At 49.2% G+C, this 56849-nt stretch carries 60 protein-coding genes, 1 pseudogene and 1 CRISPR repeat array (2 of these 62 cut by a window edge); of the genes and pseudogenes, 22 read left to right on the forward strand and 39 right to left on the reverse strand.

Going from position 1 to position 56849, the window contains the following annotated elements; genetic code table 11:
- The 6 genes from cas6e to AC2T0J_RS07935 all read left to right on the forward strand — a co-directional run.
- A protein-coding gene (gene cas6e, locus AC2T0J_RS07910; RefSeq protein WP_489809592.1) for a type I-E CRISPR-associated protein Cas6/Cse3/CasE crosses the window boundary here: on the forward strand, positions 1–574 show its 3' portion. Its footprint begins 95 nt before the window's first position; only the last 574 of its 669 coding nucleotides appear in the window; its start codon lies beyond the left edge, outside the window; the stop codon is at positions 572–574.
- A gap of 21 nt (positions 575–595) precedes the next feature.
- On the forward strand, positions 596–862 hold the full coding sequence (locus AC2T0J_RS07915) for a KilA-N domain-containing protein (protein ID WP_489809593.1): 267 nt from the start codon (positions 596–598) through the stop codon (positions 860–862).
- Positions 863–920: 58 nt separating this feature from the next.
- Positions 921–1124 (forward strand): hypothetical protein, encoded by a 204-nt coding sequence (locus AC2T0J_RS07920; RefSeq protein ID WP_489809594.1) that lies wholly within the window; start codon positions 921–923, stop codon positions 1122–1124.
- A 2-nt stretch (positions 1125–1126) separates the two neighbouring features.
- Positions 1127–2047, forward strand: a complete 921-nt coding sequence (gene cas1e, locus AC2T0J_RS07925) for a type I-E CRISPR-associated endonuclease Cas1e (protein ID WP_489809595.1) — start codon at positions 1127–1129, stop codon at positions 2045–2047.
- Positions 2048–2050: 3 nt separating this feature from the next.
- A complete protein-coding gene (gene cas2e / locus AC2T0J_RS07930; RefSeq protein WP_489809596.1) occupies positions 2051–2344 on the forward strand; it encodes a type I-E CRISPR-associated endoribonuclease Cas2e in 294 nt (97 codons plus the stop codon).
- Between the two features lie 84 nt (positions 2345–2428).
- Positions 2429–4470: a CRISPR direct-repeat array (repeat unit 29 nt; unit sequence GTGTTCCCCGTACCCACGGGGATGAACCG).
- A gap of 198 nt (positions 4471–4668) precedes the next feature.
- Entirely contained in the window at positions 4669–4905 is a 237-nt protein-coding gene (locus AC2T0J_RS07935) for a hypothetical protein (protein WP_489809597.1), read from the forward strand.
- 1 nt (position 4906) lies between these two features.
- Here the strand turns inward: AC2T0J_RS07935 and AC2T0J_RS07940 are convergent, their stop codons facing one another.
- Together AC2T0J_RS07940 and AC2T0J_RS07945 are read right to left on the reverse strand one after the other, a co-directional pair.
- Positions 4907–5803: a phosphoribulokinase gene (locus AC2T0J_RS07940; protein ID WP_489809598.1), complete on the reverse strand. Its 897-nt coding sequence runs from the start codon at positions 5801–5803 to the stop codon at positions 4907–4909.
- Positions 5804–5910: 107 nt separating this feature from the next.
- Entirely contained in the window at positions 5911–6924 is a 1014-nt protein-coding gene (locus AC2T0J_RS07945; protein ID WP_489809599.1) for a potassium channel family protein, read from the reverse strand.
- 175 nt (positions 6925–7099) lie between these two features.
- Here AC2T0J_RS07945 and AC2T0J_RS07950 point away from each other — a divergent pair, with 175 nt between their 5' ends.
- Positions 7100–7285 carry a superinfection immunity protein gene (locus tag AC2T0J_RS07950; RefSeq protein ID WP_489809600.1) on the forward strand — a complete coding sequence of 62 codons (186 nt, stop codon included), beginning with the start codon at positions 7100–7102 and terminating at the stop codon, positions 7283–7285.
- 129 nt (positions 7286–7414) lie between these two features.
- On the opposite strand, the gene purD is transcribed toward AC2T0J_RS07950, so the two are convergent.
- The 6 genes from purD to prmA all read right to left on the reverse strand — a co-directional run bounded on the left by purD (position 7415) and on the right by prmA (position 13847).
- Complete coding sequence (gene purD / locus AC2T0J_RS07955) at positions 7415–8710, reverse strand: phosphoribosylamine--glycine ligase (protein ID WP_489809601.1); 1296 nt, start codon at positions 8708–8710, stop codon at positions 7415–7417.
- A gap of 18 nt (positions 8711–8728) precedes the next feature.
- On the reverse strand, positions 8729–9541 hold the full coding sequence (locus AC2T0J_RS07960; protein WP_489809602.1) for a class I SAM-dependent methyltransferase: 813 nt from the start codon (positions 9539–9541) through the stop codon (positions 8729–8731).
- Positions 9542–9696: 155 nt separating this feature from the next.
- Complete coding sequence (gene purH, locus AC2T0J_RS07965; RefSeq protein WP_489809603.1) at positions 9697–11295, reverse strand: bifunctional phosphoribosylaminoimidazolecarboxamide formyltransferase/IMP cyclohydrolase; 1599 nt, start codon at positions 11293–11295, stop codon at positions 9697–9699.
- A gap of 150 nt (positions 11296–11445) precedes the next feature.
- The gene (fis, locus tag AC2T0J_RS07970) at positions 11446–11739 is read right to left on the reverse strand and encodes a DNA-binding transcriptional regulator Fis (protein WP_070175272.1); all 294 of its coding nucleotides are present in this window, start codon (positions 11737–11739) and stop codon (positions 11446–11448) included.
- 30 nt (positions 11740–11769) lie between these two features.
- On the reverse strand, positions 11770–12771 hold the full coding sequence (gene dusB, locus AC2T0J_RS07975) for a tRNA dihydrouridine synthase DusB (protein WP_489809604.1): 1002 nt from the start codon (positions 12769–12771) through the stop codon (positions 11770–11772).
- 194 nt (positions 12772–12965) lie between these two features.
- Positions 12966–13847, reverse strand: a complete 882-nt coding sequence (gene prmA / locus AC2T0J_RS07980; protein ID WP_489809605.1) for a 50S ribosomal protein L11 methyltransferase — start codon at positions 13845–13847, stop codon at positions 12966–12968.
- A gap of 160 nt (positions 13848–14007) precedes the next feature.
- Between prmA and AC2T0J_RS07985 the strand changes: the two genes are divergently transcribed.
- Positions 14008–15633 carry an amidase gene (locus AC2T0J_RS07985; protein ID WP_489809606.1) on the forward strand — a complete coding sequence of 542 codons (1626 nt, stop codon included), beginning with the start codon at positions 14008–14010 and terminating at the stop codon, positions 15631–15633.
- 54 nt (positions 15634–15687) lie between these two features.
- Here the strand turns inward: AC2T0J_RS07985 and AC2T0J_RS07990 are convergent, their stop codons facing one another.
- From AC2T0J_RS07990 to AC2T0J_RS08000, 3 genes are all read right to left on the reverse strand, one after another.
- Positions 15688–15981: a high-potential iron-sulfur protein gene (locus AC2T0J_RS07990; protein WP_489809607.1), complete on the reverse strand. Its 294-nt coding sequence runs from the start codon at positions 15979–15981 to the stop codon at positions 15688–15690.
- A gap of 153 nt (positions 15982–16134) precedes the next feature.
- Positions 16135–16788 carry a flavin reductase family protein gene (locus AC2T0J_RS07995; protein ID WP_489809608.1) on the reverse strand — a complete coding sequence of 218 codons (654 nt, stop codon included), beginning with the start codon at positions 16786–16788 and terminating at the stop codon, positions 16135–16137.
- A 2-nt stretch (positions 16789–16790) separates the two neighbouring features.
- Complete coding sequence (locus AC2T0J_RS08000) at positions 16791–16982, reverse strand: zinc ribbon domain-containing protein (RefSeq protein ID WP_489809609.1); 192 nt, start codon at positions 16980–16982, stop codon at positions 16791–16793.
- Positions 16983–17076: 94 nt separating this feature from the next.
- Here AC2T0J_RS08000 and AC2T0J_RS08005 point away from each other — a divergent pair, with 94 nt between their 5' ends.
- From AC2T0J_RS08005 to AC2T0J_RS08015, 3 genes are all read left to right on the forward strand, one after another.
- A complete protein-coding gene (locus AC2T0J_RS08005; RefSeq protein ID WP_489809610.1) occupies positions 17077–17319 on the forward strand; it encodes a hypothetical protein in 243 nt (80 codons plus the stop codon).
- 81 nt (positions 17320–17400) lie between these two features.
- Positions 17401–19536 carry an exonuclease domain-containing protein gene (locus AC2T0J_RS08010; RefSeq protein WP_489809611.1) on the forward strand — a complete coding sequence of 712 codons (2136 nt, stop codon included), beginning with the start codon at positions 17401–17403 and terminating at the stop codon, positions 19534–19536.
- 374 nt (positions 19537–19910) lie between these two features.
- Positions 19911–20234: a DUF3718 domain-containing protein gene (locus AC2T0J_RS08015; RefSeq protein ID WP_489809612.1), complete on the forward strand. Its 324-nt coding sequence runs from the start codon at positions 19911–19913 to the stop codon at positions 20232–20234.
- Positions 20235–20301: 67 nt separating this feature from the next.
- Here the strand turns inward: AC2T0J_RS08015 and AC2T0J_RS08020 are convergent, their stop codons facing one another.
- From AC2T0J_RS08020 to AC2T0J_RS08060, 9 genes are read right to left on the reverse strand one after another with little or no spacing between them, the layout of a single operon-like run.
- Positions 20302–20490, reverse strand: coding sequence for a 4-oxalocrotonate tautomerase (locus tag AC2T0J_RS08020; RefSeq protein ID WP_489809613.1), 189 nt, complete (start codon positions 20488–20490; stop codon positions 20302–20304).
- 9 nt (positions 20491–20499) lie between these two features.
- Complete coding sequence (gene dmpH, locus AC2T0J_RS08025; RefSeq protein ID WP_240621819.1) at positions 20500–21297, reverse strand: 2-oxo-3-hexenedioate decarboxylase; 798 nt, start codon at positions 21295–21297, stop codon at positions 20500–20502.
- On the reverse strand, positions 21294–22331 hold the full coding sequence (gene dmpG, locus AC2T0J_RS08030) for a 4-hydroxy-2-oxovalerate aldolase (RefSeq protein ID WP_489809614.1): 1038 nt from the start codon (positions 22329–22331) through the stop codon (positions 21294–21296). The genes dmpH and dmpG overlap by 4 nt, the downstream gene beginning before the upstream one ends.
- Position 22332: 1 nt before the next feature.
- Complete coding sequence (locus tag AC2T0J_RS08035; RefSeq protein WP_489809615.1) at positions 22333–23277, reverse strand: acetaldehyde dehydrogenase (acetylating); 945 nt, start codon at positions 23275–23277, stop codon at positions 22333–22335.
- Positions 23278–23291: 14 nt separating this feature from the next.
- The gene (gene dmpE / locus AC2T0J_RS08040) at positions 23292–24077 is read right to left on the reverse strand and encodes a 2-oxopent-4-enoate hydratase (RefSeq protein ID WP_489809616.1); all 786 of its coding nucleotides are present in this window, start codon (positions 24075–24077) and stop codon (positions 23292–23294) included.
- 3 nt (positions 24078–24080) lie between these two features.
- Complete coding sequence (locus AC2T0J_RS08045) at positions 24081–24944, reverse strand: alpha/beta fold hydrolase (protein WP_489809617.1); 864 nt, start codon at positions 24942–24944, stop codon at positions 24081–24083.
- 8 nt (positions 24945–24952) lie between these two features.
- Positions 24953–26413: a 2-hydroxymuconic semialdehyde dehydrogenase gene (locus tag AC2T0J_RS08050; protein WP_489809618.1), complete on the reverse strand. Its 1461-nt coding sequence runs from the start codon at positions 26411–26413 to the stop codon at positions 24953–24955.
- Between the two features lie 21 nt (positions 26414–26434).
- Positions 26435–27358: a catechol 2,3-dioxygenase gene (locus tag AC2T0J_RS08055; RefSeq protein ID WP_489809619.1), complete on the reverse strand. Its 924-nt coding sequence runs from the start codon at positions 27356–27358 to the stop codon at positions 26435–26437.
- Entirely contained in the window at positions 27355–27705 is a 351-nt protein-coding gene (locus AC2T0J_RS08060) for a 2Fe-2S iron-sulfur cluster-binding protein (RefSeq protein WP_489809620.1), read from the reverse strand. The genes AC2T0J_RS08055 and AC2T0J_RS08060 overlap by 4 nt, the downstream gene beginning before the upstream one ends.
- Positions 27706–28086: 381 nt before the next feature.
- Here AC2T0J_RS08060 and AC2T0J_RS08065 point away from each other — a divergent pair, with 381 nt between their 5' ends.
- Positions 28087–29802, forward strand: coding sequence for a sigma 54-interacting transcriptional regulator (locus AC2T0J_RS08065; RefSeq protein WP_489809621.1), 1716 nt, complete (start codon positions 28087–28089; stop codon positions 29800–29802).
- A 191-nt stretch (positions 29803–29993) separates the two neighbouring features.
- The gene (locus tag AC2T0J_RS08070) at positions 29994–30557 is read left to right on the forward strand and encodes an antibiotic biosynthesis monooxygenase (RefSeq protein ID WP_489809622.1); all 564 of its coding nucleotides are present in this window, start codon (positions 29994–29996) and stop codon (positions 30555–30557) included.
- Between the two features lie 600 nt (positions 30558–31157).
- Here the strand turns inward: AC2T0J_RS08070 and AC2T0J_RS08075 are convergent.
- The 17 genes from AC2T0J_RS08075 to cutA all read right to left on the reverse strand — a co-directional run bounded on the left by AC2T0J_RS08075 (position 31158) and on the right by cutA (position 47640).
- A complete protein-coding gene (locus AC2T0J_RS08075; RefSeq protein WP_489809623.1) occupies positions 31158–32090 on the reverse strand; it encodes a hypothetical protein in 933 nt (310 codons plus the stop codon).
- A 341-nt stretch (positions 32091–32431) separates the two neighbouring features.
- Positions 32432–33772 (reverse strand): acetyl-CoA carboxylase biotin carboxylase subunit, encoded by a 1341-nt coding sequence (accC, locus tag AC2T0J_RS08080; RefSeq protein ID WP_489809624.1) that lies wholly within the window; start codon positions 33770–33772, stop codon positions 32432–32434.
- Between the two features lie 11 nt (positions 33773–33783).
- Positions 33784–34227, reverse strand: a complete 444-nt coding sequence (accB, locus tag AC2T0J_RS08085) for an acetyl-CoA carboxylase biotin carboxyl carrier protein (RefSeq protein WP_489809625.1) — start codon at positions 34225–34227, stop codon at positions 33784–33786.
- Between the two features lie 25 nt (positions 34228–34252).
- A complete protein-coding gene (aroQ, locus tag AC2T0J_RS08090) occupies positions 34253–34687 on the reverse strand; it encodes a type II 3-dehydroquinate dehydratase (protein ID WP_489809626.1) in 435 nt (144 codons plus the stop codon).
- A 234-nt stretch (positions 34688–34921) separates the two neighbouring features.
- Positions 34922–35968: a protein-glutamate methylesterase/protein-glutamine glutaminase gene (locus AC2T0J_RS08095; RefSeq protein ID WP_489809627.1), complete on the reverse strand. Its 1047-nt coding sequence runs from the start codon at positions 35966–35968 to the stop codon at positions 34922–34924.
- Between the two features lie 6 nt (positions 35969–35974).
- Positions 35975–36583 (reverse strand): chemoreceptor glutamine deamidase CheD, encoded by a 609-nt coding sequence (gene cheD / locus AC2T0J_RS08100; protein WP_489809628.1) that lies wholly within the window; start codon positions 36581–36583, stop codon positions 35975–35977.
- The gene (locus AC2T0J_RS08105; RefSeq protein ID WP_489809629.1) at positions 36580–37395 is read right to left on the reverse strand and encodes a CheR family methyltransferase; all 816 of its coding nucleotides are present in this window, start codon (positions 37393–37395) and stop codon (positions 36580–36582) included. Before AC2T0J_RS08105 ends, cheD begins: the two co-directional genes overlap by 4 nt.
- Positions 37396–37413: 18 nt before the next feature.
- The gene (locus AC2T0J_RS08110) at positions 37414–39537 is read right to left on the reverse strand and encodes a methyl-accepting chemotaxis protein (RefSeq protein WP_489809630.1); all 2124 of its coding nucleotides are present in this window, start codon (positions 39535–39537) and stop codon (positions 37414–37416) included.
- Positions 39538–39575: 38 nt separating this feature from the next.
- Positions 39576–40094, reverse strand: coding sequence for a chemotaxis protein CheW (locus AC2T0J_RS08115; protein WP_489809631.1), 519 nt, complete (start codon positions 40092–40094; stop codon positions 39576–39578).
- Positions 40094–42094, reverse strand: coding sequence for a chemotaxis protein CheA (locus tag AC2T0J_RS08120; protein WP_489809632.1), 2001 nt, complete (start codon positions 42092–42094; stop codon positions 40094–40096). The genes AC2T0J_RS08115 and AC2T0J_RS08120 overlap by 1 nt, the downstream gene beginning before the upstream one ends.
- Before the next feature lie 6 nt (positions 42095–42100).
- A complete protein-coding gene (locus AC2T0J_RS08125; protein ID WP_105933105.1) occupies positions 42101–42466 on the reverse strand; it encodes a response regulator in 366 nt (121 codons plus the stop codon).
- 415 nt (positions 42467–42881) lie between these two features.
- Positions 42882–43064, reverse strand: coding sequence for a SpoIIE family protein phosphatase (locus AC2T0J_RS08130; RefSeq protein WP_489809633.1), 183 nt, complete (start codon positions 43062–43064; stop codon positions 42882–42884).
- A 128-nt stretch (positions 43065–43192) separates the two neighbouring features.
- On the reverse strand, positions 43193–43330 hold the full coding sequence (locus AC2T0J_RS08135; protein WP_489809634.1) for a SpoIIE family protein phosphatase: 138 nt from the start codon (positions 43328–43330) through the stop codon (positions 43193–43195).
- 58 nt (positions 43331–43388) lie between these two features.
- Positions 43389–43673: a response regulator gene (locus tag AC2T0J_RS08140; protein WP_489809635.1), complete on the reverse strand. Its 285-nt coding sequence runs from the start codon at positions 43671–43673 to the stop codon at positions 43389–43391.
- 432 nt (positions 43674–44105) lie between these two features.
- Positions 44106–45263, reverse strand: coding sequence for a methyl-accepting chemotaxis protein (locus AC2T0J_RS08145; protein ID WP_489809636.1), 1158 nt, complete (start codon positions 45261–45263; stop codon positions 44106–44108).
- 192 nt (positions 45264–45455) lie between these two features.
- Positions 45456–47210: a protein-disulfide reductase DsbD gene (locus tag AC2T0J_RS08150; protein ID WP_489810305.1), complete on the reverse strand. Its 1755-nt coding sequence runs from the start codon at positions 47208–47210 to the stop codon at positions 45456–45458.
- Positions 47211–47304: 94 nt separating this feature from the next.
- Positions 47305–47640: a divalent-cation tolerance protein CutA gene (gene cutA / locus AC2T0J_RS08155; protein ID WP_489809637.1), complete on the reverse strand. Its 336-nt coding sequence runs from the start codon at positions 47638–47640 to the stop codon at positions 47305–47307.
- 192 nt (positions 47641–47832) lie between these two features.
- On the opposite strand from cutA, the gene AC2T0J_RS08160 reads away from it, so the two are divergent.
- Positions 47833–48315 (forward strand): FxsA family protein, encoded by a 483-nt coding sequence (locus AC2T0J_RS08160; RefSeq protein WP_489809638.1) that lies wholly within the window; start codon positions 47833–47835, stop codon positions 48313–48315.
- Between the two features lie 22 nt (positions 48316–48337).
- Here AC2T0J_RS08160 and AC2T0J_RS08165 read toward each other — a convergent pair whose 3' ends face one another.
- Positions 48338–48637: a hypothetical protein gene (locus AC2T0J_RS08165; RefSeq protein ID WP_489809639.1), complete on the reverse strand. Its 300-nt coding sequence runs from the start codon at positions 48635–48637 to the stop codon at positions 48338–48340.
- A gap of 126 nt (positions 48638–48763) precedes the next feature.
- Complete coding sequence (locus AC2T0J_RS08170; RefSeq protein ID WP_489809640.1) at positions 48764–49078, reverse strand: DUF4861 family protein; 315 nt, start codon at positions 49076–49078, stop codon at positions 48764–48766.
- Positions 49079–49497: 419 nt separating this feature from the next.
- Here AC2T0J_RS08170 and AC2T0J_RS08175 point away from each other — a divergent pair.
- The 8 genes and pseudogenes from AC2T0J_RS08175 to AC2T0J_RS08210 all read left to right on the forward strand — a co-directional run.
- A pseudogene (locus tag AC2T0J_RS08175) lies at positions 49498–49698 on the forward strand (5-dehydro-4-deoxy-D-glucuronate isomerase); the annotation flags it as partial.
- Positions 49698–50681 (forward strand): TRAP transporter substrate-binding protein, encoded by a 984-nt coding sequence (locus tag AC2T0J_RS08180; RefSeq protein ID WP_489809641.1) that lies wholly within the window; start codon positions 49698–49700, stop codon positions 50679–50681. The pseudogene AC2T0J_RS08175 and the gene AC2T0J_RS08180, both read left to right, overlap by 1 nt.
- 1 nt (position 50682) lies before the next feature.
- On the forward strand, positions 50683–51171 hold the full coding sequence (locus AC2T0J_RS08185) for a TRAP transporter small permease (protein ID WP_489809642.1): 489 nt from the start codon (positions 50683–50685) through the stop codon (positions 51169–51171).
- Positions 51171–52466, forward strand: a complete 1296-nt coding sequence (locus AC2T0J_RS08190; protein WP_489809643.1) for a TRAP transporter large permease — start codon at positions 51171–51173, stop codon at positions 52464–52466. Before AC2T0J_RS08185 ends, AC2T0J_RS08190 begins: the two co-directional genes overlap by 1 nt.
- A gap of 119 nt (positions 52467–52585) precedes the next feature.
- Positions 52586–53611, forward strand: a complete 1026-nt coding sequence (locus AC2T0J_RS08195) for a LacI family DNA-binding transcriptional regulator (protein ID WP_489809644.1) — start codon at positions 52586–52588, stop codon at positions 53609–53611.
- Between the two features lie 108 nt (positions 53612–53719).
- Entirely contained in the window at positions 53720–55207 is a 1488-nt protein-coding gene (locus tag AC2T0J_RS08200) for a UxaA family hydrolase (protein ID WP_489809645.1), read from the forward strand.
- Positions 55208–55220: 13 nt separating this feature from the next.
- Positions 55221–56642, forward strand: coding sequence for a glucuronate isomerase (uxaC, locus tag AC2T0J_RS08205; RefSeq protein ID WP_489809646.1), 1422 nt, complete (start codon positions 55221–55223; stop codon positions 56640–56642).
- Positions 56643–56644: 2 nt separating this feature from the next.
- Positions 56645–56849, forward strand: partial view of a mannitol dehydrogenase family protein gene (locus tag AC2T0J_RS08210; RefSeq protein ID WP_489809647.1) — the start only. The gene runs 1259 nt beyond the window's last position; only the first 205 of its 1464 coding nucleotides appear in the window; its start codon is at positions 56645–56647; the stop codon falls past the right edge of the window.

Genomic DNA, 56849 nt, shown 5'->3' on the forward strand with positions numbered 1-56849 from the left:
GATTTGGCAGCTGTTTTCAAACGACACAGAAAGATCGTTTTTGTATCGGGAAGAAATGGGTAATGTGGGTATGCCTGAATTTTATGTTCTTTCTAAAACTGAACCGCAAGCAAGGCTACCCATCTTTTCGTGTACAACAAAATTATTTGCTCCGAAATTAGAAAAAGGGCAGCGACTGTCATTCAAGCTAAGGAGTAATCCTACAGTGTGCACGAAAGGTGAGGATGGAAAGCAGCGCCGCCACGATGTCATGATGCAGGAGAAATATAATGCTAAAGATGAGCAACTAGACACTCAGTCGCTAAAGATGCGCATGGAGCAGGCTGCAATTAACTGGTTGAGCAACGAGAAAAGGTTGGTTGAATGGGGTATTTCTCTAGATTACCAACCTTTCATTGAAGGATATGCTCAGCATAAGGTCCAGAAAAAACGACATCAGATACAGTTTTCAAGCGTTGATTACCAGGGCATGTTAACGGTACAAAATCCCCTCAAGTTCATTAATCAATACGCCAAAGGATTTGGCAGAGCCAAAGGCATGGGATGCGGATTGATGATGATTAAGCGAGCGTAAAATAATCAAACAAGGACGTTTATGAAACCGAAACTACAAGTACTTGAACAAACCATTGCTACTAGGACTAAAAATGGCTGGGAGTATATTTGTATTACTGATATTGCAAAATATAAGAACTCGGCCCGTTCTGATGATCTTATTCGAAACTGGTTGAGAAACCGTAACACTATCGAATTTTTGGGAATTTGGGAGCAGCTCAACAATGCGGATTTTAATCCCGTGGAATTCGACGGCGTTAAAACAGAAGCCGGGTTGAATAGCTTTACGCTTACCCCAAAGCAGTGAATAGAAAAAACTAGTGCTATTGGACTTATTTCCAAAGCGAGCCGCTATGGTGGTACCTATGCGCAAAAAGACATCGCGTTCGCCAGTTGGATTTCTGTTGAAATTGGTTTGTCTGGCCAACATGGAATCCATGAACGCGCATTTTGTACAGGCGGGCATCGGGCAAAGTGAGAGGATAGTTAAATTGAATGAACTGGCTATTCAGCAAATGAAGATGTTAATCGCGGCTAATATTGCAAAGAATACCTTGTTAAGGGGGTAAGCATGGCATTCATTCCACTTAAACCTATTCCTTTAAAAGATCGCAATTCTATGATTTTCGTTGGTATGGGCCGCATCGATGTTAAAGACGGTGCGTTTGTGGTGATCGACGAGGTAAATGGCGAGCGAATGCACATTCCGGTGGGATCTGTTGTATGCATCATGCTTGAGCCTGGAACCAGGGTTTCGCACGCGGCCATAAAGTTGGCTGCTCAAGTAGGCACCCTTTTAATTTGGGTGGGTGAAGCTGGTGTGAGGCTATATGCAGCAGGACAACCCGGCGGCGCACGGTCTGACAAATTGCTATACCAGGCCAAACTCGCGCTGGACGAAAACCTCAGACTGAAAGTGGTTCGCAAAATGTTTGAATTGCGTTTTGGTGAGCCCGCTCCAGAGCGGCGAAGTGTTGATCAATTACGCGGTATTGAAGGAGCTCGCGTTCGTAAAACCTATGAATTACTTGCCAAGCAGTTTGGTGTTGAATGGCGAGGCCGTAAGTATGATCCCAAAGACTGGGAAAAAGGCGATGTCGTTAATCAATGCATCAGTGCAGCTACCTCCTGTTTATACGGTGTAACAGAAGCAGCGATTTTGGCGGCAGGGTACGCCCCCGCAATTGGTTTTATTCATTCAGGTAAGCCTTTATCCTTCGTATATGATATGGCTGACATCATCAAATTCGAATCTGTTGTACCTGAAGCGTTCAAGATAGCTTCAAAACATCCCCGTAGCCCTGATAGGGAAGTTCGCATAGCCTGCCGCAATATTTTCAGGGAAACCAAGCTATTAAACCGCCTTATTCCGTTAATTGAAGAAGTGTTGAGTGCTGGCGAAATCACTCCCCCTCAAGCGCCGGAAGATAGTCAACCACCTGCGATACCAGAGCCGCAAAGTATTGGTGACGAAGGTCACCGAACGGGATAAATTATGGCAATGTTAACTATAGTCACAGAAGCGGTACCACCAAGGTTAAGAGGACGTTTAGCTGTGTGGCTTTTAGAGGTAAGAGCTGGTGTATATGTTGGTAATGTTTCCAGGCGAATTCGCGAGATGCTCTGGTATCAGATTACTGAGCTGGCTGAAGATGGCAATGTAGTCATGGCGTGGTCAACTAATAATGAGTCCGGCTTTGAGTTTCAAACCTATGGTGAAAACAGGCGAGAACCTATTGACGTTGATGGTCTCAGACTTGTGCGTTTTTTACCTGCTGATTTTGACTGATTTTAGACTAAGTTCGATCTTTAAAAATCTGGTAGATTTTTCCATTGGATTATTTCCTTTATAGATCAATTGTCTATAATTGGAGTGTTCCCCGTACCCACGGGGATGAACCGAAGAAAGAGAAGAAGAAAAAAGAGAGAAGAGAGTGTTCCCCGTACCCACGGGGATGAACCGCAGCAATACTATTGCTCAACGACTGGTGCAACGTGTTCCCCGTACCCACGGGGATGAACCGAACGCCAGCAAACCATTGCCAATGCGCGGTTAGTGTTCCCCGTACCCACGGGGATGAACCGCTTGATAGTGAGACATTTACCGATGGCTGCCCGTGTTCCCCGTACCCACGGGGATGAACCGGCCATAGGTGATTTACAAACCTTTACGAACGTGTGTTCCCCGTACCCACGGGGATGAACCGCCTTGGCCCACACCATGATTGGTTATGATGCCGTGTTCCCCGTACCCACGGGGATGAACCGACATTCCATAAATGAAATGGTTTATTGCTGGGGTGTTCCCCGTACCCACGGGGATGAACCGCGTCAGGGTTCCACTTGATCCGCATGGGTCAAGTGTTCCCCGTACCCACGGGGATGAACCGACCAGAGTCAACCCTGATAGCTACGTTTTCAAGTGTTCCCCGTACCCACGGGGATGAACCGGCTCCATTTGTTATTATGCCATCTGATACAACGTGTTCCCCGTACCCACGGGGATGAACCGGCGCCATAAAGACGCCTTGCATGCGGGTTTACGTGTTCCCCGTACCCACGGGGATGAACCGTCATGGTTGCAATAACTCAGCCTGTAAAACTTGTGTTCCCCGTACCCACGGGGATGAACCGCTAACGACTTCGCTTCTGATTACGGTACTGCAGTGTTCCCCGTACCCACGGGGATGAACCGCCCAACGACTGACGGAATTTCTGCAGTATGCCGTGTTCCCCGTACCCACGGGGATGAACCGCCTTCAATGAAACAGCCAGTGAAGCTGGTGTTGTGTTCCCCGTACCCACGGGGATGAACCGCAATTACACCTTTGTTCGACAAACATCTTATTGTGTTCCCCGTACCCACGGGGATGAACCGGACATCTACAGAGCATTTCTTTAGTTCAACTTGTGTTCCCCGTACCCACGGGGATGAACCGCTGCTATTTGCGCTATCAATGATTATCAGCGAGTGTTCCCCGTACCCACGGGGATGAACCGTGGCTTTACGTGAGAATGGGGATATCGATGATGTGTTCCCCGTACCCACGGGGATGAACCGTTCGCCATGAGTCGGATGCGCCGACCTCACCGGTGTTCCCCGTACCCACGGGGATGAACCGCATAAAGAGCAGGTTGTTACTTCGCCATATATGTGTTCCCCGTACCCACGGGGATGAACCGAAAACGGTAATGTGCCGCCTCAACGAGCAGGTGTGTTCCCCGTACCCACGGGGATGAACCGAAGTTCGAGACCATGCCATTAAAATTCAAACAGTGTTCCCCGTACCCACGGGGATGAACCGCAAACGGAGAAGTATTGCGGATACCATTTTTAGTGTTCCCCGTACCCACGGGGATGAACCGTTGATACGCTTGCATAATGGCCGTTTATTGCGGTGTTCCCCGTACCCACGGGGATGAACCGGATATACGGAGCGTTATCGAGCTCTTGGCATAGTGTTCCCCGTACCCACGGGGATGAACCGCCCAAATGCATCTTACGCGATGAGGCCTATATGTGTTCCCCGTACCCACGGGGATGAACCGTAATCCATAGCGGCGATTTTGAGTCTATAAAAGTGTTCCCCGTACCCACGGGGATGAACCGTGATAGTAATTGGCGTGATGTATTTATCTGCAGTGTTCCCCGTACCCACGGGGATGAACCGCGAGTCTTGAACGTGGTAGTTTCAGTGCCCTTGTGTTCCCCGTACCCACGGGGATGAACCGTATTCATTACGAGGCGACCACAGTTCGCACGTGTGTTCCCCGTACCCACGGGGATGAACCGGTGGTTCACAACGAGGGTTATAATATTCCCAGGTGTTCCCCGTACCCACGGGGATGAACCGATTAGGGTAATAACTCTTTACGTCAACATCAAGTGTTCCCCGTACCCACGGGGATGAACCGTGAGGTTTGTCGTACAAGAAGTTACTTCGCATGTGTTCACATTGCCCACGCAAGAGGTGTTTCCAAAAGGGTTGGCTCAGGACTTTATGTGACTGGTGGTTATTCTTCAAAAATAAGGGCTGAAATCCTTTAATCATTCCTAAGTCTGGGCTATGGTGAAGGTAATAAATATAACAATTTATTGGTTGAAAGTACGCTATGTCTGAGTTGCCACCTCCCGCCTGGATACGTTCGAATAACAACAAGGGCGATTATGCTGCCGAATGCATGCCTATCGTTGTAACTCAGCGTTACCCGGATGGGCTGGTGTGTACTACGCCACTCTATATTCAAATTGACAGTTATACTCCAGAGCCCAGTTGGATAAGTGGACTGTTGTTAAACATCAGCTCGCGCATCGTAGAGTGGCGAAACACACTGCTCCACCGCATCTAAGTTATTGCACCCAGTCCATCTGATAGCCACGGCTTTTCTTGCGTTTCATCAGATCTTCAATCAGTGGTGTTAAAATAAGCTCCATGGCCAGGCCCATCTTTCCACCGGGCACAACCAGTGTGTTGATGCGTGACATAAAGGATCCGTCGATCATTTGTAACAAGTAAGGAAAATCCACGTTTTTCATTTCCCGGCGGAAACGCACTACAACAAAGCTTTCATCCTGAGTGGGGATTTCACGGGCGCTGAACGGGTTGGAGGTATCTACCGTTGGAACACGCTGAAAGTTAATGTGGGTACGGGAAAACTGTGGCGTAATATAATGGAAGTAATCGTCCAGACCGCGCACAATGCTGCTCATTACGGCTTCTCTTGAATGTCCCCGATCAGTGGTGTCACGCACGATCTTTTGGATCCATTCAAGGTTGACAATGGGTACCATGCCAACCAGCAAATCTACATACTGAGACACGTCGATGTCTTCAGTTTTTACGCCGCCATGTAAGCCTTCGTAAAACAACAAATCGGTGCTGGATGGTAATTCCTGCCAGGGCGTAAAGGTACCGGGCATCTGATTAAATGGCACCGCATCATCGAAGGTATGCAAATACTGGCGAAACCGGCCAGTGCCATCTTCTGCATACTGGTTGAATAAGGTTTCGAGCAACGAGAAATCATTAGCTTTCGGCCCGAAATAGCTGATGTGGCGCCCTTGCTCCTGCGCTTTTCGTATTTCTACTTCCATTTCCGGACGGGTAAAACGGTGAAAGCTGTCGCCGCCAACATAAGCCGCATCAATGTTCAGGTTGCGAAAAATATGCCGAATCGCATTGGTGGTGGTTGTGGTGCCGGAACCAGATGAACCGGTAATAGCAATAATGGGGTGTTTTACCGACATGCGCACTCTTTTGGGCTGATGGTGATCCGAAATACCAGACTCTTAGTTGGTCTGTGTCAGATACTCAATAAGATAATCCCTATTTATAAGCTGGTGAGCGCCAATAATCAACCCTGACGCGAATCCGGTTCCTGCCGGACTGGTAGTGATTTACCGCAGTGAGGACAGTACGAATAAGGGGTTGAGCGTTGGTTTTGCTGACTATATTCCTGCGCAATATCGATCAATAAATTGGCCTGGTCATCGTCCAGCCCCAGTGTTTCCCGGAGCTGATTTAAGCGGGATAATTCGTGCGGTGATAAGCTGCCATCGGAAATGACTTCCATCACATGCTTGCGGAAGGTATCGCGTCGCAGGCGTAACTGTTCTGATAAACGGGAAGCGAGAATACCCGCCGGCAGGGCGAATATCCCTACGCCTAAAATGGTGATCGCACCGCTGAACACTTTACCCAGCGGTGTAATGGGCGTGACATCTCCGTAGCCAACAGTGGTCAGTGTATTGATTGCCCACCACAGCGCCGCCGGAATGCTGCCAAAGGCTTCAGGCTGGGCGTGCTGTTCTATGTAGTACATGCCGGTGGCCGCCAGCACCATTACAATCACCAATACCGAGACGGCAGCAGTCAGCACACGCAGCTCTTTGCGTATAACAATATAAAGCAGGTTTACCGAGCGAGAATAGCGGCCGAGTTTGATTAGCCTGGTCAGACGCAACAGGCGCAGAATACGTAAATCAAAGGCAATAAACATGCTCAGATAAAATGGCAATATTGCGGCGAGATCGACTAATGCCATCGGTGTGAACATATAGCGCAGGCGCTGTTGCCATGACTTGGTATAGGGTGCCTGACGGTAACTGGTGGTTTGTGGAGCACTGGTAGAACTCCACACCCGAGCCAGATATTCAATTGTAAAAACCGCCACTGAAAACACCTCAAAAGCATAGAGTTGAGGATGCCATTGTTGGTGGAGTTCAGACTCGGTTGATGCCATAACCGCTACAGTGTTGAGTAAAATTAACAGGATTAAAAAAATATCAAAGGCCCGGCTAACGTAATCCCCTTTACGGTAAGGCTCCAGGATATGATAAATACGATCGCGTAACGGGTTATGGTTCATGGTAACTCCTTGATATTCCGTCTGGTTACTCTACCGGTCAGTGATGATGTTCAGCAAGTGTGGCTGTTAGTCAGGGTTGAGCTACCGCAATGTATCGGCATTTTTTAAAGTTGTGTAATTTTTCTGTGCTACCGAAGACTACCTTTATACCCTTCTGATTTACAGGATAATCAATATGGAATTTTTAACGCCGTTTTTTGAGAATATAACGCCCGCGCAGTATGCCGTTGTGGGATCGTCAGTCTTGCTGATGTGGTTTTTACCGGCCATAGTGGCGCTGGTGTTTAACCGCAAACAGGTCAAGTTAATTGCCCTGGCCTGTGTACCGGCTGGTTTTTCGCTGATTGCCTGGGGGGCGTAATGCTGTGGGCGCTAACGGGTAACATGGTCAATCGGCTTAATAAGAAGCCAGCTCCTCAGGAATAATGGATTGTTTTGTCGCAGACACTAAAAAGCCGCTCCAAAGAGCGGCTTGTTCTGATAAATGCTATTAAGCGAGACCAGCTTGTTCCCGCGCCATTGCCCGGTAGGCAATATCATTACGGAAATACACGTCCTTCCAATCGATAGCTTTAACCAGTTGATAGGCTTGCTGCTGGGCCTCGGTAACACTATTACCCAGTGCCGTGGCACAAAGCACCCGGCCACCACTGGTAACTACTTCGCCGTCTTTCAGTGCAGTGCCTGCATGAAACACTTTGCCGTCGAGTTTGGCGGCTTCGTCTAAGCCGGAGATCACGTCGCCTTTGGCATAATCGGCAGGGTAGCCACCGGCTGCCAGCACTACACCTACGGCAGCGCGGGAGTCGAAGCCAATCTCAACACCTTCCAGCTCACCGTCACAGGCTTTCAGACACAGAGCCACCAGATCGGACTGCAAACGCAGCATTATCGGCTGGGTTTCCGGGTCACCGAAGCGACAGTTATACTCGATTACCTTGGGCGTGCCGTCGGCCATAATCATCAGGCCGGCGTATAAAAAGCCGGTGTAGGGATACCCTTCACTGGCCATGCCGGCCACTGTTGGGTTGATGACTTCGTCCATAATGCGCTGGTGGATATCGAGCGTAACGACTGGTGCGGGCGAATAGGCACCCATGCCGCCTGTGTTAGGGCCGGTATCGCCATCGCCCATACGTTTGTGATCCTGACTGGTGGCAAACGCCGCGACGTTCTTGCCATCGACCATCACAATGAAAGAAGCCTCTTCACCGTCAAGGAATTCCTCAATAACCACACGGCTACCGGCTTCTCCGAAGGCGTTTCCAGCCAGCATGTCTTTAATGGCGTCTTCGGCTTCTTCCAGGGTCATGGCGACAATCACACCTTTACCAGCAGCCAGACCGTCGGCCTTCACCACGATAGGGGCACCTTTTTCACGCACGTAAGCCAGCGCTGGTTCAATCTCGGTGAAATTCTGGTAATCGGCGGTTGGAATGTTGTGGCGGGCCAGAAAGTCTTTGGTAAAGGCTTTAGAACCTTCCAACTGTGCAGCGCCCTTGCTTGGCCCGAAAATCTTAAGACCTTCAGCCTCAAAGGCATCTACTACACCTATTACCAGTGGCGCTTCCGGTCCAACAATGGTTAGCCCGATTGCGTTCTCTTTGGCAAATGCCACCAATGCTTCTACGTCAGTCGCTGAAATATCAACATTCGTTAAGCCCGCTTCGGTGGCTGTGCCGGCATTACCCGGCGCAACAAATACATCGGTTACGCCAATGGATTGTGACGCTTTCCAGGCCAGCGCGTGTTCGCGGCCACCACCGCCAATTACAAGTACCTTCATTAAAAGTGTTCCGTAAAGTTATTCAGGTTTCATAAATTTTAGGGTCATTCGGTCACTTTCACCAATGGCCAGGTAGTGAGCCCGTTTTTCATCGCCCAGTCTCAGGCTTGGTGGTAGTGTCCAGACTCCCCGTGGATGATCTGCATTATCCATTGCGTTTGCGTTAATCTCGCTGGTTGCCAGCAGCTCAAAGCCGGCTTTTTCTGCCATCTCAATCACGTACGATTGTTTCATGTAGCCAGATGATTCCATTTTATCGTCGGCATCAGACTCCGGTAAACGGTGATCAACAACACCCAGAATACCGCCTGGTTTCAGCGCTTTAAAAAAGGTCTTCATGGCATTTTTCACGCCATTCTCTTTGTCGGCCATATACCAGTTGTGCACGTTACGGAATGTCAGTACGCGATCGGCACTGCCGGCTTTGGCGACATCGAGTTGCTCGAGCGGATCAAAAGCGGTTAGCTCTACCGCGCTAAACGGCCCATCACTGGCCATTTTGTCTTTGAAGTTGGCTAACAGGCGGTTGTAGTAGCTGGGAGAGTTTGCTTTCACATTAAAGTGAGCTGCTACCAGTTTACCGTCTTCTTCCAGCAATGGCGCCAGAATGTCAGAGTACCAGCCACCGCCAGGCAGAATTTCCACTACGGTCATGTCAGGCTGAACGTCAAAAAAGCGCAGGGTTTGCTGGGGGTGACGATATTCGTCACGCAGACGCGCCTGGCTCGAACGTGTATCGCTGGCTACTGCATCAGCAATGGCATCGGCATTGGCTGTAAAAGCCGGTGTCGCCAGTAAGCTGGCAAGTAATAGAACCGCAGATTTACGCATTGATATTTCCCTTCTGTCATTAACAACGTGTTGTTTATACTGCATTACTCATCAGATCGTTTAATGAGCAATCACTATTGCGCTAGCCTAACACAAAATTTTTACATTCGTGATGTCAGGCCAGCACAAAAACACGTTACACAGCGTATGCTGAATTAGTGACGGAAGTGACGCATGCCGGTAAACACCATGGCAATGCCGTGTTCATCTGCAGCGGCGATAACTTCATCGTCACGCATGGAGCCACCTGGTTGGATAACCGCCTTAATGCCAGCGGCGGCGGCTGCATCAATGCCGTCGCGGAATGGGAAGAACGCATCAGAAGCCATTACTGAGCCGGCTACTTCCAGCTCTTCATCCGCCGCTTTAATGCCGGCAATCTTGGCCGAGTAAACACGGCTCATCTGGCCGGCGCCCACACCAATGGTCATACTGTCTTTGCAGTATACAATGGCATTAGACTTAACATACTTAGCCACTTTCCAGCAGAACATCAGGTCACGCAGTTGTGCTTCGGTAGGTTGGGCTTTGGTGACTACTTTCAGGTCTTCCATTTCCACCATGCCAAAGTCACGTTCCTGGATCAGCAAACCGCCGTTAACCCGTTTAAAGTCGTAACCTTCAGTTAACTGGCCAGCCCAGTCACCGCAAACCAACAGGCGTACGTTTTTCTTGGTCGCCACAATGTCAGTCGCAGCCTGAGAAACGGATGGCGCGATGATGACTTCAACAAACTGACGGTCAATAATAGCCTGTGCAGTAGTAGCATCCAGCTCGCGGTTAAATGCGATAATGCCGCCGAATGCTGAAGTCGGGTCGGTTTTAAAGGCGCGGTCGTAGGCCTCAAGAATATTTTCACCCAGTGCGACACCACAAGGGTTGGCGTGCTTAACAATAACGCAGGCGGGTTCGTTGAACTCTTTCACACACTCTAAAGCGGCGTCAGTATCGGCGATGTTGTTGAAGGACAGCTCTTTTCCATTTAACTGAGTAGCGGTGGCAACCGAGGCTTCCTGAATGTTGTTTTCAACATAGAAAGCCGCAGACTGATGGCTGTTTTCGCCGTAGCGCAGATCCTGCTTTTTGCTGACCTGAATATTATAGGTCCGCGGGAACTCGCTGTGCTCGTGCTCGCAGTCGTCAGCACAGTCGGTTGAGTCCAGACGTGCGCCGAAGTAGTTAGCGATCATGCCATCGTATTCGGCAGTGTGTTCAAATGCTTTAATCGCTAAATCGAAACGGGTGTTGTAGGTCAGTGATCCTTCGTTGCCCTGCATTTCACTGAGTACGCGTGGGTAATCGGCAGCATTCACCACAATGGTTACATCTTTGTGGTTTTTCGCCGCAGCACGTACCATGGTTGGTCCGCCGATATCGATATTCTCGATGGCATCTTCTAAGGTGCAGTCTTCTTTTGCCACAGTGGCCGCAAACGGATACAGGTTCACGGCAACTAAATCGATGGGGCCAATGTTATTTTCTGCCATCACCGCTTCGTCGGTACCACGACGGGCTAAGATGCCACCATGAATTTTAGGATGTAAGGTTTTCACCCGGCCGTCCATAATCTCTGGGTGTCCTGTGTAGTTTGACACTTCAATAACGGGCAGCCCCTTGTCAGCGAGTAGCTTGGCGGTGCCACCTGTCGACAGCAGCTCAACGCCTGCTTCGTGTAACGCTGTCGCGAACTCAACAATGCCGGTTTTGTCTGAAACGCTTAACAGGGCTCGTTTGATAGGTTTTGGTGTTTCCATAGTGGTATTTTGCTTCGATGAGGTTAATAACAATGGTGTGGGTGTCCGGAGTGTTGCTATTTTATCCGCCACTGCTTCCGGAACCAGGCGTGGCGGTTAAAACAAAAAGAGCACCAAAAGGTGCTCTTATGTGGGCCAGGCCCGCAGGGCTTAGTTCATGCCATACTGCTTTAATTTTTTGCGCAGTGTGCCACGGTTGATACCCATCATGATTGCTGCGCGGGTTTGGTTGCCGCGAGTGAAAGTCATAACTTCTTCCAGTAAAGGCGCTTCAACTTCAGCCAGTACCATTTCGTACAGGTTATCGATGTTGGTGTTGTCTAATTGCTTCAGGTACTTGTTGACTGCTTGCTTAACAGAGTCACGCAGTGGTTTTTGTGCCTGAGTTTGTGACGGAGTAGTTACAGTAGTTGTAAAAGGAGAAGTTACATTTTGATCGAACATAATACTTTCTTGCTCTTTTGTTAATCAGTCTTAAGCTGCCGGCGAGATCTGTCGGGCCTCACCATCAGGCAGCACGTTGTTAAAGTAGTGGTCAATGGCCTGCAGTTGCTCTTCGGCAGACTCCAGCGCATTAAACACTTTACGGAACTGACGATCCTTATCATGCTCCATCAAATACCAACCCACATGTTTGCGGGCAATACGAACACCGTTTTCTGCGCCATAAAAGGCATGAACCGCTGTTACGTGTTCTTTAAGCACCGAATGTTGTTCCATTAATGAGGGTGGGGCCAGCCGTTCGCCGGTATTCAGATAGTGGGAGACTTCTCTGAATATCCACGGATTGCCCTGGGCACCGCGGCCAATCATTAATGCATCAGCTTCAGTATACTCAAGCACTTCCCTGGCTTTTTCTGGTGAGGTTATATCACCATTGGCAACTACCGGAATTGACACCGCCTGCTTGATACTGCGGATAGTGTCGTATTCGGCAAAACCTTTGTACATACAGGCACGGGTTCGACCATGAACAGCCAGTGACTGGATACCATTTTCCTGTGCAATGCGAGCAATCTCCACCCCATTGCGGTTGTCCGTGTTCCACCCTGTACGGATCTTCAGGGTGACGGGAACTGACACAGCGTCTACAACTGACCGAACGATGGATTCCACCAAACCCGGGTATTGCAGTAGTGCTGAACCTGCCAGCTTTTTATTTACTTTCTTGGCAGGGCAACCCATATTGATATCAATAATCTGAGCGCCGTTGGCAACATTAAATTTTGCTGCTTCTGCCATTAAGTCGGGGTCGGCTCCGGCAATTTGCACAGAACGAATTCCTGACTCCCCGCTGTGATCCATGCGTTGCATGGATTTCGCTGTATTCCATACCCTTGGATTACTGCTCAGCATTTCCGACACAACCAAGCCTGCTCCAAGACGACGACAGAGCTGTCTGAAGGGCCTGTCTGTTACACCTGCCATAGGTGCTAACATTAGGTTGTTATCAAGTGTGTAAGTTCCAATTCGCATAAAAAACAACCTAGCTTTGCGTAGAAAATAACCACCTGTCTGAAACGGGGCGCTAAGTGTACGCGTTTTCTGTAATCTTGAAAAGGCTAAAAATTACACAAAATTTGCCTGTTCACTATTGACAAAGAGATTTCGTTTTTATGTCAGAGTGGTGACATTGACAATTAAGACAGATCAACCAGTATCGTCGATAATTAACCGTGCCGGCGGCCTGAAACTCGTGCCCATTCTTCATCTATGGCGCTGGTATCGAGGGTAATATCGCGGGCGTAAGCCTGTTCAATTCGCTCTACCTGTTCGGCAAGAATACCGGAAAGCACCAGTAAACCACCTGCTTTACAGTAGCCGGTAATGACGTCCTGTAACTCAAGCAACGGGCCAGACAAAATATTGGCCATCACAATATCGGCTTTTAGTGTGGGTTGGTCTGCCGGCAAAAATACCTTTAACCGGTCGGCGACCTGGTTGCGTTGAGCATTGTCCATGGATGCCTGTAAAGCCTGTGGATCGATATCGATACCAATGACTTCTTTAGCGCCGAGTTTTAAGGCGGCGATGGCCAGAATTCCCGAGCCGCAACCAAAGTCGACCACAGTTTTACCTGCGACATCTATGCTATCCAGCCAGCGTAAACATAAGGCGGTAGTGGGATGCGTGCCAGTACCAAATGCCAGACCCGGGTCGAGCATCACATTGACAGCATCGGGCTCCGGCACATCGCGCCAGCTTGGGCATATCCACAGACGGTTACCAAACTTCATCGGATGGAAGTTATCCATCCACTCCCGCTCCCAGTCTTTGTCTTCCAGCGGCTCTAAGCGGCATTTAAAATCCTTGCCAAGCACTCTGGCTTTTTCAAGACGCTTAATAATGGCTGGCATGTCGTCTGCGGCATCAAATAATCCGACGACCTGGGTATCCGGCCATAACATCACTTCACCTGGTTTGGGCTCGTACATCGGAGTGTCTTTAGCATCCACAAAGGTAACAGCCTGAGCGCCATTGGCACTCATCATGCCACCAACTTGTTCGGCTAGTTCGGCAGATGTATCGATTCGTAGTTGTAACCAGGGCATGGGATCCTCAGCGGTAGTACAGAAAAACGCAATTTTAACAGGGCTGGTAAGAATTGGTATCGGCGATTACACAGCATGGCGATAGTTGTGATTTTCATTTATGGTAAATAAACAAACGTCGCATTAATAATAAAGTGGAACAGTCCGCCGGAGAGAAACTATGAAACAAAGACTGCTTAGCATTCTGCTCGTCTGTTTCGTTGTATCCTGTGCCACGCAAACTCAGCCCGTGGTGGATAATAAATGGCTGGATGCACCGGTTGCTCAGCAGGTAGCGGCGATGAAGCGCGGTGAGTTAACTGCCGAAGCGCTGGTGGCTGGCTATCTGACCCGCATAGAATCGATTGATAAAAGCGGACCGACAGTAAACAGTATTCTGCTGCTTAATCCAAACGCGCTGGCAGAAGCCAAAGCAAAAGATGCAGCGCTCGTCAGCGGTGAGGCGACCGGCCCGCTGCACGGTATTCCGGTATTACTCAAAGACAATATAGAAACAAGGGATATGCCCACTACGGCCGGTTCACTGGCATTACTTAACAATCATACCCGGCGTGATTCGCCGCTGGTGGCCAGTTTGCGTGACGCCGGGGCGATTATTCTGGGTAAAACCAATTTGTCAGAATGGGCTAATTTTCGGTCAGAGGATTCCATCAGTGGCTGGAGTGCGGTAGGCGGGCTCACTCGCAATCCTCATGTACTTTCCCGCACGGCCTGTGGCTCTTCTTCGGGGTCCGGCGCTGCGATGGCGGCAGGACTGGCATCCCTTGCCGTCGGCACCGAAACCAACGGCTCGATTATTTGCCCGTCTGCAATGAACGGTATTGTAGGATTTAAACCCACGGTGGGCCTGATCCCCCGCACGCATATTGTGCCTATTTCGGTGACGCAGGACACTGCCGGTCCCATGGCTCGCACGGTAGCGGATGTTGCGCTGATGGCTTCAGTGATGGCCGGGCGGGATGATAAGGATGATGCCACCCTGGCTGAAAAGAGACCTGATGCCAGTGATTTTGCGGCAATTAACGGTAATATCCAGGGGCTGAAAGTTGGCGTTATGCGCTATCGGCAGGGCAACAATCCGGCAATTATCGCCGCGGTTGATGATGCGGTGGAGAAATTAACCGCACTGGGCGCACAGGTAGTGGAAATCGAGAATCTTGAACAGCCGGATGATTTTTGGGCCAAATCTTACCTGGTGTTGCTTGCTGAATTTAAAACCACACTGAATAACTATCTATTGTCATCACCTGCTGATTTGCCGGTGGCCAATCTGAACGAACTGATTGGTTTTAATCGCACGTCAAAACGGGAAATGCAGTTATTTGATCAATCTATCTTTGAGAAATCAGCGGCCACCGACGGCATGGCCGGTGAAGACTACCAGCAGGCCCTGGCGCTTGTTCGCACGGCAACCCGGGAGCAGGGAATCGACAAGTTATTAAACGAATATGATGTGGATGTGCTGGTAGGGCCGTCTAACAATCCGGCTTTCTTAATTGACGCTGTATATGGCGATAATGCGCCGGCAGGTTACGTGGGGGTTGGCTATCTGGCTGCCATTGCCGGTTACCCGCATATCACACTGCCGCTCACTAGGGTGAAGGATCTACCCGTGGGGTTGAGCGTGATTGGCGGCCAGTGGCAGGATGCGCAGGTGCTGAATACCGGATTAGCCTTTGAGCGTGCTAATCGGTTTATTGCTACGCCGGCTTTTTTACCTAACCGCTTCGAAGCGACTTCGGTGAAAGGTATTCAGTCTCCTTATCAAAAGCCCGCCCGGTATTGAAAAAGGCGACGTTATCATCCATAACGTCGCCCTCTTTATAACTCAGTCTGGGGATTAACCGGGTTTTTTCACCCAGGCACTACACCAGCCATTGGCATTAATTTGCTTGCCAGGGAAGATGGCACATGGACGCCATTCTGCGCCTGCATCGCCCTGAATGTACATGCAGGTTGCACATTTTGAACCTTCAACGGTGGATTTATGGGTGTATTTAAGCGCTTTTGCCGTGGCATCTTCTTCACTCAGATGTTCCTGAGCCTGCGCACGCAGGGCTACACTGCCTAACGTCATGCCAATTAGCGTGGTTCCGGAAAGTTTCAGAAAATCACGGCGATTGACTGATTTCATAGTATTACTCCAAAAAGTTAACGAGAATGATTCTTTTTTACCTTGGTCCCAAAATGCAAAAACCTGCCGCAGCAGGTTTTTTGGAATCATACATATTTATTAGTTTCTACTTATACACGTTAAAAGTGGATCTACCAACAGTAATTATCGATTCTATTGATCTGTATTAAATAGCTGTAACGGTGTTGGCGCTTTGTCAGGTTTTGCGTAAGCCATTTTGGCCACCGGGCTGGCCTTATGATAAGTATCCAGGCCGGTGACTGATGCCAGCTTCAAAGCGGTAATATCCAGCGTGCCATCTTCTGTGATAACCGATGGTTCAACCTGCACCTGTTGGATTCGACCAATCACCAGTTCCGTATTATTGACCGCGATAGGCAGAATATCCGCCAGTTTTAATGCTATTCGTAACGGACTTTCGGTAACAAACGGCGCGGCAAAGTCGTTTGTCCACAGTGGCGTAAAGCCTGCTTCATCAAATTCGCTGACAGTAGGGTCGTAGCGTGCAGAGGTTTGATGGCCGCTAGCATAAAGGTTAACCGGTAACGCATTGATGGTGAATAAACCGGTTTGCTTAATATTGCCCAGGGTGTCACGGGTGACCGTGTGCGGACGCATAATCATACCCATCAGAGGCGGGTTGGCACCGATATGCACAACTGAACTGATGATTGCCAGGTTGGTTTGTTGGTGTTCATTGCAAGTGCCAACCAGATTGGCACTTTTATAACCAGACAGACTGTTAATAAAATTAGCGCGGAAGCGTTGTGCCATCGCATCAATGTCAACTGAGTCAATGGTTTGCATCGTTACTCGTTCTCCCTTTCCGCGCGGATGTCAAGTTCACCGTTACTGTCGTAAATAGAAACGAGGATGGGCTGGCAGCAAATCTGACAATCCACCACCTGACTCTGGCCGATATCGTTAATTTCGTCGACTTCGATATCATTGATGGTCATGCAGTAGGGGCACTCAAAGGTGCTGGCCTTGGTTAAACTCATAGTGCTTTGCCTTGGTCGTTGTGCTTTCTTGTTAGGCTATACGTATGACTGGCACAGCTGGATTGAACAGGAGGGAAGATAGTTTGCCAATCAGATGAAAAAGAGGCGTTGTTGTTGCGGACGAATCCACTGGCTGACATGCCATCATCTTATTCCGCGTAAGATGCATCGGTGTCACTATCTCAAAAAACGTTACAGTAAAGCCGAACTGGCCGAAGGCACTATGGTGTGCCGCCAGTGTCATAATGGTATTCATCGCTTTTATGATGTGATGACCCTGGCCAAGTCTTTTTCAACGCTTGAGAGTCTTAAAGCCGCCCCCGGCCAAGCAAAATAGTAAACCTGGTGGTTAGCCGTAACGGTAGTAATTTTCACTGAATGCTGTATATTTATACATGTTATAGGTTCAGGATCTGCAATGCGAAAAACTCTCCCAGAACGGTATTACCTCGATCATTTTTATGAATTTCTGCAATTTTTTGAGGGCGCAAACCGACCGTTAATTGATGCCGAAACCGCGGCGTTTATAGAAAATTTTAAGGCGCTGGACAGTGATGATCAGTGTCTTGTTGTGCGCGCCGCTAACCGCAAATATCCGGTAGTGGTTACCAAAACTTTTGACTACGCAGAAATTGACGCGCCCCTGGAGCGATTAGCCAGGCTACGTGAGGCTGGTTGGTTTACCAGTATCCGTTACGGCGACAGCTATTCGCTTGGCCAGGCAATGACAAAATCCGATTTACTGATATTACTGAAGCACAACGGGTGTCAGGCTAGCTCAACCTTAGCCAAACAAGCATTAATTGATGAACTCTCTGGTGTCATGGTCCGCCAGCCACTGGCGGTGATGGATGAACTCCATGACCAATATTTATGGCGTGCTTATGATTCCCCGCTCAGTTATTTGTTGTTTTTGTACTTTGGCCATACCAGGGGCCGCCTGAATCAATTTTCCATGCGTGATCTGGGAGTCATGCGAACCCGGCAGGATGTAAGCCAACAGCTGGCGCGATTTGAAGGGCAGGATGCTGCTCGTGGTGCATTTTATTATGCGCGCCAGTTAACCGCTTTTAAGCAACTCAACGAAGAACAAAAGTCAGGCTTTCGCCCTGATACTGAAATAACGGTACATTGCCCAATTGGCGAGGATTATCGTGACCGATTGTTATTCCAGATGGGTTGTTACTGGCTGGCTAAAGACGCGCCAAAAGCCCTGGTGTTACTGAAGCAGGCTGGCAGCGATCAGGCCCAGGAGAAGTGGTTGCGGGAAAGTTATAAACTCGGCTATAGAGACGCGGTGCAACAGGCGCTTGAAGCCATTATTGACGATCCCGCCTCTGATACGTTACTGGCTTTTGCCGAAGATTTTTATGCCCGTAAATTTGCTCGAAAAAGAACCTCCACGCTAACTGACATGCTACGTGATGCGACTCATATAGTGCAACTGGATGATATCCACAATCAATCGGTAGAACAGGGCGTTATTAGCTACTATCGGCGTCTGGGTGTGGCAGCATACCGTGCTGAAAATCAACCCTGGAGAATGTTATTCGGGTTGTTATTCTGGGACTGGTTATATGGTGAATGGGGACTGGTGAGCGAGTTCGACCGGCGGCCACAAGTACTTCGCTACAATGATTTTTACGACCGGTTTGGCAGTGATATTGAACAACATCTCAATAAGTATTGTGCAAATGCCGATACGCTACATCGTTATCTTTTGAAACAAGCCAGTGCTCATTATGGCAAAGTAAACAGCCTTTTTATGTGGCGGCAGGGCTTACCGGAAAGCCTTAAAATACTGCTTGAGTACACGTGTGTGGATAACCTGCGCCAGTTTCTGGTGCTTATGTGTAAAGACTATGCCAGCCTGCGCGATGGCTTTCCGGATATTCTCGTGGTGGAAAATAACACCCTGCGTTTTGAGGAAATAAAGGCGCCAGGGGATCAGTTGCGGCGTAATCAGCTGATTACCATACAGCGCTTACGACAGTGCGGATTTGAAGTGGGAATTACCCAGGTCGAGTGGTATCAGGACCCAATGCAACCTTATGTAGTGGTGGATATCGAAACGACTGGCGGACAATCAGCTTACCATCGTATTACCGAAGTAGGCATGGTCAAGCTTATAGGGGGTGAAGAAGTCGCCCGTTGGCAGAGCCTGATTAATCCGCAGCGACATATTCCTTCCCGAATCACGCAACTCACTGGTATCAGCGATGAGATGGTGGTCCAGGCGCCGGTATTTACTGAGGTGGCCGAAGAGATAGAAGCTTTTACTAAAGACAGCGTATTTGTTGCCCATAATGTTAACTTTGATTATGGCTTTATAAAACAGGAATTTGCCCGTCTTAACCTGGACTTTAAACGGCCGAAATTCTGCACCTGTGCACGAATGCGAAAAGCGTATCCGGGGCTTAAGGCTTATGGACTGGGGGCATTATCTGCACAGTTTAATATTCGGTTGGAGAATCATCACCGCGCGCTGGATGATGCTTTGGCAGCCGCTGAACTTCTACGCCTGATACAGCGCAAAAACGAGTATGCTAAGTAGCTAATCAAATATAGTTTATTATAAATAAACTATATTTGATTATAATTTTAGATAAATTTTTTTGATCTATTTTTAAACAAAGTACATACTAATAAGAACACTTTCTAAGTGTGTATGCGTTCTTGCTGTTTAGCCCACTTTGGTGGGCTTTTTTATCCTCGTTTCACTTATTCGCACCTATTATTTTAGCCTTTACTTATAAATACTAAATTTTGGTCAAATTAACCATATTGTGGTTTTTACTATTTTTTTTAAAGTTGACCCAACGTTGATTTTTTAATTAAGTTGTTGTTATATAATGATTTAAAAAGTTGGCATCGTCGTTGCTCTAGCTTAAGCAACTCTCTCCCGTAAATGGTAAAAAGGAAATAACGATGAAAACTTTCACTAAAGTAGTAATGGTTGCAGGTTTAACTTTTGGTGCAATGGCAGCAGCGCAGGCAAACACTCAATTTGAAGCAGCAGATGATGCGATTACTTCTAAAATTTGTGTAATAGCCGCAAACGGTAACAAAATGAAATTACACAAAGCAATCAGGGATGCAGGTTTTACTCGAGGTTTTATAGAAGAAAACGTCACCTGCAACGAACTGCCAATTGTTGAATTTGTTGAGCAGTATGGTGAAAACGTAGCAAAAATTAATCGTTACATTACCGCTGGCGATTACACTGGTACTTTGATCAGCCGCGCAAACTAAGATGGTTAGTTGGCAAAAAAAGCCCCGACGGTAACCCGCGGGGCTTTTTGTTTTTTAGCTAATCAGGTTATCGAACCTTACTTGCCGGTATACCACCAATTCCCCAATTGGCCTTGGGAATTTCGGTAATAATCACTCTCACCCGCTCCTTCGGCGCATCGATTGAACGTGATATCGCATCCGTCACTTCGCTTATCAGTTGTGCTCTTTGTTCTTCGGTACGACCTTCCAGAATTTCCAGATGTGCAATAGGCATCGTATTCTCCTACACAAACTTCGCTGAAACAGAACCAAGGTCCTGGTAGCGCACGGTGATATTGTCGCCTTTTTTGACCGCTACGGCTGCGGTAATTCCGCCGGTCATAATAAAGGTACCGGCAGGAATTTCTTCACCGCGCTCGCCCAGCATATTGGCCAGCATGGCCACACTGGAAGCGGGATGGCCAAGTACCGCAGCGCCGGCGCCCAGCTCAACCACTTCACCATTGATTTCCATAACAACGCCAAGGGTTTTAAGATCCACATCTTCTACTTTTGCCATGCGGCCACCAGTTATGAACCGTGTGGAGGAGGCGTTATCAGCCACTACACTGATAAGGTCAAACTTAAAATTCTCGTAGCGCGAATCAATCACTTCTACCGCCGGAATAATAAAGTCAGTTGCTGCCAGTACATCACCAATGTGACAGCCGGGTCCTTTTAGTGGGGCTTTGGTTACAAAGGCCACTTCCGCTTCAATTTTAGGGTGGATAAGTTCTGAGGTATCAATATCTCCACCATCAGGCACTGAAAAATAGTCCGCCAAAAAGCCATAGACCGGCGTTTCCACACCCATCTGTGCCATTTTCGCCCAGGAGGTGAGGCCCATTTTCATACCAACCACCTTGTTGCCACGGGCTTCTTTACGGCGACGAATTTCCCACTGAATATCGTAGGCGTCATCGAAAGTCATATCCGGAAAGTCATTGGTGACCTTGGTGATGTCATGAACATTTAATTCGGCATTTTCAATGTGCTCTGCCAGAGAAAGCATTTGATCTTTTGTTAATGTGCGAGTGCTCACTTAGCACCTCCTTCCTGTTGTGCCAGCAAATCCAGGGCAACGTCTACAATCATATCTTCCTGGCCACCGACCATCCGCCGGCGACCAAGCTCGACTAAAATATCCACGGTTTTAAGACCGTACTTTTGCGCAGCCACTTCTGAATGGCGTAAAAAGCTTGAATACACACCGGCATAGCCGAGTGCCAGGGTTTCACGGTCAACCCGGACCGGGCGGTCCTGCAGGGGGCGAACAATATCGTCGGCCGCATCCATTAGCGCATAAAGGTCGGTACCATGCTCCCACCCCAGTTTATCCGCATTGGCAATAAACACTTCCAGCGGGGCATTGCCTGCACCGGCACCCATGCCAGCCAGGCTGGCGTCAATCCGATCACAGCCTTCCTCTACGGCTACTATCGAATTGGCGACACCTAAACTCAGGTTATGGTGAGCATGGATACCGGTTTCGGTAGCCGGGTCCAGCACATCCTTGACTGCGCGGAAACGGTCGCGAATATCCTGCATACCCATGGCGCCGCCGGAGTCCACCACATAGATGCAGGTAGCACCATATGACTCCATCAGCTTTGCCTGCTCAGCCAGGCCGGTAGGGGTTTGCATATGACTCATCATTAAAAAGCCTACCGTATCCATACCTAGCTTTCGGGCATGTTCAATGTGCTGTCTGGACACGTCCGCTTCGGTGCAGTGGGTTGCCACCCGCACTATGCGCGCGCCAGCGGCATAAGCATCGTCGAGATCTTCGATAGTGCCAATGCCGGGCAGCAGCAACGTGGCAATCTGAGTATGGGTTAGAACATCAGCGGCGGCCTCTATCCAGGCCAGATCGGTATGGGCACCAAAACCATAGTTGAAGCTGGAGCCCTGTAGGCCATCGCCGTGTGCCACTTCGATACTGTCGACTTTGGCAGCATCCAGTGCCCGGGCGATATCCTGCACATTCTGAATAGAGTACTGATGACGAATGGCGTGACTACCATCACGTAAGGTCACATCGGAGATATACAGTTTTTTACCAGGATTAAAGCTCATATTACGCGCCTCCTGTCAGTATTGATTTGGCCATGCGCTCGGCGGTTGCCATGGCTGCTGAGGTCATAATGTCGAGGTTGCCTGCATAAGCCGGCAAGTAATGGGCCGCTCCCTCTACTTCGAGGAACACTGACGTTTTCAGACCGCTGAAATTACCCAGACCCGGAATGTGCAACGGTGCGTCGGCAGGAATATCATCAAACTGGACTTTTTGTTTGAGACGATAGCCTGGTACGTAGCTTTGTACCGCTTTGGCCATTTCTTGTACCGAGGCGGCCACTTTTGTTTTGTCCACTTGCTCAGATAGCACATACACCGTATCGCGCATGATCATAGGGGGTTCGGCGGGATTTAGTATAATGATGGCTTTGCCTTTATCGGCGCCGCCTACCTGCTCAATGGCACGGGCGGTGGTTTGCGTGAATTCATCAATATTGGCCCGGGTGCCAGGGCCGGCAGACTTGCTCGATACACTGGCTACGATCTCTGCGTAATGTACCTTCGCTACCTGGTTCACTGCTGCTACCATGGGGATCGTTGCCTGCCCTCCGCAAGTCACCATATTGACATTAGGTTGCTCGATATGATCCTCAAGATTGACCACCGGTACGCAATAAGGGCCAATAGCCGCCGGGGTCAAATCGACCAGACGAATACCCGGCTTCGCCGTTTTCAGTTTTTTATCGTTGACCAGGTGGGCGCTTGCTGAGGTGGCATCAAATACAATACCGATGTCCTTAAACTCAGGCATATTAATCAGCCCGTCGACACCTTCGTGAGTGGTGGCTACGCCCATGCGCTGAGCGCGGGCCAGGCCGTCTGACTGCGGGTCGATACCCACCATCACACTCATTTTTAAATGGGTCGACGTGCGCAACACTTTGATCATTAAATCGGTACCAATGTTACCGGAACCGATAATCGCCACATTCAGTTTATTACTCATAGTGGTTGCTCCTATCAGGTGAAATACACACTGGCCGAGCCAATGCCGCCAATCTCAACGCGCATGAAGTCTCCGGCTTTAACCGGTTCCAGCGGCACCAGCGAGCCAGATAAAATGACTTCGCCTGCTTTGAGGCCGATACCGTATTCACCCAGAGTATTGGCCAGCCAGGTTACACAGTTAACCGGTGAGCCCAGCGCAGCCGCGCCAGCGCCGGTTGATAGAATCCTGCCATTCTTCTCCACGACCATGCCGCAGGTCACCAGATCGACCTTGTGAGGAGAAACCGCTTTATCGCCTAAAACAAACAATCCGCAAGAAGCGTTATCGGCAATAGTATCCTGGATAGCGATTTGCCAGTTTTCAATGCGAGAATCGACCACTTCAAAGCATGGAATAACGCACTCGGTGGCGGCCAGTACGTCGGCATTGGAAATACCCGGCCCCATCAAGTCTTTTTTGAGAATAAACGCAATTTCACCCTCTGCTTTAGGGGCGATAAGGCGTTCACTGATGGGCATCACCTCTCCCTGGTTGAACACCATGTCGTCGGTGAGATAGCCAAAATCGGGCTGGTGCACATTCAGCATGCTTTGCACGGCTTTACTGGTGACGCCGATTTTTTTGCCGATGACTTTGGCGCCGGCGTCAATGCGCCGGTTCAGCATTTGTAAAGAAATGTGATAAGCATCTTCAATGCTAATATCACTCTCCCGGGCAGTGAGCGGTGCAACTGCCTGTTTACTTTGCATGGCGTTGTAAAGTTCATCGCCATACTGTTTGATTAACTTTGCATCCATAAATCAGGTTCCGGTTTGGGAGGCGGTATTCGCCTCATTGAGAAAATTAGTGACCAGTTGTACAAAGCGGTCGGCGTGCTCTATCTGAGTCCAGTGCCCGCACTTGTTGAACACATGTAACTGAGCATTGGGGAGTAGCTCCAGTAGGGTTTGTGAGGCAGCCAGTGGGATGACCTGGTCGTCGTGGCCATGTACCAGTAGCGTTTGGTTTGGCAGACTGGCCAACGCGCCTAAAGGGCTGGCCAGCATCTCTATCCAGCGTTGCCGCGGGGCCGGAAACATGGCGGCAAAGGCCTCCTGAACGCCGGGCTGGATACTCGCTTCATAGCGCAATTGCGCCAGGTCGTCAGTAACCATTGAGCGATCAAAAGCAAACATGTTGAGCAGTTTGCGCATGTTGTCCAGCGATGGCTCATAGCCCCAGACCGCATCCAGCCCGGGGGTTAACGGAAAGCTCGCCCCGGCACTGCCCATCAGCACGAGGCGGCGCACCCGGTTGGGATAGGCGATAGCCAGTGCCAGAGCCAGTCCGCCACCAAAAGAGTTGCCAATAATATCGGCCTGTTCAATGTCCAACGCATCTAGCACACCAACGGCATGCTCAACCCAACGCTTTTTATTGTACAGGCTATCTGCCGGGCGTTCGCTGTAACCAAAGCCAAGCATGTCAGGAGCAATGACCCGACGCTCTCTGGCCAGTTCGGGAATGGTCAGGCGCCAGTTTGCCCAAGCGGTTACACCGGGGCCAGAGCCATGAAGAAGCATAACTGGGAAGCCCTCTCCCACATCATGGACATTGGTTTGCCAGCCTGCGGCCTGGATTGTATTGCCAATTTCCGCTCTGGTGTTACTACCGGGTGCAGTCATACCTGTCCCTACAACTTAAGGCAGATGTTTTTGAGTTCGGTATAAAACTCCAGTGAGTGTTCGCCACCTTCACGGCCAATACCCGATTGCTTACTGCCGCCAAACGCGGTGCGCAAGTCACGCAGGAACCAGCTGTTGACCCAGACAATACCCGCTTCCACCTGCCCGGCTACCCGCGCTGCCCGGCTTAGATTTTCGGTCCAGATTGCACTGGCCAAACCATAGGGCAAGCGGTTGGCCTGCTCGATGGCTTCATCTTCCGTATCGAAAGGCTGAATATGGCAACAGGGGCCAAAGATCTCTTCGTTGATGACGGCGGAGTCGTCACTTAAACCGGTCCAGATAGTAGGCTGGATCCAGCTGCCGTTTTTCAGCGCGTCGGGCATATCAGGAATGCCACCACCGGTAACCACTGTTGCGCCATCGTTAACTGCCTGCTGATAGTAAGACAGCACTTTGTCGCGTTGTTTTTGGCTGATCAGCGGCCCCAAATTCACGGTGGTGTCATCCGGCGGGCCAATTACCAGCTTTTCTGCCTCGGCTTTTAAACGACTGACGAATTCATCAAATATGGGCCGCTCCACATACACCCGCTCGGTGCCCAGACAGACCTGACCGCAGTTGGCAAAGGCTGAACGCATGGTGCCTTCAATCGCTTTATCCATGTCACAGTCTGCAAACACAATGCCTGCGTTTTTACCGCCTAACTCCAGTGATATATCGCGCACGCCCTTGGCGGCGTTTTGCATGATCAACTCACCGGTGCGGGTTTCGCCGGTAAAGGTGTAACCATCCACATCAGGGTGGGCGGTAAGGAAAGCGCCGGCAGAGTTGCCGCCGTACCCCTGCACTACGTTGTATACGCCATCCGGTACGCCTGCGTCTTTCATCACTTCGCCAAGCAATGCAGTGGTGGTAGGCGTTTCTTCGGAAGGCTTAACCACTACTGTATTTCCGCAGGCCAACGCCGGACCAACTTTCCAGGTCATCAGCAATAGCGGCAGGTTCCACGGGCTGATGACACCAATGACGCCTTTAGGGCGGCGCACCGCATAATTGAGTGCGCCGGTGCCGTCGGGAGTGGCCATTTCGAAGGCCTCGGTGGCGACATTTTTTACCATGTCGGCGAACACCTTAAAGTTGGCTGCACCACGCGGGATATCAATGTGACTGGCCAACGATTTGGGCTTACCGGTATCGGCGCACTCCGCTTCTAAAAATTCGTCGAAGCGGGCGTTAATACCGTCGGCCACGGCATGCAGAATTTTGCTGCGCTGGTCGATAGTCATTTTACTCCAGGGGCCTTTCAGAGCGGCGCGGGCGGCTTTCACCGCCGCATCCACTTCCGCTTCCCCGGCTTCATGCACCTGACTGATCACCTCACCCGTTGCCGGATTAATGTTATCGAACATGCTGCCACTGGCAGAGCCAACATACTGGCCGTTGATATAATGTTTAACTTCTTTCACAGCGAGTCCTGTATTGATGAGTTAAGTTAAAACCGTAAGAAAACGCTCGTTGAGCACACGGTCGTGATAGAAAATCGCTTTGCCGAGATCCTCGGCTTTCCAGGTAATGGGGTTATGATCGGGATACGTATAATCACCACCGGCAAACACTTCGTTGCGGTTACCCGATGGATCGAAGAAATAGATGGTTTTGCCGTGGGTAATGCCGTGCCGTGTAGGGCCAATATCCAGTGAGGTATTGGTCATGCTGATAAGGTCGGCGGCACGCAGAATATCTTCCCAGGTTTCCAGATAGAATGACGCATGGTGAAACTTGGCTTTTTCTTCATGATGAATAAAGGCAATGTCATGGGCCTTCATCGACAGCGTGAGGAATTGTGCAATCCGATTACCATCAGGATCAAGGACCTGTTCGGCCAGGTAGAACCCCAATACATCTACAAACAAGTCATAGGTTTTGGCCAGCTCATCGCCGTATAATAAACAGTGGTCAAAGCGCACTGCCTTCATGCCGCGAAGCGCCCGGGGCCAGGCTTCCGGATTGGTTTCTTCAACCCCCCATTTACCGGTATACGCTTTGTCTGCATACAACTCAAAGACATGACCGGAAGGTGCGGTAAACTGAACACGGCGGCCGCAATCCTTCAAATCTCCGGCGGCTTTGTGGGTCACTTCTAGGCCAAACGCTTCGATGTCAGCAGTCAGACTTTCAAGGGTGCTATCGTCTACTACCTTAAATGCCATAAAGTCCATGCCCGGTTCATCTGCCTCACGTAGGACCAGTGAAAACTTGTCTACTTCGCTCCAGGCTTTTAAATAAACTCTGCCCTGCTCATCACGGTCGGTTTCGTGTAAGCCTAACAACTCAACGTAATGTTTGATTGATGCTTCAAGATCCAGTACACGCAACTGAATGTGCCCTGGACGTAATACGCCTTTTCTCATTTTATTACCTCGGTGTGTTTTTGTTTTGCCTTGGCTACGCCGGTAATCCCGTTGATAGCCAGTGGTGAGGGGCTGCATTCAATGAGCAAATCGCTGGTGGGCTTAAGCCGACAGGCCAATGCGTACCCCTGTTGTTGTTGTTCTGAAGAGACCTGGGCCTTGCTCATGCGGCCGCATTCATAGCTGCCCGAGATGACTTTGACCCGGCACACGCCGCACCCGCCGCCACGGCAACCAACCGTAATAGTGCGAAGCCCATGACTTTCCATGGCCTTGAGCACAACCTGTTGCTTGCTACAGGTAAAACTGTGTTGGGTGTGTTGCTCGGTGATCACATACTCAGACATGCACTGTTGCTCCGCTGTAAACACTTAAGTCTCCGGCATCAAAGAAAAAATTTTGATGCAGTGCGGTGAACTGAGCAACGGCTGTGCCAAAGGTTAATAAATTGTTTAAATATATTGTTAACCTGTTGATAGAGGAGTAATTTATACAAGGCTTGTGGCATCCATAAAATGAAATTTCCTGGTGTTTAGCCTCTTCGTTACCGCCCAATTTTTATGAAATGATTAATTTTTTTGCATTTTTTGATCATTTGATGAAATCAGTGATTGGACCTTCATTAAAATATTTAATCATTTAGTTGATTTCTGTCCGCTAAGGGTTTTACATATACTTTACATCTGAGCGGCTAGTCAGTGTTCGACAGCGATATGCAGAGGAAAACCATGACCATAAAATTCGAACCAAAGCTTAATCATGTGGATATCCAGGACCTCACTTCACTGATTCAGTTTGAGAGCACCGAAGGCAAGATTTGGTTTGGCGAACAGCGGATTTTGTTTATGCAGCTCCCCGCACTGGCGGCCTTTCGGCGTGAATTAGTCAACAGTATTGGCGTGGAACGGGCCAAAGGTTTCTTTATGCGCCTGGGTTATCAGGGCGGTTTACGCGACGCTGAGCTGGCCAGGCGGTTACGGCCGGATTGCGACGATATGGCGCTGTTCTGGACCGGGCCGCAACTACATTCACTGCGCGGAATGGTAAAAAACCGGCCGATTAAAATAGAAATCGATAAGGATAGCGGCCATTTTTACGGCGAGCTGGAATGGGTGGACTCCTGGGAAGTGGAGATTGTACAAACCGAGCTTGGCCAAATCGATGAACCGGCGTGTTGGTCGTTACTCGGCTATGCCTGCGCTTATACCTCGGCAATTATGGGGCAGGAAATTATTTTCCGTGAGGTGAGTTGTCGTGGCTGTGGTGATGAGCGTTGCCTGATAGTGGGAAAACCTGCCAATGAATGGGACGATGCGGCCGAATTCTCCAGATATTTTACCGCCGAGCCTATTATTGAAGAGCTGTATAGCCTGCAATCGCAGGTGAAGTCGCTGCGTAGCAGCCTGGTTCGCCATCAGGGGCAGTATTACGGGATTGGTGATTCGCCAGAGTATAAAAATGCCTGCAAAAAAATCGACAAGGCGGCACACAGTAAAGTCTCAGTGTTGTTACTTGGGGAAACCGGTGTAGGCAAGGAGGTAATTGCCCGCAGCGTACATTTACGCAGCGATCGCGCCGAACAGGCATTTGTTGCCGTTAACTGTGCAGCCATTCCCCAGGAGCTTATCGAAGCTGAGTTATTTGGGGTGGAAAAGGGCGCGTTCACCGGCGCAAATCAGTCTCGCGCTGGTCGCTTTGAACGTGCCCATGGTGGCACAATTTTCCTCGATGAGGTAGTGGAACTAACGCCCAGGGCTCAGGCCTCTCTGCTCCGGGTACTTCAGGAAAGTGAGGTTGAGCGGGTGGGCGGCGTGAATACCCGCAAAGTGGATGTAAGGGTTATTGCCGCTACCAATGAAAGCCTGGAGCAGGCGGTGAAAGACGGTAAATTCCGGGCCGACTTGTTTTACCGGTTAAACGTCTTTCCGGTGCAGATCCCGCCGCTGCGTAATCGATTGGATGACCTGCCGTTGCTGGTAGAGCACTTCCTTGCCAAGTTTCACAATGATTACTCTAAGCGCACTCTCGGTTTATCGGATAAGTCCTGGCGGTTTATCAAAAATTACTCGTGGCCGGGTAATATCCGCGAGCTTGAGAACGTTATCGAGCGTGGCGTTATCCTGACCGATAATCACGAAACGATTTCACTGGAGTCGCTGTTTGCCAGTATTGGCCCTGAAGCCGGTAATACCGACGATACTCATGTGTATTCAGAAGGCCATGTGGTGAAGCCGAGCAATATAAAATCCGCAGAAGGCTGGGTGGATACGCTTATCAATCAGCAAATCGGCCTGGATACTATTGAAGAGCAGCTTATCAACCGGGCCATGGCAATGACCAACGATAATGTCTCGGCGGCAGCCAGGTTACTTAACCTTACCCGCCCGGCACTGGCCTATCGGCTAAAAAAGCTTAGTGAGAGCGACTCGACAGATGTGAAGTGATCAAATGATCAAAACTGCCAGTTCTGGCAGTTAATGTGCCTGGGAAGTGGTGATCATTAGTATCGCCTTTCATAGTTAATCTACTGAAAATAATGAATAAATAAGAATTTATGGTGATTCTCTGAGAGTCGGTACTAATTATGCTGGGGTAACCGTTACTGTTAGTTGCTTTATGTCATCAGAGGTGTATTTTGCAAAGCCAATCCCAACAACCCGTTACTGTAATTGTATCCAGACGGGTCAAACCCGAAGCCGTAGCTGCGTTTGAAACCTTAAGTAATGAAATGTCACGCCGGGCGAGTGAGTTCGACGGTTATATGGGCGCTACATTATTTCGACCGGTGAGTCCTGAAGATCCTGAATATCGGATGATTTTTAAATTTGCCGATGAGGCTAGTCTGGCGGTATGGGAAAACTCAGCCGAACGGGCTGAAATGCTTGAAAAACTCGAAGCGCTACTGATCTCTCCAACCGAGCGGGAAAAGGTATCCGGTCTGGTGACCTGGTTTAGTTTACCCTCGCAAAACCCGGTAAAGCCGCCACCGAGGTATAAAATGACCGTTGTCAGCTGGCTGGCGCTCTACCCGGCCGCTACACTGATTTTCTGGTTATTCGGCCCGTGGCTTGCGGCAATACCATTGCTACTGCGCACCTTGCTGGTCACAGCTGTGTTAATGATTCTGATGTCATATGTGCTGATGCCGTTTATGACTAAACGCTTTGCTTTTTGGTTATATCCCGGAAGCCCTAAGTAACCTGGCAACTTACTGATCTAAATGGTTATATGAACACTATTGGCGGGTTTGTTTGGGAGACTGGATAACCTGTTTGGGCTAGGCTTTCTGGACCACAAATCCCCCTTTGTTGGGGATAAATTCAAAGTCCGGCACCCGCTCTTCATCGGCGGCTTTGGTTAGGTAGACTATCCAGTAATCAATATTGGAGGACTGTAGATCAGAGAAAAATCAACCCCTATCGACCGTTGCTCGCGGTAAAAATCTAACTCACCCAGTAAATGAAAGCGATGATCTTCAGAACGTTTAAAGGCCTTCCAAACGGCGGTTGGGGGCGATAACCTCCGGTAACGGCTTCGACCTGAATGCCCATGAGACCTCTGTAATAGCGTGGTAGCGGGAAGCCGATGTCATGCAGCCGGGCATTGGGGCTGCCGCCAAGGTTGTGCTTGACATGGATTATGTTGAATTAACTTTGCCTGAGCAATTGCCGGCTGATTGAACCCACTGGTACTGATATCTTCGGCGGCCGTTTCAGCGTATGTTAAAAGAGTAACCAGGGCCAATAAGCCAATCAGGCACGTAAACCAGAACCATACAGTAACTCCTTACTGTCAGCGCTTAGAATGAACGTTTCAGGCCGATCAGAACTCGACGGGTATTACCCACCATATCAATTCGGCTAAACCAGTCAAGCTGCGCCATCGGTAAGGCGCCGGAGACTTCTATAGAACCTCCGTGGCCGGTACCCAGGTAGTCCTCTGTCAACTCGGCACGTTGGCCGAAGTGAGTACTAACGTAAGCATAATAGGCGTACATTTCCAGGGGATACTGACCAACGGTAAACACGTTGTCGAAGCCCAGCACCAGTTTGTTTTCTGCTTCGTCAACACGCCTGACAACCTCCGCAAACCACACACGCTCAGACTGGTGAAAACGCACTTCACTACGTAGGTAATTGCCTTCAATAATGCGCTCTACACCAAACTCCATACTGAATTGCTCGTTGATAGTGGCGCTGTACTCAAACTCGAATAAGTTAAGGTCGTCTGCAAATGACAGAGCCTTATCCGGATCGGTACTGTTGATGGCACCTGCTACCAACTCCAACTGATGGCCGGGCTTTGCTTCGTAGACATGACGAATACCCTGAAACCAGCCGTCTTTCGACATCCCGGTAGCCGAAATGCGGCCTTTGTAGGTAGGAATAATACCAATTTCAGTTTTACCCAGTACATGAGTGCGACGCAGGTAAACACGCCTGACCGCAATCTGGTTGCTGTCGTCATCACCAAAGGTGTTGTGACTGGAACTAAAGTCGTCGCCTGTGACGACAAAACTGTGCAGGCTCCATTGGTTACTGAGATTAAGCTGAGGATAAAAACGCAGCCGAAACTGTGAGCGGTTACTTTGGTCTGAACGATTGTCATAGCGAACCTGCACATCGAGCTTTTGCTGGTAAAAGTCAGCAGATTCTTGTGCCTTAGCCAACGGCGTAACAAGGAAGATGAGACATCCCATAAAGCAGACCAGTGTGGTGCGCAGATAAGCCATAGGATACATTTCTATTCAAAGCTAAAATCGCAGTTTAGCCTAAGTAAAGGGGCTACAACCAGAGTTTCTTTCCGGGCGAAAAGGTTGATTTAACAGAAAAAAGCCGGCAAGGATGCCGGCTAACAAGTGGAGAAGTACCTTTACTAAAGGTCACCAACAACTACGATGGGTCAATACCATAACAGTTGGTATAAATTAAACTAAAGTTTAATTTAATGTAAATATAATGGGAGACGGCGAATACTAGTAATCAAAAAAACGATTCAATTAATCGACTAAATAGAATCATCTTCAATAAAAAAGGCATTCCGAAGAATGCCTTTTAACTGGTCTTGTTCTGATTAGCTCAGGTCTAACTTTTTCTCGAGGTAGTGAATGTTAGTACCACCTGCGTAGAAGTTTTCATCGGCCATAATGCGCCGTTGTAACGGAATGTTGGTTTTAATGCCATCGACAACCAGTTCATCCAGTGCATGACGCATACGGGCAATCGCTTCATCGCGGCTTTCACCGTAAGTGATGAGTTTGCCAATCATCGAATCGTAGTATGGCGGTACGGTATAGCCGGCATAAATATGCGAGTCCCAACGTACACCTAAACCACCTGGTGGGTGGAACATCTCAATTTTACCCGGACTTGGAATAAATGAGTTAGGATCTTCGGCGTTAATCCGGCATTCAATGGCGTGGCCACGGATCTGGATTTGCGACTGATCGATAGACAGTGGCTGACCGGCGGCAATGCGCAGCTGCTCTTTAACCAAATCAACGCCAGTGATCATTTCTGATACCGGGTGCTCTACCTGAATACGGGTGTTCATTTCGATGAAATAGAATTCGCCGTTTTCATACAGGAACTCAAAAGTACCGGCACCGCGGTAGCCTATTTCAATACAGGCTTTACGGCAACGATCACCAATTTTATTGCGCATTTGTTCTGAGATTCCCGGTGCCGGCGCTTCTTCCACTACTTTTTGGTGACGACGCTGCATCGAGCAGTCCCGTTCGCCTAAGTGAATAGCGTTGCCCTGACCGTCGGCCAATACCTGAATTTCCACGTGACGAGGATTCTCGAGGAATTTTTCCATATAAACAACGCTATTACCAAAAGCAGCACCCGCTTCTGCCTGGGTTGTTTCGATGGATTTAATCAGTTCGGCTTCGCTGCGTACAACACGCATACCGCGACCACCACCGCCACCGGCAGCTTTAACTATGATCGGGTAGCCAATGCGCTTGGCGATGGCTTTATTGCGATCGGCGTCGTCTGTTAACGGGCCATCGGAACCAGGTACACAGGGCACGCCGGCCTTTTTCATGGCATTAATCGCAGACACTTTGTCTCCCATCAGGTTGATGGTATCTGCTGTAGGACCAATGAAAATAAAACCACTTTTTTCTACCGCATCGGCAAAGTCCGCGTTTTCGGCTAAAAAGCCGTAACCTGGGTGAATGGCGATTGAGTTAGTGACTTCTGCCGCAGCAATAATGCGCGGAATGTTCAGATAACTTTCGGTAGCGGATGCGTTACCGATACAAATTGATTCATCAGCAAGCAATACATGTTTAAGATTTCGGTCGGCAGTGGAGTGCACGGCTACCGTTTTAATCCCAAGCTCTTTGCACGCTCGCAGGATCCGCAGTGCTATTTCACCGCGGTTAGCTATGAGTACTTTATCCATGAGATTACCGTTTATTCGATGATGAACAGAGGCTGGTCGAATTCTACTGCTTCCTGGTTTTCTACCAGAATAGCCTTAACAACTCCGGCTTTATCAGACTCAATTTGGTTCATCATCTTCATAGCTTCTACGATACACAAGGTATCGCCAACATTAACGCTCTGACCTACTTCAACGAAATTTTTGGCTGTAGGTGAAGAAGCGCGGTAGAAGGTCCCGACCATCGGTGATTTAACGGTATGGCCAGCCGGTGCTTCTGGCTCTGCCGGCGCGGCAGCTGGCGCTGGCGCGGCCGGTGCAGCCATCGGCGGCGGAGCAGCATAATGAACAGGCGCAGCAGCTTGTGAACTGCCGCGGTGAATACGTACAGATTCTTCACCTTCGGTGATTTCTAACTCGGCAATGCCTGATTCTTCGACCAGCTCAATCAGTTTTTTTATCTTTCTAATATCCATAATCTGTCTCTGTTTGTCTTTTCAATTAGTGGGTAAAAATATCGGCTGCTGCGTCCAGGGCGAGTGAGTAGCCTTTAGCGCCAAAGCCTACTATTACGCCAGCAGCGATATCGGAAAAATAGGAATGATGTCGAAATGCTTCACGGGCATGTACGTTCGACAAATGCACTTCAATAAACGGGATGGATACACTTAACAACGCATCCCGCAACGCTACGCTGGTATGCGTAAAAGCAGCAGGATTAATAATGATGCCATCCACCTTACCCATAGCAGCATGGATACGGTCAATGAGCACTGCTTCCGAGTTGGACTGCAAGTGTTCTAGTTCTATACACATGCCTTCTGCCTGTTTTGACAGACCTTCGACAATGTCGTTGAGTGTGGCGTGGCCATATTTTTCTGGCTCACGTTTGCCTAACATATTCAGGTTAGGGCCGTTCAGTAGAAGTATTTTCATTAATCTTGTAGTTATCTTGCGGCTAAGTTCGGCATAAATACCAGTTATACATAAATTCGTGAATGTTTTACACAAAAACCACGTTGAATTAATACTAAAATAAGCTTAATCGACAATTATAGTTAATAATTAAGATATCGCAGCAAAATACTGGTCTTATCAGGAGTTTTAGCCGCAACTTCTCGATATTGAGATAGGCTCAAATAAATGTTGCGGTCGAGCAAAGAGGCAAGTTTACAGGCGATTGCCCCTGGCTTTGCGGCGAATGGCTTCCGTAAGTTGTTTGGCAATCTCCGGAATAGGCAGAGACTTGTCCACACCGCCGCGTTTAACGGCTTCCTTGGGCATGCCGTAAACCACGCAGGTTGCTTCATCCTGAGCAAAGGTGGTGGCACCGTTGTCATGCATTGCGCGCATCCCCTGGGCGCCATCACGGCCCATGCCTGTCAGGATCACGCCAAAGGCATTGTGACCAACGTGTTCCGCAAGGCTATCAAATAGTACATCCACAGAGGGTTTATGACCGCTAACCCGGCCCTCGTTAGTAAGTTGGGTGCGGTAATCTGCGCCGTATTTAATCACGCTTAAATGCTGATCGCCGGGTGCCAGGTAAGCGTGACCGGGCAACAGGCGTTGATTATGCTGTGCCTCGTTAACAGTTAATGCACATTGGCTGTTAAGGCGTTTGGCGAAGGATGTGGTAAAGCCTGGCGGCATATGTTGGGTCATCACGACGGCCGGAAATGAGGCTGGTAACCGGACCAGCAAATCTTTAATGGCTTCGGTACCGCCGGTGCTGGCACCGATACCTACAATTAATTCGGTGCCGGAGTAGGATAACTGGGTTTTGGTCACTGTCTCATTGGCGACCCTTTTTTTGACCCGGGCCCCGGCTGCCGCAATTATCTTGCTGGTAACCAGTTGCTGAAAAGCCAGAAATTTGGCCTGAACATCGATTTTTGGCTTGGGAATAAAATCTACTGCACCCAGTTCCAGCGCCAGCAAAGTGGCATCTGCGCCTTTTTCGGTCAGGGTTGAAATCATCACTACCGGGGTGGGCTTGGCTTTCATCAGGCGGTCTAAAAAGGTCAGACCGTCGACCTTGGGCATTTCGATATCAAGGGTAATGACGTCGGGGCTGAAACGCTTCACCATGTCCTTTGCGACATAAGCATCCGGGGCAGTACCCACCAGGTTTAGGTCGGGATGATTAGCAATAATTTGCCTCATCAACGAGCGGATCAATGCCGAATCATCGACAACCAGTACTGAAATGGTCATAACAAGCTACTCAAAAAAATCAATCTCACCGCTAATCGGCGTATCTTTAATACGCATGCGGTATTCACTTTCACGATCAAGAATAGTGGTGTTGTGCATAATTTTAATTTTACGCACCTTCACTTCTCCGGTGCCGGGGAAAAAATATACTTTGCGTGGGTAGGGGCCCAGTAAATCCCGGGCCAGCACCGGAATATTTTCCAGTTTCAGGTAGTCGAGTACGAATTCACTGTTGCGCTCACCAATGTTGTGGACGGTAAGGCCTTGCAATACGTTGCCACCACCAAACACTTTGGCTTCGAGGCGGTTTCTGTCGGCCCCCATTTTAAGCAGCTCGTTAATAAGCAATTCCATGGCATAAGTACCGTAACGGGCAGAGGTATCCATCTGTCCGGTGGTGACAAACTCATCGTTTGGCAGTAAAAAATGGTTCATACCACCAATTTTGGTTGCGGGGTCGCGCAGGCACACCGATACGCACGAGCCCAGCACTGTTACAATCATCGTTGGGTCTTTGGTGGCATAGTATTCACCCGGCAGGATTTTGACCGCGTCATTGTCGAAGTGTCGGTCAAAATACCGGTTTGGTGTAGTCTTCCCAGGCAATGGCGTCATAAGATTCCCCGGTTAACCTGATAAATGGTTTTCCCCATTGGCCGCATATAACGACTCAGGTGAGAAAAATTTTCAGAATGTCCGGCGATATACCAACTGTCTGTTTTCATTAATCTGAGAATTCGCTTCAGAATCACCTCTTGCGTTGGCTTGTCGAAATAAATCATTACGTTGCGACAAAACACAATATCCAGCCCTGCTTCCATAGCATAGTTATTATCCAGCAGATTTTGTTGAAAGAAATAGATACTCTTGCGTAATTCAGGGACCACTCTTGCCTTGCCTGCGTTGACGCCTACACCGCGATGAAAAAACTGTTTACGTCGCAAGGGGCTGAGTTTTTCGACCTGATCGATGGGATAAATACCGGCTTTAGCCCGCTCAAGCATCCGACTATCGATGTCGGATGCATATATTTTGACATTGGTGGTCAGTGCCCCCCTGGCTTCTGCACAGGTCATCGCTATGGAGTAAGGCTCCTCACCGCTGCTGCTGGCGGTACACCAGATCCGTAATGGGTCTGGGTGAGTAAGCAAAAATCCTTTCAGCTGCTCGAAATGATGCGCCTCGCGAAAAAAGGAAGTCAGATTCGTGGTTAATGCGTTAATAAAGTGTTCGGTTTCAGCCTGATGATTATCCAGATACCTTAAATAGGCCTGAAATGTATCAAGATTCAGAGCGCGCAGCCGCCTGGCCAGGCGGCTGTAAACCATATTATCCTTACTGTCGGCCAGGCTAATGCCCGTGAGCGCACGAATTTTCTGCCGAACCGCATTAAACTCTTTGATCGTAAATGCAAAAGGTTTATCCATGTATACGCTCGTTAAACCTTAAAAACTCTCCCATTCATCATCATCCGGCTTTGCGGCACTGAGTTGCTGAGAACGGGCTGCCATGGCTTTCGCCGACACTTTGGGTTTGCTTTGTGGTTGCGGCGCAGAGCGAATAACCGGCGTACTTTCCAGTTTGCTTTCCTGATCCAATTCGAAGAAATTGACCCGCGAGATTAACTGAGAAGCCTGTGAGCTCATGCTCTCAGCTGCAGCGGCGGCTTCTTCAACCAGGGCGGCATTTTGCTGGGTCATCTCGTCCATCTGAACCACGGCTTTGTTAATTTCGTCGATACCGCTGGCTTGTTCGGCGGAGGCCGAGGCAATTTCTGACATAATGTCGTTAACGCGCTGGATTGCGGTGACGATTTCACTCATAGTGGCGCCAGACTGATTTACCAGCTCATTACCGCTTTCCACTTTAGATACCGAGTCAGATATCAGGCCTTTGATATCTTTTGCTGCATTGGCAGACCGCTGCGCCAGGGTGCGCACTTCTGAGGCCACAACCGCAAAGCCACGGCCTTGTTCGCCAGCACGCGCCGCCTCGACGGCCGCATTGAGCGCCAGTATGTTGGTTTGGAAAGCAATGCCATCGATAACGCCGATGATATCCTCAATCTTCTTGGCTGACTGGTTAATGTCTGCCATGGTGTCAACCACCTGCTCTATCAGTTTGCCGCCAGAGATAGCCACTCGCGATGCCTCTGAAGCCAGGCCATTAGCCTGTTTGGCATTGTCGGCATTAAGCTGCACAGTACTGGTGATCTCTTCCATACTGGAGGCCGTTTCTTCCAGGCTTGATGCCTGTTGTTCGGTTCGGGAAGACAGGTCAGCATTGCCTTTGGCAATGTCAGCCGAGGCGTTGTTAATGGTTTCCGAGCCTGTGCGAATCTCATGAATGATGCTGGACAGATTGGTTACAAAATCGTTTACCGACTGAGCCAGTTGTTCAAATTCACCTTCATATTCGCGCTCAAGACGGCTGGTAAGACTACCTTTGGAAAGCGCGAGCATAACGTCGCAGATATCATTCACGGCAACTTTTCGGCCGGTAATGTCGGTGGCGTATTTTACTACTTTGAAGACTTTGCCGTTGTCGTCAATGATGGGGCTGTATGTAGCCTGAATCCAAACGTCCTTGCCACCATTGCCAATGCGGTGGAATTCACCCGTTTGGAATTGACCGTCTGCGAGTTGTTCCCAGAACAACCGGTATTCGCTACTGGCACGGACGGCTGGATCGACAAACATGCTGTGATGCTTGCCTTTTATGTCGCCAAGGGTGTAGCCCAAAGCATTGAGGAAATTGTCGTTGGCCTCGAGGATTTTACCCGTTGGATCGAATTCAATGACCGCCTGGGACTGAGTAATCGCCTTAATCTGGCCTGAGAAGTAAGCATTTTTCAATTTTTCTTCGGTGATGTCAGTGGCGTATTTGATAACCCGGGTCACTTTTCCATTACTGGTTACCACCGGGTTATATGACCCTTGTATCCAGACTTCTTCACCGCGGCTGTCGTAACGCAAGAATTCCCCTGACACATACTCTCCGCGGTTTAATTTTGCCCACAGCGCTTTGTACTCAGGGGAGTTAGCATATTCTTTATCGACGAAAATCCGGTGATGCTCACCAGCGATTTCTTGCTCGTTGTAACCCATTAGCTCGAGGAAGTTCTCATTGGCCGTAAGAATTTCTCCGTTAGGACGAAACTCGATAACACCCTGGCTTCGGTTCAGCGCAACCAGTTTATTTGATGCGAGGTTATATTCGGTTTTATCTACCCACTCGACCATGGCACCGTCGGGATTGCCCTGCGCGTCGAGCAGCGGCTGAAGCTTGAGGTCAAAGTTGACATCGCCGACTTCAATCGATGAGGACACTGGTGCCCTTAAATCGGCCAGAATACGGCGCTTATGGTCTGGATCTTGGTGGAATTGGTCAATGTTCTGACCCACTAAATTCTCAGCAGAGAAATGCGGCAGTACTGTGCGAATATCAGCTTCATACTTTTTGAGCAGGTTATATACGGCATCGTTAGCATAGATGATATTTCGGTTCTTATCAGCGACCATGACACCGGAAGAGATGGCATTGAGCGCAATTTCATAATATGCCGGCATCTGTGGTTCTGGCTGGCCCCCAAAAAGGTTTCGCAAGTTCATACTGAGCCCTCGTTTTGCTGATTCATGCTGTCAAAAATGCCGATTTCCCTGCTGGTAATCAGTCGTTCTATGTTGACCAGAATGACAAGTCCGTCATCCACGCTGGCCAGGCCATCCAGGTAGCGGCTGTCGAAAGCGACGCCGAATTCCGGGGGCGGGTGAATTTCGCCTTCGGTGACATTGATAACGTCTGACACGCTGTCTACCACAATACCGACAATCCGGTCCTGCACGTTAAGCATAATGACAATGGTAAATTCGTTATATGTGGCTTCACTGACATTAAACTTCACTCGCAGATCGACAATAGGCACAATATCGCCGCGCAGGTTAATAACGCCTTTGATAAAGTCAGGGGCATTGGCAATTTTCGTAACCGGTTCGTAGCCACGAATTTCCTTAACCTGAGTAATGGCCAGGCCATATTGCTCTTCGCCCAACATGAATGTCAGATACTCCTTGCTTGCACCACCAGTTACTGCGCTGGCAGCGTCCTGAGATGACACGGTATTCATCAGGCTAACCCCACTTGATTGATTTGTTCATTTTTCATCAGGTTGTCAACATCGATAATCATGGCCACTTTGCCGTCGCCCATGATGGTTGCACCGGATATGCCGTCTACTTTTTTGTAATGGCGTTCCAGGCTCTTAATCACCACCTGTTGCTTGCCGAGCAGTTGATCCACAATAATGCCGTAACGCTTTTTGCCTATCTCGACCAGCACAATAATTGAGTTGTCAATCGGCTTGCCCGGTCCGTCAATTTGCATTTGCTCGCGCAACGATAGTAGTGGCCAGTACTGCTCCCGGCTCCATAGCATGGTGTCGTTAGCCAGGGTTTTAATTTGCTCTGGCTTGGGTTGCAGCGACTCAATAATATTCAGTAGTGGAACAATATACGTCTCACTGCCTACCGATACACACATGCCATCAATAATGGCCAGTGTCAGAGGTAATTTGATAGTAAAGGTTGAACCCTGGCCGGCGCTTGATTCAATATCAATGCCGCCTTGAATAGCTTCAATATTTTTACGCACCACATCCATGCCAACGCCGCGGCCTGATACGTCGGTAACTGCGTCGGCAGTGGAGAAGCCCGGCGCAAAAATCAACTGCCAGACATCTTCATCAGGCATCTTGGGGTCTACATCCAGTCCGCTAGAAAGGGCTTTCTCCAGAATTTTATCCCGGTTAAGGCCACCACCATCATCCTGAATACTAATCAGGATACTGCCGCCTCGCTGTTCCGCTTTAAGAACGACGGTGCCAGTTTCTGGTTTACCAGCCGCCAGGCGTTTCTCCAATGGTTCTATACCGTGATCCAGGCTATTGCGGACCAAATGGGTAAGCGGGTCGGCGAGTTTCTCGATCATACTTTTATCGACTTCGGTTTCGCCGCCTTCAATAACCAGGTCAATTCTTTTATCCAGGGTTTTGGCTAAATCCCGAACCAGTCTTGGAAAACGATTAAAGATAAATGACACCGGGATCATTCGCATCGACATGACCGCTTCCTGAATTTCGCGCACGTTCCGTGCGAGCTCATCGATGGCACCGCTGAGCTTTTCGCCGGTATCACCGTCTACGTCCTCGCCTATCATTGAAAGAATGGACTGGGTAATCACCATTTCACCCACCAGATTTACCACGCTGTCTATTTTTGTGGTTTCAACTCTTATAGAGCCAGCATCGGCCTTGCTGGTTGCCTTAGGTGTTGGTTTAGCCGTTTTAGCAGATGCTTTGACCGATGGTGTTATGGATGTTTTTTCCTGGTCGAAGAAACCGTAAGCCTCCTCGTCTTTGATCGGCTGGGCGGGTTTGGGCTCGGTGAAAAAGCCAAAGCTGCCATCATTGTCACCATGCTCGTTTTCTGCCGACGTGATTTCTGTTTCCGACTGGCCTGCTGCACCGTCAAAGAAGCCAAAGCCGTCGTCGTCTTCGTCACCGTCAGTGCTTTGATGGGACTGTCCGGGTGCGTCGTCAAAGAAGCCAAAGCTATTATCGTCTTCTGCGGTGATTTCCGCTTCAGGTTGACCGGGTGCGTCATCAAAGAAACCGAAGCTATCATCTTTTTCAGTCGTGTCGGCTGCAGGGGGAAGTTCAGCGCGCTCGCTTCTATCGCCTTCTGCAAACAGAATATTTTCCAGTGCTGCCTTACCCTCTCCTATCTGCTGCCAGTTGATCTCGCTTTCATCCTGGTACGTCTGAAGAATATCGCCGAGGGTATCGGTGGTGGCCAGCAATACATCAACGATATCGGTCGTTAAATCGAGTTCATGTTTACGGGCCTTATCCAGGATGGTTTCCATCACGTGGGTGAGGCCGGTTAAGGCGTCGAAGCCAAAAATACCGCTGCCACCCTTAATAGAGTGTGCGGCGCGAAATATACTGTTGAGATCTTCCGCGTCGGGGTCGTCTGTTGAAATGTTTAACAGCAGTTCCTCCATGGTTTGAAGATGCTCCTGGCTCTCTTCAAAAAACACGGTGTGAAACTGATTCATATCGACAGACACGTACGACTACCCAAGCAGCTTTTTAGCGATGGCCAGTAATTTGGACGGATCAAACGGTTTAACCATCCATCCGGTGGCGCCGGCCGCTTTACCCTGACTTTTCAGGGTATCGCCGGCTTCAGTTGTTAACACCACAATAGGCACAGTTCGGTAGCTCATCATGCCTCGCAGGGACTTAATCAGGGTAATACCATCCATTCGTGGCATATTCTGATCGGTAAGCACGAAGTCATAACGGGTGGTTTGGCATTTATCCAGTGCCGCCTGTCCGTCTTCGGCTGAGTCCACATTGTAGCCGGCCCCACGCAGGGTAACCTCCACCATTTGACGGATCGACATAGAGTCGTCAACGATTAGTATTTTCTTGCTCATATCTGTATTAATTCCTTGCTATGGACATGGTCGTTTGATTGCTTTTGGCATTCCGCTCACCTGTCTGGCACATTGTTTCAACAAGCCCGAGGCCACGCCCACTAAGACCTTGCTGAACGGCGGAATGGTCAGACAGCGCAAAACCCGAACCGGAGTCTTCCACTGATATCTTTATAAACGTAGTCGAATTTGTGTAAATTTGTATGATTAACTGGTCAATATTTGTCAGGCTACCTATACGCTCTTCGCGTAATGCTAGGTAGGAGCCAAATCCTTCAACGTCATTTTTGAGCTTTGAGTCTCAATGGAGGATGCCATGACCAAGCGCGTTATTGATGGGCTCGGCCAACACGGTAAAAGCTTTTTGGCATAGATCGCTGGGCAATCCGGAATTTTGCATAATGTGGATCAGACTTTACCGATTATCGGCTAATTGTTTTGCTTGCGATATTAATCTGGTTGATGAATAGGCTTCACCTGCAGAATTGGTTTGTTCAATCACACCATCGGTATAAAGTGCCAGTTGCTGGATTTCCTCCAATGGGATTTGCTCGGGTTGAATACTGAACTCGCTGGGCTTCATGATGCCGAGAGGCATGGCTTTCGAGCGAACCGCTTTACCTCACCCAGGTTACAACAGCACAAGGCACCTGGCAGGCCGGCCTTCACGATGACTATCGTGGAGGGGTAGAACAAATCTCACTACTCAATAGCGCCACAAAGCGGTCATCGGGTCTTTTCTGTATATGATTTGCGATTGATTTCGTGAAAAATTTCGTCGATCGATTTGCCTTTATGCGCCATTGCTTTTGCGGTGGTCACAATGGGTATAATACAGATCGCTGCCGCCAGACCATGCCCCATGGCCTCTGCCAGTATAATCTGAATCTTACCGCAGGGGTTGGGGGGCGAAAAGATGGTGTCACCACTGAAATTCGTTATTGGCCTGATCCAGACTGCTGCGTTGAAAAGTCAGCAGGTTACGGATCTGTTCCCATAACAAATCAATGCTGACCGGTTTAACAATGTCGTCGTGCACACCCTGACTAAAACTGTTACTGATACTATTAAGCTGGTCGTCTATGGATACCATGATCACATACGGCGGTGGTTCCGTTTGTTGTAAAGCGGATAATAAATTAGTGCCCTGACCGTCCGGCAGGTGATTATCCAGAATCACTACGTCTAAATGGTGCTTATTAAGCACCTCCCGGGCATCCTCAAGGGAAAAGGCTGTGAGATAACTTTTACGCCCCTGAGCATTAAATCAGAGACTAACAACTCACAAAAATCGTGTCATCGTTGACAACCAGTACCTTTTCTGTTGGTTTGGGTGCTTCTTGTGAGTTCTTGAGAGCGTTTAACTTGTGCGGATAAAGTTGGCAATTTCGAGTACTTCCAGGGCTGTGCTCTTAGCACTCGCGATTTTCACATCACAGCCGTTGGCTTAGGCGCGCTTTTTAAGCCGTACCACCATCCCCAGGGCTGCACTGTCCAGATAAAGTACCCTGGAAAAATCCAGAGTGCTCATGGTGCCTTTTTATCTTCCAGCCTCTTGTTGAACTGCTCGGTAAAAGACTTGTGAAAACTTAAGTTAAAGCGTTCCGGGACTGAAATTGTTGAATTCATTGATGCTCCGTTAAAACAATTCAATCTCACCTGCTGCGACAGAAGAAGATGACACGGGGTTATGCAGTGCCGCCCACTCTGACTTCACTTTTTGCTGGAATTGTTGCGGGTCATTTAAAAATGCCTGGCAGTGAGTATCGTCCAGCAAATCAGCAAGGTTCATATTCAGCAATGTAACAGTACCAATAGTATATTCAATATACTGACGATTAATGTCGCCAAACTGCAGGCTGCGGGTGGCATTATCAAGCGCCGAATTTAACTCAATGGATAAGTCATGCAGGCCCGATGTGATCTTTTGATCGTGTTCAGCCTTAACGATAATCCGCTCCAATGCTTGGTTAATATCTTTTTTCGCTTCAATAACATAACTCACATCATAGGCTGCCAGTATGCCAATACGGTCGCTCAGAGAGGAGATTTTGTCATTAATACTGTTAATTTGGGTCTGAATCGATTCGCTAAACTGAGCGGAGCGATTTGATAAGCTGCGTACTTCATCTGCCACTACCGCAAATCCGCGCCCATGTTCCCCTGCACGGGCAGCCTCAATAGCGGCATTCAGTGCCAGCAAGTTGGTTTGCGCTGCAATACTGTCAATGTCTTTCAGCGCTTGAATAACCGACGGTACGGTGTCGTTAATGGCGGTAATTTGCTCAAGGATTTCCATGATCCCGGCCGACATATCGACGGTACTTTGGATAAAACGGTCCAGCGTTACGCTGGTACGCTCAGCAAAGCTGCGCATTCGATCGCTATATAACTCATCGCTTTCATCGTCGGCTTTGATCAACTGCAAAATGGTATTGCTTTGCTGATCAACCAGGCGTCGCAGACCAATGAAACTGGTGCTAAGGGTGTCCACTGCATCATTGTGGGTGGAGATAATATTGGCCAGGCTCGACTCGCAGTCGGCCAGCACTTCCGTTGATGTTTGTGCAACCCTTTTTAGCGCAGGTTCTGCCGCAACGAGACTCTTAGTCTGACTGTTTTGCGGTATTGAAGCCGCTTGTAGCACAGCATCGCGGTTTGCATGTGATGCCGGTGTCAGGTACTCATAGGCGAACACCGCCGCAGCGAGAACCAACACTCCAACTACGCCGGATACAAACTGAGCGAGCATCAGAGCAACAACTGTTGCTATCCCTACAACAAAATATTTATTCATGACTTTCTCTAATCCACAGGCTAACGCTATGAATTGTAGTACATATATGGCGCTACGGTAGGGAAGTCTTAAAGACGGTGCAACTACCCTTATCGATAGTTGCAACGCATTGATGAATAATTAATTTTTTAATATAGATAAAATTAAGAATTTTATCTTTTAGATTGTTTAAACATAAATTTAAAAGTTAAATTATTGATTTTTGCCTAATGCGTTTGTTACATGTCGGGCGAAAGGTTCTGCTTTCATAAAGCCGGTTACCCTGGCTTTGGTAAGCTCATTGCCTGCTTCGTCGAACAGTAAAATGGTGGGCAGTCCCAACACGTCAAAAGCATCCTGAAAAGCCAGGTTGGTTGGCGTGTTATCGGTTAAGTCAATCTGCATCCACACCGTGTTACTCAGTGCATCAATCACTGCCGGATCAACAAAGGTGTATTTTTCAAACTCTTTACAGGCCACACACCAGTCAGCATAAAGATCAACCATAACCGATTTGCCTTCAGCGTTGGCGGAAGCAAGTTTTTGTTCAAAATCCTCAAGGTCTTTCACCACCATAAATTTTGGGTGGGAGGCGGCCTGCGAGGTGGCGCCGGCGGATGTGTCGGAGGTCTCATAATGTCCACCACCCTGGCCAAACAGCGCGTTATAGCCCAGCATAGCGGATACAAACAGACCCACAAAAATCACCAGTGACCGTACGCCTTTGGCAAATGTGGCGTTAGTTGCCTGATTAACCACCTGATAATAACTAAAAGCCCCCAGGCCAAGCGCCGACCAGAGCAGCATGCTGTAGTTTGAATTCCACAGTCGTTCAACAAACACAATCGCTACGGCCAGTAACATAAAGCCAAAGGTGGTTTTAATAATGTTCATCCAGTTACCGGCTCTCGGCAGTAACTTACCGCCCGTCATAGCAAAGATAATCAGCGGGATCCCCATGCCCAGGCTTAGCGCGTACAGGGCAAGGAAACCCAGTGTCATATCGCCGCTTTGGGCGATAAAGATGAGTACACCGGTGAGTGGCGCCGTTGTGCAGGGCGAGGCAATTAAGCCAGAGAGTATGCCCATAACAAAAACGCCCACCAGGCTGCCTCGTTGCTGAGCATTGCTCATGCCGCTGACTTTTTCCTGCCACTTACTGGGTAACTGGATTTCGTAGACACCAAACATGGCAGCGGCCAGTGTGACAAAAACAACTATAAAGGTGCCAAGGATGTACGGACTCTGGAGCGATGCCTGAAACTGCACTCCGGCAGAGGCAACCACCAGACCCAGCAATGAGTACATGATGGCCATGCCCTGCACATACACAAAGGCGAGCGTGAATGCGCGGGACATTTTAATGTCTTTGCCCTGACCAATAACGATACCCGATACAATAGGATACATGGGGAACACACAGGGCGTAAAAGCCAGCCCTATCCCCAGCGCTAAAAACAACAGCAGGGTTAGCGGCAGATTTTCGTCGGATTGCAACAGATTGGCCAAATCGTATTGCTCGCTGACCGTTTGTGCTTGCGCTGGTGCAGTGGACGTTTGTGTTTCGCTACCGCTTAACTCACCGGTGACGCTGACACCCTTAATTTCGTTGAGGTAAATCACCTTAGTGGTGGGCGGGTAGCATAACCCGGCGCTGGCACAACCCTGATAGCGAAGCTTAACCACGCCATCCTGCACGGATTCGATGATGGGGTAACTGAACGACACCGTGTTGTAAAACACATCAGAAATGCCAAAAAACTCATCTTCAATCTGCTCGGCCGGTGGGAATACGGGTTCGTCCAGAGTGGCGTTTTTGGTGGACACCTTAAACTGCTTTTTATACAGGTAATAACCGTCCGCGATGTCAAAGTGGACTACCAGCATGTCGCCTTTTTGAGAAAAATCAAAAACAAAGGCTTTTTCTACCGGCAGAAATGACGGTTCGTCGCTGAACAGATCATCCATGTTATTGTCACTTAACTGGGCCGAGACCACTGTTGTGAATAACAAGGCAAAAAATGTCAGAGTGATTACTGCTAACCGGGACTGATTCACCGAATTACTTCCTCTTTTCAATGTTTAATTCCTGTTCTACCCAAGAGCCGTAAGCTGCACTTGCTGCACAGGCCGGAACGGCAATCCACTGCGGCACATCGTAGTTGTGCAGCGCCGTAACCAGTTGCTCTGCTTCAGCAAGCTTGTGCTGGTGGGTTTTGATGAGCATCAGGAACTCCTGATCCTGCATCACTTTATTATCCCAGCGATAAACTGAGGTCATCCCCGGCACTATCTGCACGCAGGCGGCAAGATGTTGCGATAGCAACTGGTTGGCAATGGTTTCCGCATTTTCCCGCGAATCCGTGGTGCAATATGCAATGCAAAGGTCTGTTATCATTCTCATAGGACCGGGTTTATCCCAAATAGTATTCAACTTGTCCGGCTTGCCGGCACTTTACCGAGCAAATCGGGTCTATGACAAGTTAATCATCGTTAATACGGGATAAACTTGCGTTACGATGACTTGGGTTTGCATAATTGTGCCCCATCTTCATTAACTGAAACTTAAGACTGCAACAGGAAACGTACATTGCGCTTTTTATTATTACTTTTCATTGTCATGCCAATCGTTGAAATTTCGCTGTTGCTGCAGGTGGGTGACGTTATTGGTGGTTGGAATACGGTTGGGTTAATCGTTGTTACCGCTTTTGTTGGTGCTTACCTGGTTCGTCAGGAAGGCATCTCAACATTACAAACTGCACAAGCGAAAATCGCCCAGAATCAGGTACCGGGTAAAGAAATGATGGAGGGCATGTTGCTGGTGGTTGCCGGTGTGCTGTTAGTCACCCCCGGTTTTATTACCGATATCATCGGTTTTGCTTTTGCGCTGCCTTTTTCCCGCCAATTCATTGCAAGCAGAGCCGCCAGTCATCTTACGGTGCGCACGTTTAACGCCACGCAGCAGTCAACTTATCAGTACACTAGCCGTCCCTCGGCGCACGATGAGGGTGATACCATAGAAGGTGAGTATACCGACAAGTCAGAAAACGATCCGAATAAGCGCTTGAAATAACATCAGACGCTGAGCGTTCCGGCTATACAGTGAGGCTTCCATAAACGCTTCGAACTGGTGTTGATTTTGGGCCTGACCAGTTGGCAAAGAAACCATATTGATAGGATGTGCTGGGCTTAAATTTAAACAGATAATCCTGGGGCCCGACAAATTGTTCGGCTACTTTGCTTTTACGCACGAACAGCGCCATACCTAAATCCAAATCATCCCCTGGCAAATTCTGCTTGTTGCAAGTGGCAATCATTTTCCAGTTCGGACCTTCTTTCTCGATATATTCCACGCCCTTAAGTTTCAACAATCCGGTCACCGGCTTTAATGGCATTCACCGTGCTGACACCGTCAACAGCCCAGTCGTCATACTTTACCTTAAACCGACTTTGTTCCGGGGCCATTTTCCAGCAAGCGCCAGTGTGTCGCGTCGACTTCCTTAACGTGCGGTACACCGTCATTAACCCAGCGTACCAGCGCACCCTGGCCGATTGACTTGCCCGCCTTCAGCATCATCGCCCCAGTCATTGAGTGCGTGATAACCGTCGTAGCCATTCTGTTCGACCTGAGGCAAATCCATGTCAGTGGTGGTGTTAACAAATACGTCGATACCGTTGCGCCAGTCCAGATACAAACGGTAGCCAATCAGGTCATTTTCCCTACCCGGGCCTTCATAACACAGGTAATAAGAAGGAGCGGAGAGTTGCTCCGGTGAGGTGAAAGTCTCTACCGGGGTAAACTGATAATCGTCGGCAACATAGTCACTACCCTGCAATTCTCCATCCTGACGGATAGATAACTTGGCATGAGTTTTTACTATGGAGTGTTCTGCTGCGACGGAAGGTGTGTCGACGACTGAGTCATTGACTGGGTCTTCGACTGGGTATTATCAGAGCAGGCCGGGAGCAGTACGGATGCGGCGATTAGCGATTTGACGAGGTGCCGTTTCATGGTTTTCTCTGTGGTTCGTATTCGATAATCAATCGTAAAAATTTGGTTAATCATGTTGACAATTGCCACCGGTGGCAATTATTTTAAATGTTGTTAACAAAGTTTCTTCCCAGGGCGAGCTTGTTAACATCCTTAAAATTGTAATCGCAAAATTATGCAAGAGGTGACATGCCAGATTTTAGTTTAACTCGCCGCTCTACTCTGGTTACCGGTGCCAGCAGAGGCATCGGGCAAGCTCAGGCGGTTAGTCATTTTATGAGTGAACCGCACGAACCCCGCCATATCTTCGTACATAACCATCAGGCCATATTATCACCGCCGTGGTCAATCCGCTGTGGGTACGGTAGCGCCAACTATGCCTTTATCCGGGGGGCAGGAGAAAACCTGGATTATGATGATATGGGTAAATCCCCCTGCCAGCGAATTGCGCTAGGAGCGTTTTGATGTTCAACATGATCGTAAGGTTAACCAGTGTCATTGTTATCAGTCTTGGGTTAACCAGTTGTGGCTCTGATAACAACAGTGAGGTCACTACCTTGCGTTTGGGTCATACCCTGGATACTCAGCATTCGGTACACAAAGCCATGGTTTATTTCGGTGAACGCCTCAAGCAGTTATCCGATGGTGCCATGGACGTAAAAATTTACCCGAGCAGCCAACTGGGTACCGAGCGCGAGATGATCGAGTTACTGCAAATTGGCTCATTGTCCATGACCAAGGTCTCGGCCAGCCCGCTTGAGGGCTTTGTGCCCGCCATGAAGATCTTCAGTATTCCTTACATTTTTCGCGACAACGACCATTTCTGGAAAGTGCTTAACAGTGATGTAGGGCAAGGGTTGCTGGCTGGTGTTGAGCTCTTCAGACTCAAAGGTCTGGCCTATTATGACGCTGGCAGTCGCAGCTTTTACACCAATAGCAAGCCGGTCAGAACGCCGGCTGATTTAGCAGGCATGAAAATTCGGGTCCTTAATAGCCCTACTGCAGTACGCACTGTTCGCGAACTGGGCGGTGCTGCTACGCCGGTAGCCTGGGGCGAGCTCTATACCGCGTTGCAACAAGGTGTGGTGGATGGTGCGGAAAACAATCCGCCCAGTTACTATCTGTCGCGTCACTATGAAATTGCCCGTTACTACTCGCTCGATGAACACACCTCAGTACCTGACGTGATGCTGATGTCATTGCGTGTGTGGGAAAGCCTGACCGAACAGCAACAGGCGTGGGTCGATCAGGCTATGCAGGACTCCGTGACTTTTCAGCGCAAAGCCTGGCAGGAGTCAACGCTTGACTCACTGGCAAAGGTCGAAGCTGATGGTGTGGAAGTGATCTATCCTGACAAACAGCCATTCGTTGAAGCAGTAAAACCTTTCCACGACAGTCTGCGCGGCACCGCCGTTGGCGATCTCATTTCTCAAATTAAGGCCATGTAGCATGCGTAAGGTTATACGACTCATTGATCAACTCGTAGCCGGCACTCTGATGCTGGCAATGGCGCTTATTTTACTGACCGTAGTGTGGCAGGTTATCTCCCGCTATATCCTGCAGGATCCGGCATCAGCGACTGAAGAATTGTCACGTTTTTTACTGATTTGGATTGGCTTGCTCGGCGCGGCTTTTGCTTATCGACAAAAAGTCCACCTCGGCTTCAACCTGATTGTGGAAAAACAGCCAGAGCATATTCGTAAGTACATACTCACTCTGGTTGAGCTGCTGGTAATCATTTTTTGTGCCGCCACTTTGTTATTTGGCGGGAGCCAACTGGTGTCACTGACGCTGGAACTGGAGCAAATCTCTGCCGCCCTGGGGATTCGGATGGGTTATGTGTATGTGGTGTTGCCGCTGTCGGGGATCCTGCTTATTTACTATGGGTTGATTAATATTCATAACCTGTGGCTGGCCGACGAAGAAGGAGCGCTATAATGGATTACACTGCATTGGTGCTGGTAGTCACTTTCTTTTTACTGCTAATCCTCAATGTACCCATTTCATTCAGCATCGGTATTGCTACTATGGCCGCAATGCTGATGAGCATAGATTTCACGCCGGCAGTCACCACGATAGCTCAACGCATGGCTGGTGGACTGGACAGCTTTGCCTTACTTGCCATCCCGTTCTTTGTGTTATCGGGGATGATCATGGGACGAGGTGGTATCGCCAAACGCCTCATCAATTGCGCGCTGGCGCTGATAGGGTCACTACCTGGTGGTCTGGCGCTGGTTAATGTTGTGTCCTGCATGCTGTTTGGCGCTATTTCGGGCTCCGCAGTGGCCACCACGTCAGCCATTGGTAGTTTTATGTTGCCGGAAATGAAAAAGCAAGGCTATGACGAAAACTTCAGTGCGGCGGTTACCGCTGCTGCCTCTACCACTGGTATGTTGATCCCGCCAAGTAACATTCTGATTGTTTATGCCATTGCCAGCGGCGGCGTGTCTATCGCCGCGTTGTTTATGGCCGGATACTTACCAGGTGTGATGGTGGGACTGGCGCTGATGATGGTGTGCTTTGTTCATGCCAAGCGCAAAGGTTACGCTACGGCTGAACGCTTGCCAATGAAATTGGTAGCGCAGCAGGTTGCTGCAGCGATCCCCAGCTTGTTTTTAATTTTTCTGGTTATCGGAGGAATTGTTGGTGGTATCTTTACCGCCACTGAAGCCGGCGCCATTGCGGTGGTTTATTCACTGATCCTGGCGGTGGGCGTTTATCACGAAGTGAAGCTCAAACAACTGCCGGATATTTTGCTGAAATCCGCTGAAACCACGGCCATTGTTATGCTGCTCATTGGCGCTTCAACGGCCATGTCGTGGATGCTTTCCTATGCCAACATTCCACAAAATATCAGTGCCTTTCTGCTGAACGTTAGCGATAACCCTATTGTTATCCTGCTGTTGATAAACCTGTTGTTAATCGTTGTGGGTGCTTTTCTGGATATGACCCCTGCAGTGTTGATCTTTACGCCGATTTTCCTGCCCGTGGCGGCGGAACTGGGTATGTCGCCTCTGCAGTTTGGTATTATGATTGTATTAAATCTGTCGATTGGTTTGTGCTCACCACCGGTTGGGGCTGTGCTATTTATTACCTGTGCTATTGCCAAGACACGCCTGGATAAAATCATCCGACCATTGCTACCACTTTATGTTGCGATGTTTGCCGTGTTGATGCTGGTGACTTATGTGGCCTGGTTTAGTGAAGCATTACCAGCACTGTTCGGGGTGTAATACGCCACGGCTATGCAGGCTGTCGACAACCAACGTGATGGTGCTGAGAGTGGCTTAAACCCCCGCTTAACGGTAAACTCTGGTCGATTAATAAAAAACAAAAATAAAGAGTATTCTGCATGGACAAGAAGCCAACCATTAATGATGTGGCACGTATAGCGGGGGTTTCTAAGCGTACTGTCTCACGGGTTATTAACGGTGCCTCAAATGTTGGCACCGCCACCCGGGAAAAGATTCAGCGGGTGGTGGATGAGCTGGGTTTTTCCCCGGATAAACAGGCCCGGGGACTGGCTGCCAGTCGTTCTTATCTGATTGGTCTGATTTACGATAATCCGGATGCACTCTATATTGACCAGGTACAACGCGGTGTGCTCGATGTCTGTTCGAAAAAAGGCTACGAACTGGTTGTTCACCCCGGCAGTTACCGCAGTGACGATTTTATCAGTAATTGTGTGGGGTTTGTCCGGCGCTCTAACATTGACGGCGTGATTGTGCTGCCGCCTGTATCTGAGTCTAACGAGCTGGCGACGGCGCTGAAACATCATGGCATTAACTATGTCAGGCTGACGTCGGTGGATATCGACGATAAAGCCAATATTGTGGTTTCAGACGACCGTGCGGCGTTAAGTGATATGGCACGATACCTGGTGTCTTTGGGTCACAAGGACATCGCCATCATCACTGGTCCTAACCATTATTACTCTACCGTAGAGCGTTTAGAAGGGATAACTAACACACTACAGGAGCTGGGCTTAAGCATTCCTGTAGAGCGGATTACTGAAGGCAAAAACAGTTACGAAAGTGGTATTGAGTGTGCCCGGGCATTACTGAGCCAAACGCCACGTCCGCAGGTGATTGTAGCCAATAACGACGAGATGGCTGCCGGTGTACTCAAAGTGGCTCATGAACTCGGTATCCATGTGCCCGGCGACCTATCGGTTGCTGGCTTTGATGATAACTTGCTGGCGTCGCGGGTGATTCCGTCACTTACCACCGTGCAGCGCCCGGTGGTTGCTATGGCTGGCATTGCTGCGAAAAAGATTATCGCCCTGATTGAAAATAAGCCTGTTGAAGGTGCGGAAGAATATACCATCAAGCCACATCTTATTATTCGTGAATCAACCCGCAAAGCAATAAAACAATAGCAGAGAAAAAATAAGGGAAAGCTGCCTGACGGTAATTTGCCACCGGTGGCATTGATGTTAAAAGTGTGGTAATTTAATCAATAGCTGGAATAAACGTTTAGAGATCTTATGGCTGATCAAACCAAGCTAATACAGGTGCATCCAAATGATAACGTTGCTGTGTCGACTATGGCGCTGTCTGTCGGCACGATCGTAGACGATTTACCCGTTACTCTTGCCAGTGATATTCCTGTTGGTCATAAAGTCGCCCTGAAAGACATCGCTGCCGGCGAAAAAGTGGTGAAATATGGTTTTGCTATCGGGATTGCACAGGCTGATATTAAACGCGGTGATCATGTTCACAGCCATAATGTAAAAACGGCGTTAAGCGGTCAGGAAAACTATCAGTATGCACCTGTTGCTGCGCGCAAACCGGTTACCAAACCATCCCAGGCCAACTTTATGGGCTATCGCCGTACTAACGGGAAAATAGGGATCCGCAATGAAGTATGGATCATCAATACTGTGGGTTGTGTTAACCGCACGGCTGAACGTATTGCCGCTGAATGCGAGCGTCGCTTTTTTGGCGAGTGCGATGGGTTTCGTTCGTTTACCCACCCGTTTGGCTGTTCTCAGTTGGGCGACGATTTACATGATACCCAGACTATTCTTGCGTCGCTGGCCTCACACCCTAACGCCGGTGCTGTACTGATTGTTGGACTGGGATGCGAGAATAACCAGCTAACCCATCTGCTTGAAAAAGTCGACCGCCCTGCCAGCCAGATCCGTTATTTTAACTCTCAGCAGGAGGGTGACGAAGTCGAGGAAGGGATCCGCCTTATCCACGAAATGCTCGCCGACGTGGGCAAATGTACCCGCGAGCCCATTGATGCCAGTGAGCTGGTACTGGGTGTTAAGTGTGGTGGCAGTGATGCCTTCAGCGGCATTACCGCAAACCCGTTAGTGGGCCGCATCACTGATCTGATGGTTAAACAGAACGGCAGTGTACTGCAAACCGAAACTCCGGAAATGTTCGGGGCTGAGCAACTGCTGATGAACCGAGCCACCTCGCAGGGCGTGTTCTCCCAAATCGTCGAACTGGTGAATGACTTTAAACAGTATTTTGTCGATAACAATCAACCGATTTATGAAAACCCATCTCCGGGTAACAAGGCCGGAGGGCTCACAACGCTGGAAGAGAAGTCGCTGGGCGCGGTACAAAAAGGCGGTCAGGCACCGGTTAATGGTGTACTGCAGTACGGCGAATCCATATCTGAAAAAGGCCTCAATTTACTTCAGGCACCGGGCAACGACGCGGTAAGTTCCACTGCGCTGGCCGCCAGTGGCGCGCATATCATTTTATTCACCACCGGACGGGGTACCCCGCTCGGCTTTCCTGTACCCACAGTAAAAATCTCATCTAACAGTGACATTGCTCATAAGAAGCCACACTGGATAGATTTTAATGCAGGCCAGATATTGCAGGGCACCAGTATTGATGACTGCGCTGCTCAGCTGTACCAGCAATGCCTGACTATTGCGTCGGGCGAAAAAACCTGTAACGAGAAAAATGGCAGTCACGAGATAGCGATCTGGAAACGTGGCGTAACCCTGTAACAAAGAGACTGATATGAAACCAATACTATTACACGAAGACAGACTGTTTCCGGCCGATGAAGCAACACGCTCTGTTGCTCGCTCACTGTATCAAACAGTCAAAGACTTGCCTATTATCAGCCCCCATGGTCACACCGATCCGCGCTGGTTTGCTTACGATGAAAATTTTGGTAATGCGACTGAGCTGTTTATTTTACCCGATCATTATGTTTTCAGAATGCTCTACAGTCAGGGCGTTTCTCTAGAGAATCTGGGCATTCGTCGCTGGGATGGCGGTCCAACCGAAAGCGACCCACAGAAAATCTGGCAGATTTTCGCTGACCATTATTATCTGTTTGCTGGCACGCCATCCAGAATGTGGCTGGATACGGTGTTTAAGAATGTGTTTGGCTTAACAGACATGCTGTGCAGTGAAAACGCCATGGAGTATTACCACTTCATCACGGCTGAACTGGCAAAAGATGGCTACAAGCCTCGCGCCTTAATGGACCGCTTTAATATTGAACTGATTGCTACCACTGAGGGCGCTTTGGATAACCTCGAGCACCACCGGGTATTAAAAGGCTCTGGCTGGGATAAGCGAGTGATTACGTCCTTCCGCCCCGATGATGTGGTGGATGCCTCCCGCGAAGATTTCGCACAAAATATTGAACTGCTGGGCGACATTACCGGTGAAAATAGCACTGAATGGGAAGGCTACCTGGCCGCTATTCGTCAGCGCCGGGCGGTATTCCGCGAACATGGTGCTACAGCCACCGATCACGGCCACCCTACTGCCCGTACTGCTGATCTATCCAAAGCTGATTGTCAGGCATTATTCAGCAAATGCCTGAGCGGCAAAGCCAGTGAAGCCGATCAGGAATTATTCCGTGCCCAGATGCTTACCGAGTTAGCGGGAATGAGTATCGAAGACGGTATGGTCATGCAGATCCACCCTGGCGCGTTCCGTAATCACAATCACGATGTGTTTACTAAATTCGGCCGCGACAAAGGTGCGGATATTCCGCTGCAAACCGAATATGTCAACGCACTGAAACCTTTGCTGGATAAATACGGCAACGATCCTCGCCTGAACATCATTTTATTTACCCTTGATGAAACCGTTTACTCCCGTGAGCTGGCGCCGCTGGCCGGTCATTATCCGTGCCTGAAGCTGGGGCCGGCCTGGTGGTTTCACGATAGTCCGGAAGGCATGTTGCGTTATCGCCATCAGGTGACGGAAACCGCCGGTTTGTTCAATACCGTCGGCTTTAACGATGACACCCGTGCCTTCCTGTCGATTCCGGCTCGCCACGATGTAGCCCGCCGTATTGATTGCCGGTTCCTGGCTACTATGGTGATGGAACATCGTATCAGTGAAGAGGAAGCGGGCAGCCTGATTAAACAGCTGTCTTACGATCTGGCGAAAAAAGCTTACAAACTGGGGCAGGCATAATTATGGCAGCGTCTTTAACGAATGCTACGCTGGCCACCCTGCCAGCAGAGGTCAAACAACCTGACTACGATCGTACAGAGCGCAGTCGTGGCATTGTACACATCGGTCCGGGGGCTTTTCACCGCGCCCACCAGGCAGTGTATACCGATATGGCCATGGCCTATGGTGGTAACTGGCGTATCACTGGTGTGTCGATGCGCAGCGCTA

It is taken from the genome of Alteromonas sp. ISO5 (genome assembly GCF_058105165.1).

Bases quoted from the DNA above. Each gene is read 5' to 3' on its own strand.
- AC2T0J_RS07915 (WP_489809593.1), top strand. From the start codon at position 596: ATGAAACCGAAACTACAAGTACTTGAACAAACCATTGCTACTAGGACT.
- AC2T0J_RS07920 (WP_489809594.1), top strand. From the start codon at position 921: ATGCGCAAAAAGACATCGCGTTCGCCAGTTGGATTTCTGTTGAAATTG.
- cas1e (WP_489809595.1), top strand. From the start codon at position 1,127: ATGGCATTCATTCCACTTAAACCTATTCCTTTAAAAGATCGCAATTCT.
- cas2e (WP_489809596.1), top strand. From the start codon at position 2,051: ATGGCAATGTTAACTATAGTCACAGAAGCGGTACCACCAAGGTTAAGA.
- AC2T0J_RS07935 (WP_489809597.1), top strand. From the start codon at position 4,669: ATGTCTGAGTTGCCACCTCCCGCCTGGATACGTTCGAATAACAACAAG.
- AC2T0J_RS07940 (WP_489809598.1), bottom strand. From the start codon at position 5,803: ATGTCGGTAAAACACCCCATTATTGCTATTACCGGTTCATCTGGTTCC.
- AC2T0J_RS07945 (WP_489809599.1), bottom strand. From the start codon at position 6,924: ATGAACCATAACCCGTTACGCGATCGTATTTATCATATCCTGGAGCCT.
- AC2T0J_RS07950 (WP_489809600.1), top strand. From the start codon at position 7,100: ATGGAATTTTTAACGCCGTTTTTTGAGAATATAACGCCCGCGCAGTAT.
- purD (WP_489809601.1), bottom strand. From the start codon at position 8,710: ATGAAGGTACTTGTAATTGGCGGTGGTGGCCGCGAACACGCGCTGGCC.
- AC2T0J_RS07960 (WP_489809602.1), bottom strand. From the start codon at position 9,541: ATGCGTAAATCTGCGGTTCTATTACTTGCCAGCTTACTGGCGACACCG.
- purH (WP_489809603.1), bottom strand. From the start codon at position 11,295: ATGGAAACACCAAAACCTATCAAACGAGCCCTGTTAAGCGTTTCAGAC.
- fis (WP_070175272.1), bottom strand. From the start codon at position 11,739: ATGTTCGATCAAAATGTAACTTCTCCTTTTACAACTACTGTAACTACT.
- dusB (WP_489809604.1), bottom strand. From the start codon at position 12,771: ATGCGAATTGGAACTTACACACTTGATAACAACCTAATGTTAGCACCT.
- prmA (WP_489809605.1), bottom strand. From the start codon at position 13,847: ATGCCCTGGTTACAACTACGAATCGATACATCTGCCGAACTAGCCGAA.
- AC2T0J_RS07985 (WP_489809606.1), top strand. From the start codon at position 14,008: ATGAAACAAAGACTGCTTAGCATTCTGCTCGTCTGTTTCGTTGTATCC.
- AC2T0J_RS07990 (WP_489809607.1), bottom strand. From the start codon at position 15,981: ATGAAATCAGTCAATCGCCGTGATTTTCTGAAACTTTCCGGAACCACG.
- AC2T0J_RS07995 (WP_489809608.1), bottom strand. From the start codon at position 16,788: ATGCAAACCATTGACTCAGTTGACATTGATGCGATGGCACAACGCTTC.
- AC2T0J_RS08000 (WP_489809609.1), bottom strand. From the start codon at position 16,982: ATGAGTTTAACCAAGGCCAGCACCTTTGAGTGCCCCTACTGCATGACC.
- AC2T0J_RS08005 (WP_489809610.1), top strand. From the start codon at position 17,077: ATGAAAAAGAGGCGTTGTTGTTGCGGACGAATCCACTGGCTGACATGC.
- AC2T0J_RS08010 (WP_489809611.1), top strand. From the start codon at position 17,401: ATGCGAAAAACTCTCCCAGAACGGTATTACCTCGATCATTTTTATGAA.
- AC2T0J_RS08015 (WP_489809612.1), top strand. From the start codon at position 19,911: ATGAAAACTTTCACTAAAGTAGTAATGGTTGCAGGTTTAACTTTTGGT.
- AC2T0J_RS08020 (WP_489809613.1), bottom strand. From the start codon at position 20,490: ATGCCTATTGCACATCTGGAAATTCTGGAAGGTCGTACCGAAGAACAA.
- dmpG (WP_489809614.1), bottom strand. From the start codon at position 22,331: ATGAGCTTTAATCCTGGTAAAAAACTGTATATCTCCGATGTGACCTTA.
- AC2T0J_RS08035 (WP_489809615.1), bottom strand. From the start codon at position 23,277: ATGAGTAATAAACTGAATGTGGCGATTATCGGTTCCGGTAACATTGGT.
- dmpE (WP_489809616.1), bottom strand. From the start codon at position 24,077: ATGGATGCAAAGTTAATCAAACAGTATGGCGATGAACTTTACAACGCC.
- AC2T0J_RS08045 (WP_489809617.1), bottom strand. From the start codon at position 24,944: ATGACTGCACCCGGTAGTAACACCAGAGCGGAAATTGGCAATACAATC.
- AC2T0J_RS08055 (WP_489809619.1), bottom strand. From the start codon at position 27,358: ATGAGAAAAGGCGTATTACGTCCAGGGCACATTCAGTTGCGTGTACTG.
- AC2T0J_RS08060 (WP_489809620.1), bottom strand. From the start codon at position 27,705: ATGTCTGAGTATGTGATCACCGAGCAACACACCCAACACAGTTTTACC.
- AC2T0J_RS08065 (WP_489809621.1), top strand. From the start codon at position 28,087: ATGACCATAAAATTCGAACCAAAGCTTAATCATGTGGATATCCAGGAC.
- AC2T0J_RS08075 (WP_489809623.1), bottom strand. From the start codon at position 32,090: ATGGCTTATCTGCGCACCACACTGGTCTGCTTTATGGGATGTCTCATC.
- accC (WP_489809624.1), bottom strand. From the start codon at position 33,772: ATGGATAAAGTACTCATAGCTAACCGCGGTGAAATAGCACTGCGGATC.
- accB (WP_489809625.1), bottom strand. From the start codon at position 34,227: ATGGATATTAGAAAGATAAAAAAACTGATTGAGCTGGTCGAAGAATCA.
- aroQ (WP_489809626.1), bottom strand. From the start codon at position 34,687: ATGAAAATACTTCTACTGAACGGCCCTAACCTGAATATGTTAGGCAAA.
- AC2T0J_RS08095 (WP_489809627.1), bottom strand. From the start codon at position 35,968: ATGACCATTTCAGTACTGGTTGTCGATGATTCGGCATTGATCCGCTCG.
- cheD (WP_489809628.1), bottom strand. From the start codon at position 36,583: ATGACGCCATTGCCTGGGAAGACTACACCAAACCGGTATTTTGACCGA.
- AC2T0J_RS08105 (WP_489809629.1), bottom strand. From the start codon at position 37,395: ATGGATAAACCTTTTGCATTTACGATCAAAGAGTTTAATGCGGTTCGG.
- AC2T0J_RS08110 (WP_489809630.1), bottom strand. From the start codon at position 39,537: ATGCCGGCATATTATGAAATTGCGCTCAATGCCATCTCTTCCGGTGTC.
- AC2T0J_RS08115 (WP_489809631.1), bottom strand. From the start codon at position 40,094: ATGAATACCGTGTCATCTCAGGACGCTGCCAGCGCAGTAACTGGTGGT.
- AC2T0J_RS08125 (WP_105933105.1), bottom strand. From the start codon at position 42,466: ATGAGCAAGAAAATACTAATCGTTGACGACTCTATGTCGATCCGTCAA.
- AC2T0J_RS08130 (WP_489809633.1), bottom strand. From the start codon at position 43,064: ATGCCTCTCGGCATCATGAAGCCCAGCGAGTTCAGTATTCAACCCGAG.
- AC2T0J_RS08135 (WP_489809634.1), bottom strand. From the start codon at position 43,330: ATGGGGCATGGTCTGGCGGCAGCGATCTGTATTATACCCATTGTGACC.
- AC2T0J_RS08145 (WP_489809636.1), bottom strand. From the start codon at position 45,263: ATGAATAAATATTTTGTTGTAGGGATAGCAACAGTTGTTGCTCTGATG.
- AC2T0J_RS08150 (WP_489810305.1), bottom strand. From the start codon at position 47,210: ATGGATGATCTGTTCAGCGACGAACCGTCATTTCTGCCGGTAGAAAAA.
- cutA (WP_489809637.1), bottom strand. From the start codon at position 47,640: ATGATAACAGACCTTTGCATTGCATATTGCACCACGGATTCGCGGGAA.
- AC2T0J_RS08165 (WP_489809639.1), bottom strand. From the start codon at position 48,637: ATGCCATTAAAGCCGGTGACCGGATTGTTGAAACTTAAGGGCGTGGAA.
- AC2T0J_RS08180 (WP_489809641.1), top strand. From the start codon at position 49,698: ATGTTCAACATGATCGTAAGGTTAACCAGTGTCATTGTTATCAGTCTT.
- AC2T0J_RS08185 (WP_489809642.1), top strand. From the start codon at position 50,683: ATGCGTAAGGTTATACGACTCATTGATCAACTCGTAGCCGGCACTCTG.
- AC2T0J_RS08190 (WP_489809643.1), top strand. From the start codon at position 51,171: ATGGATTACACTGCATTGGTGCTGGTAGTCACTTTCTTTTTACTGCTA.
- AC2T0J_RS08195 (WP_489809644.1), top strand. From the start codon at position 52,586: ATGGACAAGAAGCCAACCATTAATGATGTGGCACGTATAGCGGGGGTT.
- AC2T0J_RS08200 (WP_489809645.1), top strand. From the start codon at position 53,720: ATGGCTGATCAAACCAAGCTAATACAGGTGCATCCAAATGATAACGTT.
- uxaC (WP_489809646.1), top strand. From the start codon at position 55,221: ATGAAACCAATACTATTACACGAAGACAGACTGTTTCCGGCCGATGAA.